Source organism: Frigoribacterium sp. CFBP9029 (genome assembly GCF_034045305.1).
GTDB lineage: Bacteria > Actinomycetota > Actinomycetes > Actinomycetales > Microbacteriaceae > Frigoribacterium.
This window is the reverse complement of record NZ_JAXCWB010000008.1, coordinates 55,608-113,278: the sequence shown is the minus strand read 5'-3', so window position 1 is coordinate 113,278 and position 57,671 is coordinate 55,608. Positions and strand designations below refer to the sequence as shown.

38 protein-coding genes (2 of these 38 cut by a window edge) are annotated in these 57,671 nt (G+C 72.1%); 15 read left to right on the top strand and 23 right to left on the bottom strand.

Going from position 1 to position 57,671, the window contains the following annotated elements; genetic code table 11:
- On the bottom strand, window positions 1-476 hold the start of the coding sequence (locus tag SOM11_RS11690; RefSeq protein WP_320478116.1) for a DegT/DnrJ/EryC1/StrS family aminotransferase. It extends 703 nt beyond the left edge of the window; only the first 476 of its 1,179 coding nucleotides appear in the window; the start codon lies at window positions 474-476; the stop codon falls past the left edge of the window.
- A 102-nt stretch (window positions 477-578) separates the two neighbouring features.
- On the opposite strand from SOM11_RS11690, the gene SOM11_RS11685 reads away from it, so the two are divergent.
- The 4 genes from SOM11_RS11685 to SOM11_RS11670 all read left to right on the top strand — a co-directional run bounded on the left by SOM11_RS11685 (window position 579) and on the right by SOM11_RS11670 (window position 8,433).
- On the top strand, window positions 579-1,628 hold the full coding sequence (locus SOM11_RS11685; protein WP_320478115.1) for a low specificity L-threonine aldolase: 1,050 nt from the start codon (window positions 579-581) through the stop codon (window positions 1,626-1,628).
- Window positions 1,629-1,712: 84 nt separating this feature from the next.
- Window positions 1,713-4,223 carry a M60 family metallopeptidase gene (locus SOM11_RS11680; RefSeq protein ID WP_320478114.1) on the top strand — a complete coding sequence of 837 codons (2,511 nt, stop codon included), beginning with the start codon at window positions 1,713-1,715 and terminating at the stop codon, window positions 4,221-4,223.
- Window positions 4,224-4,348: 125 nt separating this feature from the next.
- Window positions 4,349-4,951: a nitroreductase family protein gene (locus tag SOM11_RS11675; RefSeq protein ID WP_192061578.1), complete on the top strand. Its 603-nt coding sequence runs from the start codon at window positions 4,349-4,351 to the stop codon at window positions 4,949-4,951.
- Window positions 4,952-5,049: 98 nt separating this feature from the next.
- Window positions 5,050-8,433 (top strand): M60 family metallopeptidase, encoded by a 3,384-nt coding sequence (locus SOM11_RS11670; protein ID WP_320478113.1) that lies wholly within the window; start codon window positions 5,050-5,052, stop codon window positions 8,431-8,433.
- Between the two features lie 135 nt (window positions 8,434-8,568).
- Here the strand turns inward: SOM11_RS11670 and SOM11_RS11665 are convergent, their stop codons facing one another.
- From SOM11_RS11665 to SOM11_RS11650, 4 genes are all read right to left on the bottom strand, one after another.
- Complete coding sequence (locus tag SOM11_RS11665) at window positions 8,569-9,567, bottom strand: glycosyltransferase family 4 protein (RefSeq protein WP_320478112.1); 999 nt, start codon at window positions 9,565-9,567, stop codon at window positions 8,569-8,571.
- 32 nt (window positions 9,568-9,599) lie between these two features.
- Complete coding sequence (gene galE, locus SOM11_RS11660; protein ID WP_320478111.1) at window positions 9,600-10,619, bottom strand: UDP-glucose 4-epimerase GalE; 1,020 nt, start codon at window positions 10,617-10,619, stop codon at window positions 9,600-9,602.
- A gap of 61 nt (window positions 10,620-10,680) precedes the next feature.
- Window positions 10,681-12,021, bottom strand: a complete 1,341-nt coding sequence (locus SOM11_RS11655) for a hypothetical protein (RefSeq protein WP_320478110.1) — start codon at window positions 12,019-12,021, stop codon at window positions 10,681-10,683.
- Window positions 12,018-13,517 carry an O-antigen polymerase gene (locus SOM11_RS11650; protein ID WP_320478109.1) on the bottom strand — a complete coding sequence of 500 codons (1,500 nt, stop codon included), beginning with the start codon at window positions 13,515-13,517 and terminating at the stop codon, window positions 12,018-12,020. Before SOM11_RS11650 ends, SOM11_RS11655 begins: the two co-directional genes overlap by 4 nt.
- 124 nt (window positions 13,518-13,641) lie before the next feature.
- Here SOM11_RS11650 and SOM11_RS11645 point away from each other — a divergent pair, with 124 nt between their 5' ends.
- Window positions 13,642-15,045, top strand: a complete 1,404-nt coding sequence (locus SOM11_RS11645; protein ID WP_320478108.1) for a polysaccharide biosynthesis tyrosine autokinase — start codon at window positions 13,642-13,644, stop codon at window positions 15,043-15,045.
- Between the two features lie 34 nt (window positions 15,046-15,079).
- Window positions 15,080-15,697, top strand: a complete 618-nt coding sequence (locus SOM11_RS11640; RefSeq protein ID WP_320478107.1) for a phosphoribosylanthranilate isomerase — start codon at window positions 15,080-15,082, stop codon at window positions 15,695-15,697.
- 43 nt (window positions 15,698-15,740) lie between these two features.
- On the opposite strand, the gene SOM11_RS11635 is transcribed toward SOM11_RS11640, so the two are convergent.
- The gene (locus SOM11_RS11635) at window positions 15,741-17,930 is read right to left on the bottom strand and encodes an ATP-dependent Clp protease ATP-binding subunit (protein WP_320478106.1); all 2,190 of its coding nucleotides are present in this window, start codon (window positions 17,928-17,930) and stop codon (window positions 15,741-15,743) included.
- A 153-nt stretch (window positions 17,931-18,083) separates the two neighbouring features.
- On the opposite strand from SOM11_RS11635, the gene SOM11_RS11630 reads away from it, so the two are divergent.
- The 4 genes from SOM11_RS11630 to SOM11_RS11615 all read left to right on the top strand — a co-directional run bounded on the left by SOM11_RS11630 (window position 18,084) and on the right by SOM11_RS11615 (window position 26,503).
- A complete protein-coding gene (locus SOM11_RS11630; protein ID WP_320478105.1) occupies window positions 18,084-21,899 on the top strand; it encodes a hypothetical protein in 3,816 nt (1,271 codons plus the stop codon).
- A gap of 53 nt (window positions 21,900-21,952) precedes the next feature.
- The gene (locus SOM11_RS11625) at window positions 21,953-22,387 is read left to right on the top strand and encodes a DUF3060 domain-containing protein (protein ID WP_320478104.1); all 435 of its coding nucleotides are present in this window, start codon (window positions 21,953-21,955) and stop codon (window positions 22,385-22,387) included.
- Between the two features lie 160 nt (window positions 22,388-22,547).
- On the top strand, window positions 22,548-25,931 hold the full coding sequence (locus SOM11_RS11620; RefSeq protein ID WP_320478103.1) for an Ig-like domain-containing protein: 3,384 nt from the start codon (window positions 22,548-22,550) through the stop codon (window positions 25,929-25,931).
- A 104-nt stretch (window positions 25,932-26,035) separates the two neighbouring features.
- Window positions 26,036-26,503, top strand: coding sequence for a pilus assembly protein CpaE (locus SOM11_RS11615; protein WP_320478102.1), 468 nt, complete (start codon window positions 26,036-26,038; stop codon window positions 26,501-26,503).
- A 17-nt stretch (window positions 26,504-26,520) separates the two neighbouring features.
- Here SOM11_RS11615 and SOM11_RS11610 read toward each other — a convergent pair whose 3' ends face one another.
- The 5 genes from SOM11_RS11610 to dnaK form a co-directional block, all read right to left on the bottom strand.
- A complete protein-coding gene (locus tag SOM11_RS11610) occupies window positions 26,521-27,672 on the bottom strand; it encodes a class I SAM-dependent methyltransferase (RefSeq protein WP_320478101.1) in 1,152 nt (383 codons plus the stop codon).
- Window positions 27,673-27,706: 34 nt separating this feature from the next.
- Window positions 27,707-28,114: a heat shock protein transcriptional repressor HspR gene (locus tag SOM11_RS11605; RefSeq protein ID WP_192061599.1), complete on the bottom strand. Its 408-nt coding sequence runs from the start codon at window positions 28,112-28,114 to the stop codon at window positions 27,707-27,709.
- 58 nt (window positions 28,115-28,172) lie between these two features.
- A complete protein-coding gene (locus tag SOM11_RS11600; RefSeq protein WP_192061592.1) occupies window positions 28,173-29,186 on the bottom strand; it encodes a DnaJ C-terminal domain-containing protein in 1,014 nt (337 codons plus the stop codon).
- Window positions 29,187-29,306: 120 nt separating this feature from the next.
- Window positions 29,307-30,005 (bottom strand): nucleotide exchange factor GrpE, encoded by a 699-nt coding sequence (locus SOM11_RS11595; RefSeq protein ID WP_320478100.1) that lies wholly within the window; start codon window positions 30,003-30,005, stop codon window positions 29,307-29,309.
- A gap of 8 nt (window positions 30,006-30,013) precedes the next feature.
- Complete coding sequence (gene dnaK, locus SOM11_RS11590) at window positions 30,014-31,894, bottom strand: molecular chaperone DnaK (protein ID WP_320478099.1); 1,881 nt, start codon at window positions 31,892-31,894, stop codon at window positions 30,014-30,016.
- A gap of 203 nt (window positions 31,895-32,097) precedes the next feature.
- Between dnaK and SOM11_RS11585 the strand changes: the two genes are divergently transcribed.
- The 3 genes from SOM11_RS11585 (at window position 32,098) to SOM11_RS11575 (ending at window position 39,345) form a co-directional block, all read left to right on the top strand.
- Window positions 32,098-33,480 (top strand): MFS transporter, encoded by a 1,383-nt coding sequence (locus tag SOM11_RS11585; RefSeq protein ID WP_320478098.1) that lies wholly within the window; start codon window positions 32,098-32,100, stop codon window positions 33,478-33,480.
- Between the two features lie 89 nt (window positions 33,481-33,569).
- Window positions 33,570-36,320 carry a hypothetical protein gene (locus SOM11_RS11580; RefSeq protein WP_320478097.1) on the top strand — a complete coding sequence of 917 codons (2,751 nt, stop codon included), beginning with the start codon at window positions 33,570-33,572 and terminating at the stop codon, window positions 36,318-36,320.
- 277 nt (window positions 36,321-36,597) lie between these two features.
- Window positions 36,598-39,345, top strand: a complete 2,748-nt coding sequence (locus SOM11_RS11575) for a hypothetical protein (RefSeq protein ID WP_320478096.1) — start codon at window positions 36,598-36,600, stop codon at window positions 39,343-39,345.
- Between the two features lie 126 nt (window positions 39,346-39,471).
- Here SOM11_RS11575 and SOM11_RS11570 read toward each other — a convergent pair whose 3' ends face one another.
- Both SOM11_RS11570 and SOM11_RS11565 read right to left on the bottom strand, forming a co-directional pair.
- The gene (locus SOM11_RS11570; protein ID WP_320478095.1) at window positions 39,472-40,545 is read right to left on the bottom strand and encodes an LCP family protein; all 1,074 of its coding nucleotides are present in this window, start codon (window positions 40,543-40,545) and stop codon (window positions 39,472-39,474) included.
- Window positions 40,542-41,465: a DsbA family protein gene (locus tag SOM11_RS11565; RefSeq protein ID WP_320478094.1), complete on the bottom strand. Its 924-nt coding sequence runs from the start codon at window positions 41,463-41,465 to the stop codon at window positions 40,542-40,544. Before SOM11_RS11565 ends, SOM11_RS11570 begins: the two co-directional genes overlap by 4 nt.
- 126 nt (window positions 41,466-41,591) lie before the next feature.
- On the opposite strand from SOM11_RS11565, the gene SOM11_RS11560 reads away from it, so the two are divergent.
- Entirely contained in the window at window positions 41,592-42,902 is a 1,311-nt protein-coding gene (locus tag SOM11_RS11560) for a GNAT family N-acetyltransferase (protein ID WP_320478093.1), read from the top strand.
- A gap of 174 nt (window positions 42,903-43,076) precedes the next feature.
- On the opposite strand, the gene SOM11_RS11555 is transcribed toward SOM11_RS11560, so the two are convergent.
- Genes SOM11_RS11555 through SOM11_RS11530 form a run of 6 tightly spaced genes read right to left on the bottom strand, consistent with a single transcriptional unit; the run spans window position 43,077 to window position 50,606 of the window.
- Window positions 43,077-44,267, bottom strand: coding sequence for a glycoside hydrolase family 1 protein (locus tag SOM11_RS11555; RefSeq protein WP_320478092.1), 1,191 nt, complete (start codon window positions 44,265-44,267; stop codon window positions 43,077-43,079).
- A gap of 37 nt (window positions 44,268-44,304) precedes the next feature.
- Window positions 44,305-45,198 carry an alpha/beta fold hydrolase gene (locus tag SOM11_RS11550; RefSeq protein WP_320478091.1) on the bottom strand — a complete coding sequence of 298 codons (894 nt, stop codon included), beginning with the start codon at window positions 45,196-45,198 and terminating at the stop codon, window positions 44,305-44,307.
- Window positions 45,195-47,012, bottom strand: a complete 1,818-nt coding sequence (locus SOM11_RS11545) for an ABC transporter ATP-binding protein (protein WP_320478090.1) — start codon at window positions 47,010-47,012, stop codon at window positions 45,195-45,197. The genes SOM11_RS11550 and SOM11_RS11545 overlap by 4 nt, the downstream gene beginning before the upstream one ends.
- Window positions 47,009-47,965 (bottom strand): ABC transporter permease, encoded by a 957-nt coding sequence (locus tag SOM11_RS11540; protein WP_320478089.1) that lies wholly within the window; start codon window positions 47,963-47,965, stop codon window positions 47,009-47,011. The genes SOM11_RS11545 and SOM11_RS11540 overlap by 4 nt, the downstream gene beginning before the upstream one ends.
- Complete coding sequence (locus SOM11_RS11535; RefSeq protein ID WP_192061607.1) at window positions 47,962-48,942, bottom strand: ABC transporter permease; 981 nt, start codon at window positions 48,940-48,942, stop codon at window positions 47,962-47,964. The genes SOM11_RS11540 and SOM11_RS11535 overlap by 4 nt, the downstream gene beginning before the upstream one ends.
- The gene (locus SOM11_RS11530) at window positions 48,939-50,606 is read right to left on the bottom strand and encodes an ABC transporter substrate-binding protein (RefSeq protein WP_320478088.1); all 1,668 of its coding nucleotides are present in this window, start codon (window positions 50,604-50,606) and stop codon (window positions 48,939-48,941) included. Before SOM11_RS11530 ends, SOM11_RS11535 begins: the two co-directional genes overlap by 4 nt.
- A 440-nt stretch (window positions 50,607-51,046) precedes the next feature.
- Between SOM11_RS11530 and SOM11_RS11525 the strand changes: the two genes are divergently transcribed.
- Entirely contained in the window at window positions 51,047-52,471 is a 1,425-nt protein-coding gene (locus SOM11_RS11525) for a globin domain-containing protein (RefSeq protein ID WP_320478087.1), read from the top strand.
- A 100-nt stretch (window positions 52,472-52,571) separates the two neighbouring features.
- On the opposite strand, the gene SOM11_RS11520 is transcribed toward SOM11_RS11525, so the two are convergent.
- From SOM11_RS11520 to SOM11_RS11505, 4 genes are all read right to left on the bottom strand, one after another.
- Window positions 52,572-53,777: a LacI family DNA-binding transcriptional regulator gene (locus tag SOM11_RS11520; protein WP_320478086.1), complete on the bottom strand. Its 1,206-nt coding sequence runs from the start codon at window positions 53,775-53,777 to the stop codon at window positions 52,572-52,574.
- 118 nt (window positions 53,778-53,895) lie between these two features.
- Window positions 53,896-54,654: a transglycosylase family protein gene (locus SOM11_RS11515; protein WP_320478085.1), complete on the bottom strand. Its 759-nt coding sequence runs from the start codon at window positions 54,652-54,654 to the stop codon at window positions 53,896-53,898.
- 316 nt (window positions 54,655-54,970) lie between these two features.
- The gene (locus SOM11_RS11510) at window positions 54,971-57,178 is read right to left on the bottom strand and encodes an acyltransferase family protein (RefSeq protein ID WP_320478084.1); all 2,208 of its coding nucleotides are present in this window, start codon (window positions 57,176-57,178) and stop codon (window positions 54,971-54,973) included.
- Between the two features lie 95 nt (window positions 57,179-57,273).
- A protein-coding gene (locus SOM11_RS11505) for a S8 family serine peptidase (protein ID WP_320478083.1) crosses the window boundary here: on the bottom strand, window positions 57,274-57,671 show its 3' portion. 2,215 nt of this gene lie beyond the right edge of the window; the window shows 398 of its 2,613 coding nt (coding positions 2,216-2,613); the start codon falls outside the window, past its right edge — the gene reads right to left on this strand; the stop codon is at window positions 57,274-57,276.

The following is a 57,671-nucleotide window of genomic DNA, read 5'->3' as shown; positions in this document are numbered from 1 at the left end:
AGCACCGGTACGCCGTGGGCCTCGGCGACCGCGCCGATCCGCTCGAGGTCGGCCACCTGCCCGTAGATGTCGACCGGCAGCACGGCCGAGACGGCCTTCCCCGAGGCGGCGAGCGCCGTCAGCGCCTCGTCGAGCAGATCGGGGCACAGGTTGCCGGTCTCAGGGCTGCAGTCGACGAAGTAGGGCACGGCGCCGGCGTGGACGGCGGCGTTGGCCGTGGCGGCGAAGGTGAACGAGGTCGTCACGACGAGCGAGCCCGGGAAGACGCCGAGACCGCGGAGGCCGAGATGGAGGGCCGCCGTGCCGGAGGACAGGGCGACGCCGTGACCCGCCCCGACCCGGTCGGCCACCTCGCGCTCGAAGGCGTCGACCTCGGGGCCGAGCGGTGCGACCCAGCCCGAGCGGAGCGCGCGGTCGACGGCGTCGCGCTCGGCCTCGCCGATGTCGGGTGCGGACAGATGGATTCGCGACGCCATGGGTCTCCTTATGTATGTGACATACGGATATTACACGTGACGGAGGCTCACGTCGAGGGCCGACCCGCGCCTCCTCGGCTCGCGGTGGTCGATGATGGAGGGGTGACGCGACTCCACGACCCCTCGGCCCATTCGTTCGCCTCCGACAACTACGCGGGGGCACACCCCGAGGTGCTGCAGGCCCTGATCGACGCGAACGGCGGCCATGTCGGCTCGTACGGCGCCGACCCCTACACGCGGAGGCTCGCCGAGGTCGTCGTCGAGCAGTTCGGCGAGGGTGCCTCGATCGACCCGGTGCTGACCGGCACGGGCGCCAACGTGGCCGCGCTGCAGGCGCTGACGCCCCGCTGGGGCGCCGTGATCTGCGCGACGACGGCCCACGTCTACACCGACGAGGGCGGTGCGCCCGAGCGCCTCGGCGGCATCAAGCTGCTGACCGTGCCGACGCCGGACGGCAAGCTCACCCCCGAGCTGATCGACCGCCAGGCGCACGGCCGCGGCGACCAGCAGCGCCCCCAGCCGCTCGCGGTGACCATCACGCAGAGCACCGAGCTCGGCACCGTCTACACGCCCGACGAGCTGCGGGCGATCACCGACCACGCGCACTCGCTCGACATGCGGGTGCATCTCGACGGCGCCCGCCTCGCCAACGCGGCGGCCTCGCTCGGCGTGCCCCTGCGGGCGATCACCCGCGACGTCGGCGTCGACTCCGTCTCGTTCGGCGGCACCAAGAACGGCCTCGTGCTCGGCGAATCGATCGTGACCTTCACCGAGGAGGCGCGGGCCGGCCTGGTCTTCCTCCGCAAGATGGACGCGCAGCTGCTCTCGAAGATGCGGTTCGTCTCGGCGCAGTTCCTGGCGATGCTCGACGACGACCTGTGGCTGCGGTCGGCCACGCAGGCGAACGCCATGGCCGCCCGACTCGCATCCGGCCTGGCCGACCTGCCGGGAGTCACGATCACGCAGGCGGTCGACGCGAACGCCGTGTTCGTGGTGCTGCCCCGGCACGCGGTCGAGCCCCTGCGCGAGCTGCACCGCTTCTACGACTGGAACCGCGCCTCCGGCGAGGTCCGACTGATGTGCTCGTTCGACACGACGCCCGAGCAGGTGGATCGACTCGTGGCCGATGCGGCCGCGCTGCTGCGCCCATGATGACATTTCTGCATATGTAATATGTGATGTAACATGAGGTCTTGTTCAGATCCGGCGTCCCGACGCCCCGAACCGAGGACCCTCATGACATCGCTCCGCCTGCGCAACGCTCTGACCGCAGGGCTCGTGCTCGCCCTCGCCGCCCCACTGGTCGTGGCGTCGAGCCCGCATCCGCCCGCGGCCGCGACCTCGGCGTCGGCCGCGACCGCGGCGACGCTCTTGTCCGACGCCGTGCCCGGCGGCCCCCGTCCGACCTCGATCCGCCTCAGCGACGACGACGCGTCGACCACCGTGCTCGTCCACGGGCTCGGCTCCGCGAGCCAGGCGCAAGGCCGCGAGAACCGGTCGATGCGCCACAGCGACCGCCAGCCGACCGGGCGCTTCGCGTCGAACGGCGACACCCTGACCGTGACCGTCCCCGACGACGCCCCCGCCATGTCGATCGCCATCGGCCTGTTCGGGCCGCACGCGGCGTACAACGACGGAGCCGACCGCGGCCAGTGGTCGAGCGCGCTCACCCCGGGCGTGAACACGATCACCGCACCCCTCGACGGCATGGTGCACCTGACCAGCACCGTCGAGGGCGGTTCCGCCGACGTGATCGTCGAGGGCGGACGCCCCGTCCCGGTGTTCATCGCCGGTCAGACCACGAACGAGGCGCTGCGAGCCGAGATGACGCGCCTCGCCGACGCCCCGTTCGTCCAGGTGATCGGCGACCGCTTCTTCGGGGACTTCCAGACCGATGCGACGGGCACGGTGATCGTCCGGGTCGACATGGAGACCCGGGTCGCCGAACTCGACCACGCCGTCGAGGTCACGAACCGCACCTACGGTCTGCGCGACGACGGAACCGGACTCGCCCGCAAGTCCGGTCACCGCATCTACGTCGCGGCGCCGGACACCGGCGGCGGCTACGCGAGCGCGACGCACGAGCGCGTGAACTTCCCCGTCCGGACGGGGGCCGCAGGCGACCTCTTCCGTGCCTCCGCAGACGACCAGTGGGGCTGGTGGCACGAGGTCGGTCACACCTATCAGACCCCGACCTTCAACTGGGCCGGTCAGGGCGAGGTGCTCGTCAACCTCTCGCCCCTCCACATCCAATCGAGCAACGGGTGGCCGAACCGACTCGACCGCATGGTGGGCGGCTTCGACTCGTTCTTCGCGCAGCCGGTCGAGGAGCGGGTGTACATGTCGGAGGGCAACGTCTGGACTCGGCTCTTCCTCTACGACCAGCTGCGCCGGGCGTTCGGCGACGACTTCTACCCCCGGGTGAACCAGGAGTACCGCGTCATGCGCGCCCTGGGCGAGCAGCAGCCCTCGGGCGCCGAGGCCCAGCGGCAGCTGTTCGCGGTGACGACGTCGCGCGTCGCCGACCGGGACCTCTCCGAGTACTTCCGACAGTGGGGCTTCGCTCTGGACGACGAGACGAAGGCCGCCCTCGCCGAGCTGCCGCCCCTGCAGAACCCGATCTGGGAGAACCGGCTGTCGACCGAGCCCGTCGTCGAGCGCGCGGTGCCCGCGTACACCGTCCCGGTGGGCGCGCTCGACGCCGTCGACGAGTCGGTCACCCTCGGTCAGCGCGCCCTCGTGACACCGCCGACGACGCGCGACCTCCGCGACTCCGACGGCGCCGGCGAGGTCGAGGTGCTCGGCACGAGCCTCGACGCGGCGGGTGTCGGCACGGGCGCGGGCGCGGCACGTCTCACCGCCGTGAACGACACCGGCGTCCGCGAGGTCCTCTCGACGCCGGTGACCGTCACCCCCGGCTCTTCCTTCCAGTTCAGGGGCCGGCAGGACCGCGTCGTCGCGACCCTCGCCCTCGAGCCGACGACCGACGAGCTCCGGATGACGGCGGGGACGACCTACACGGCGCACTCGGACTTCGGCGCCGACGAGTACGTCGGAGCGACCGTGTACGACGCCCGGGGTCGCGAGCAGGGGTCCTTCTCCGTCGCCGGGCGCGACACCGCCCATGCCGCCGCCGCGGCGTTCGACGGGACCTCCGTCGGCGAAGGCTCGTACATCACGATCCGCCACCGGGAGGCGGGCAGCCGGCTGTCGCGCTGGGACGCCGACAGCCCCGTCGGGCGGAACGACGCGAGGACGCAGCACTACCGGGTGGTCGACGACCGCCTGACCGCCGTCGACTCCGTCCCGACCGCGCCCGACGGCTCGATCTCCGCCGTGCCGGCGAACGGCACGGTGCTGCTGAGCCGCGGTTCGTCGACCGCCGTCCCCGTCACGATGGAGGCGGTGGACCGGGTCACGTCGCTCGAGACCGAGCTCGTGCTCACGGCCCCTGCGGGCACCGTGTTCTCCGGATCGCAGGAGGCGCTGGTCACCGAACTGCGCCTCCCCGGCCGGTCGTGGGCCGCCACCGGCAGCATCACCGCCACGGACGGCGTGCCGAGCGACGACGGTCGGACGCTGACGCTCACGGTCCGCGGGGCGAGCGGGCTCGATCTGCCCGACGGCGCGCGTCTGCGCTGGACACCCGTGGTCGCCGTCCCCGACGAGGGGGCGCCGATCGGCGGCGGCCTCGACTGGACCCTGACGGGCACCGCCGGGGGTGCGGCGGTCGCGACCGGGAGCTGACGACGGGCCGTGCGCAAGACGGCGGGCGAGGAGGCGCGGGAATGACGGGTGCACCCTGATGCGTTACAGGATCGGCGGCCCGATGACGCGCCTCCTCGCCCCGTCCCCCAGCAGAAAGACGCGCCATGTCGATCACCGAGACCACCTCGTCCACCGCCGCCCGCACCGCCGTCACCAGCGTCCCGATCGTCAGCGAGCTCGCCGAGCGCTGGAGCCCGCGCTCGTTCGACGCCGCCGCCACGGTCAGCGACCAGCAGCTCGACGCCCTGCTCGAGGCCGCCCGCTGGGCGCCGTCGGCCAACAACAGCCAGCCGGCGCGCTTCGTCGTCGCCCGACGTGGCACGCACCACTTCGACACGATCGTCGACGCCCTCGTCGGGTTCAACGCCGGCTGGGCCGTGAACGCGTCCGCCCTGATCGTCGCGATCGCCGAGACCTCGTCGGTCGAGGGCGACCTGCGCCCCACCGCCGAGTACGACCTCGGCCAGGCCGTCGCCCACCTCTCGGTCCAGGCGCAGGCCGAGGGTCTGCACACCCACCAGATGGCCGGCGTCGAGTTCGAGCGCATCGTCGCGGCGTTCGACCTCGCCGAGAACCTCAAGCCGATGACGGTCACGGCGGTCGGCGTCGTCGACAGCGCCGACAAGCTGGCCGACGCCCTCGCCGAGCGCGAGACGGCGCCCCGCACGCGCCTGCCCCTCGGCGAACTCGTCGTCGCCCGCAGCTAGGACCCCGGCGAGGCCGCCCGCCTGATGGCGGCCCTGACGCTTTCTCAGGTGTGTGATATTCTATATGAGATTTCATTGTCTCAGGGAGCATCATGCACATGCGTATCGCCCGTTCCGCCCTCACGACCGTCGTCGTGGCGGCGTTGACCGCCCCGCTGCTCGTCGGGGCCGCCCCGCAGCCGGTGGCGGCGGCCGCGCCCGGCGACGCGAGCCCGTCCGCCGGGCCGTCGTCGAGCCACGGCGCGTCCGACGCCGTCGTCACGTCGTCGACCCCCGGCGGCCCCCGACCGACGTCGATCCGCCTCAGCGAGGACGACGCGACGACGACGGTGCTCGTGCACGGCCTCGGCGACGCGCAGACGGAGAGATGGCGCGAGAACCGCCGGATGCGGCACAGCGACCTCCAGCCGACGGCCCGCTACGTCCGTGCCGGTGAGGACCTGACCGTGGCCGTACCCGAGGGCGCGCCCGCCCTCTCGCTCGTGATCGGTCTCTACGGAGCCCACTCCGAGCACAACGGCGGCGGGGCGCGCAACCGCCAGAACGCGGCTCTCACCCCGGGCATCAACGTCGTCACGGCGTCGCTCGACGGCATGGTCTTCCTGCGGAGCACCGTCGACGGCGGTTCCGCCGACGTCGAGCTCTCGGGCGGCGAGCCCGTCCCGTCGTTCGTGCTCGGCCAGACGACGAACGACGAGCTGCGTGCCGAGATGGCCCGCCTCCCCGACGCCCCGTTCGTCACCGTGATCGGCGAGCGCATCTTCGGCGACTTCCAGCGATCGCGCACCGGCGCGCAGATCCTCGCCGCGGACGTCCCCGCGCGGGTGGCCATGTGGGATCGCAGCGTCGAGATCACCAACGACACCTACGGCCTGCACGACGGCGCCACGGGTGTCGCCCGCAAGGCCCCGCATCGCATCTACGTCGCGTCGCCCGACAACATCCCCGGCGCGTACGCGACGGCCGGCGACGAGAGCATCAACTTCCCGGCGAACGGGGCCGCCCGCGACCTGTTCGTGCGCGACGAGACCCGCCTCTGGGGCTTCTGGCACGAGATCGGTCACACCTATCAGGCCCCGAACTACCTCTGGGCGGGGTTGAGCGAGGTCACGGTGAACATCTCGCCGCTGCACATCGAGTCGGCCCAGGGCTGGTCGAGCACCATCGACTCCCCCGGTCACCTCAGCACCCTCGACCGCTACTTCGCCCGCCCGGTGGAGGAGCGTTCGTACGCGTCGTCGGGCACGAACGAGATCGTCTTCGACCACCTGCGTCGGGGGTTCGGCGACGAGTTCTACCCTCGCCTCAACCAGGAGATGCGAGTCATCGCCGCCCGGGGCGAGAGCGACTCGCTGACCGACGAGGCGAAGCGTCAGCTGTTCGCGGTCACGGCGGCCCGGGTGGCCGACCGCGACCTCCGCGAGTTCTTCCGCCAGTGGGGCATCGCCCTGTCGCCGGCCACGTCGACGGCGATGGCCGAGCTGCCGGCTCTCACGGCGCCCATCTGGCAGAACCGGCACAGTCGCGACCTGATCCGCGAGTACACGATGCCGGCCTTCACCTACCCGATGGGATCGATCGACCGGATCGACGAGCAGGTCGCCGTCGGACAGCGGCAGCTGGCCACCGCCCCCGAGGCGACGGGGCTCGCGAACTCCGACGGCGTCGGATCGATCCGGGTTCAGGATCACACCGTCCGCGCGAACGCGGCGGGGGTCGGTGCCGGAACGGCGGGAGTGACGGTCGCGAACGAGTCGGGCATCCGCGAGATGTTCTCGACTCCACTCACCGTGAGACCCGGCAGCATGTTCGAGTTCATCGGCATCGCGTCCCGCTACATCGGCTGGATGGCGCTCGAGCCCGCCACGCACGAACTGCGGTTCTCCGCCTCGTCCGGCTACCCCAGCCACGACAGCTTCCGCGGGCGGGAGTACGTCGGCGTGACGGTCTACGACGACCGCGGTCGCGAACGCTCGTCGCTCTCCATCGAGGGCCAGGACACCGCCCACTCGGTCGCGAAGGCCTTCGACGGCAGTCGCGCCGAGGACGGCTGGTACGTCGTCGTCCGACACCGCGAGGCGAACACGCGCCTGATCTGGTGGGACGACGACATCCAGCAGCCCCGCGATGCGGCGACCGTGCGCCTCCTGAAGGTCGACGGCACCCGCCTCGTGCCCGTGACGGCGATCCCCGGTCGCGGGGCCGCGGCGACGGTCGCTCGGGGCCTGCCCGGCGAGACCACCGACACCGCGCGGGTGGACGTCCGATCGCGTCAATCGGGCGTGATGACGGTCGAGGCGCCCGCCGGCACGACGATCGCCGATGTTCAGGTCCGTCGCACGAGCGACGACCACGCGTGGCCGTCCATCGACTACGCCTACGCCGACGACCGGCGCCGCGTGACGATCACGAGTCGGACCGGTGACGGCTCCGTCGCCTACGGCCCCGGCGGCGACAACCACGTCACCGTCTCGTTCGACGTCGCGGAGGACGCCCCCGCCGACACCCTGCTCGGCGGCGGGCTCGCCGAGGTGACCGCGGTCGGCGGGTCGATCGCCCTCGCCGGGGCTCACGTGTCCGTCTCCACGTCGTCCGTCGAGCACGGTGCGCTCTCGCCGAGGTCCGCTGAGCAGGTCACGCTGGCTCGAGGCGGCACCACCCGCGTGCCGTTCGAGGTCGCCGTCTCGACCGCGGCCCTCACGCGACCCACGGGGACGATCACCCTGACGGCGCCGACCGGCAGCACCTTCGCCGCCGGCCAGGACACGATCCGCGGCGCCTGGTACCGCGACGACCTCCCCGACGGAAGAGGCATGCGCCTGACCGGCACCCGCTCGGCCGACGGGACCCGGTACGAGTACTCGTGGGCGCCCATCGACGATGCGGCACCGAACTGGTCGTCGCCCCGGCACGAGGTGCTGCGCTGGTCGCTCGACGTCGTGACCGCCCGAGACGCCGACCCGGGGGCCGGCGCCCTCGGCTACGCCGTCACCGGCACCTCGGAGACCGGCGCCTTCGACGCCCGCGGCGGCACGCCCACCATCCCGGAGGGCGTCGCGAGCCTCGTCGCCGGCCAGGTCGACGAGACGGTGACCCTGCTGCGCGGAGGGTCGGCCCCCGTCCCGTTCGTCGTCCAGACCACGACGGCCCTCGACGGGCTCACCGGTCGCCTGGAGCTCATCGCTCCGGCCGGCACCGTGTTCACCGACGCCGAGGAGGCGCTGGTCACCCGGGTGCGCGCCCCCGGGGGCCGGTGGGTCGCCACCCCCGACCTGGTGGTCGACGACGCGACGCTCGGGCGCGAGGGGCGCTCGATGACCCTGTCGGTGCGGACGACCGGCGATCTCGGGCTCGAACCCGGTTCGGAGATCCGCTGGGCCGCAGGCGTCGAGGTCACGACCAGCGCGGCCCTCGGCGACGCCGACCTGCGCTGGGTCTTCAGCGGCGAGGCCGACGGACGAGAGGTCGCTGCGCGCGACTGACTCCTCGGCGCGCCGGCGGCGTCGTCCGCCGCCGGCTGCCCGTCGACGACAGCCCGGACCGATCGGGCGGCACCGCACAGACGAGGAGGCGCGACCTGCCAGACAGGTCGCGCCTCCTCGGTCTCTCCGGTCGCGTCAGCCGGCCAGGCCGCGGTAGAGCTCGATGTGCGCCGCGACCATCCGCTCGATCGAGAAGCGCTCGCGCATCGGGGCGGCGTTGTCGGCGAAGCCCGCCGCGACGTCCTCGTAGTCGCGCATCAGGTCCAGCGTCAGCGGCAGCAGACTGCCGACATCGGCGACCTCGAGCACGGGGTGGGCGGCCGGCAGCTGCTCGACGACACCGCCGACCCGGAACGAGATCACCGGCAGCCCCGAGAAGCCGCTCTCGGTGACGACCGTGGGCTGCGCCTCCGTCCGCGACGCCACGACCAGGAAGTGCGCGTCGAGCAGGCGCCGTCCGAGCTCGGCACGGGTCTGAGGGCCGACGAAGGTCACGGCGTCGGCCACCCCGAGCTCGGCCGCGAGCCGCTCGAGCTCGGGCCGGAGGGTCTCGCGCTGCGACACGATGTCGAGCACGGCGGGGACCCCTTCGCGGCGCAGGTCGGCGATCAGCCGCACCGTGAGGTCGACCCGCTTGAGCTCGATCAGCTGCCCGACCGAGACGAACCGCCAGGGCTCGCCTCCGGCCGGTCGCCGACGGAGGCGCGACGGGAAGTGCGAGGGCTCGACGCCGTTCGCGATGACGTGCATCCGCGCGGGGTCGACCCCGTCGACGATGTCGAGCACGAGAGCGCGCTCGGTCTCGCTCATCACCACCAGGGCGTCGCTGTGCCGATACGCGCCGGCGAGCACCCGCTGCTGCAGCCGCGAGGCGGGGGCCTCGGTCTTGTGCCGCGTGAAGACGACCTTCGACCGGGTCGGGGCGAGCAGACGCACGCACGACCGGGTCAGGTGGTTGAGGTGCACGAGGTCGTAACCACGCCAGCTGGTGTGCAGGCCGGGGGCGACGGGGGTGACGTCGATGCCGGCCGCGATGAGACCGTCGAGGAGGAGCGACTCGCCCGACTCCTGCAGGTTGCGAGCACGGAACTCGGGGGGTGCGCCGAAGATGGCGGCGTCGAGGAGGACGCGCATGATGATGACTCCTGTCGAAGGGGGCGGGACGGTCAGACGGATGCGACCGCGGTGGTGTCGTGGAGGCCGGATGCCCGCGCGGCGTCGGCCCAGCGCAGGGCGTCGGCGATGCCGTCGTCGACGGTCAGGCGCGCCTCCCAGCCGAGCAGGTCGCGGGCGGCCGAGACGTCGGCGAAGGCACCGGCCGTGTCGCCGACCCGCCGCCCCGCGACCTCGACCCGGGGGGCGTCGCCGACGACGCGCGCGAAGGCCTCGACCAGCTCGAGGACGGTCGTGCCCCGACCGGTGCCGAGGTTGAGGGCCCGGTACGGCCTGGACGCGTCGACGACCTCGTCGAACCGGTCGACGACGAGGGCGTGCGCCTCGGCGAGATCCCAGACGTGCACGTAGTCGCGCACCCCCGAACCGTCTCGGGTCGGCCAGTCGAGGCCGGTGACGGTGAAGGGCGACCCCGCCTGCCAGGCGGAGACCAGTCTGCCGAGCGCATGACTCGGCGTCGGCAGCTGAAGACCGGTGCGGAGCGCCGGATCGGCCCCGATGGGGTTGAAGTAGCGGAGGGCGACGGCCCGGAGGCCGCCGGCCGTCGCGCCGGCCTCGAGCACGCGCTCGACGACGGCCTTGGTGTCGGCGTAGGGACTGAGCGGCGCCAGCGGCGACCCCTCGTGCACGACGCCGTCGATCGGCGTCTCGTAGATCGCCGCCGACGAGCTGAAGACGACGCGATCGAGGCCGTTGCGCGTGAGGCTCGTCAGGAGGGAGACGGTGCGGGCGACGTTGCAGTCGAAGTAGCCGAGCGGATCGGCGACCGAGTCGGGCACGACGATCTTGGCGGCGCAGTGCACGACGACGTCGATGTCGGGGTTCTCGCGGGCGATCCGATCGATCAGGGCCGCGTCGGCGATGTCGCCCCGGTAGAAGCGGTGGCGTTCGGCGAAGGCCGCGACACCCGTCGACAGATCGTCGAGCACGATCACGTCGTGCCCTCGGTCGGCGCAGGCCGAGGCGATGGTGCTGCCGATGAACCCGGCGCCGCCGGTGATGAGAACCGTCACGGCCTCCCCTTCGTCTGTCTTCGTGGGCCGCTTTGTAGAATATCACATTGCTGACAGATATTCAGAGATGCGTGACGGGCCCTCGGTCCGATCTCGGACGTCGGACGAGTCGCGCCGCCCTGACGAGGGCGCAGACGACCGCGCCGATGAGCACCGAGGCCATCAGCCACAGCTGCGGGTCGCCCACCCCGCGGGCCGACACGGCCACGAGGCAGACGGCGACCGACGCGGCCGTCGCCACGAGGTCGCTCACCAGCCAGACGCGCAGGTGCCCCCGAGCGGCGCAGACCATCGAGAGGGCCGTCGCCACGCCGCGGACGACGGCGGCGGCCAGCAGGACGACGCCCGTCACGACGACGCCCGGGTACCGGTCGGTCAGCAGCCCGGCGGCGCCCCACTGCACGACCCCGGCGATCAGCGCGCAGGCGAGGCAGACCGCGCCGACGATCGCGACGAACCGGTCGGCACGGAGGGGCGATCGACCCGACCGCGGGTCGATCACCAGACGCCCGACCATGTTCTTGCCCAGATAGACGGGCACGAGCAGCACCAGCGCGGCGAAGCGGTTGGCGACGGCGAAGGTCGCCACGGCCTCGAGTCCCCCGACCATCTGCAGCGCCCACAGCACGACCCACGGCCCGATCTGACCCGCCGAGGCCGCGGCGAGCCCGGTCAGCGTCACGCCTCGAACGCCGGTCGACGCCGCGGTCACCCCCGCGGACGACGCCGGTCGCGGCCCCCGGGGTGCCTCGACACCAGGCCGACGGGAACACCGGGCGACGGCCGCCAGGACGCAGAGCGCGACGACGGCGTCGAGCAGCACGAGACCGACGGCCGCGCCGAGGGCCCCCGCCCACAGCCCGCCGGCGACGGCCAGAAGACCCGAGACGAGACCCCGGGACCCGTCGACGACCGCGGTCGACACGGTGCGCCCCGACCCCGCCAGCACGCCGACGAAGGTCTCGGTCACCGTGATGCCGCCGGCGGCGAGACCCACCGCGAACGCGGCGAGCGCGAGCTCGGGATGCCCGTAGACGACCGAGAGACCGACCGAGACGACGGCGCCGTCGGCGAGCGCCACGGCGCCGAACCAGCGCTTGCGACCGCGGACGGCCTCGGCGAAGGCGACGAGAGGGGATTCCCTCGCCGCGCCTCCTGCGCCCTCCGTCGCGGTGCGACGACGGGCCGCCGAGGCCGCCGCCGACACGGCGAAGGCGGAGCTGCTCAGCGAGGCGACGCCGAAGACCGTCGCCTGCACGAGCGAGAACAGCCCGAACTCCGTCGGCGAGACGACGAGCGCCAGGGTGGTCAGCGCGACGAACTGGACGCCCTTGCCCGCCAGCCCGGAGGCGGCGGCCACCGCCGGGCCCGACCAGGAGGCGCGAGAGGGTCGGGCGGTCACGGCGCCGCCACCGCAGACACGGGCTCCGAGGCCGTGGCCGTGGCCGGGAGCCTCGCCGCACGGTCCGCCGCCTGCTGGACCGCCCGCTCGGCGGATCGATGGCGGATCGAACCGAGCCAGATGGAGAAGACCACGGCCGCGAGACCGAGCAGGATCGTGGTGACGGTCGTCGTGGAGGTCGACCGCACCGTGGCGAGCAGCGCGGAGAAGACGACGCCGTAGACCGCCGCGTCGACGGGACGACCGAGGCCTCGGCGGTCCCATCGACCGAAGGTCATGCCGAAAGCGACGAACAGGAGGGCCGAACCTGTGGTGCCGAAGTTCAGGAACGACTCGGCCACGATCGAGTAGCCGATCGCGTAGTGCTCGACCCTGTCGCGCAGCAGCGTGCCCACGAGGCGCGGATCGACCGCCGAGTACTCACGGTCGACCCCGGCGAGCAGCTCGACGAAGCGGATGGTGCCGACCGCGAAGGTCATGCCGTGACGATGGGCCTCACCCTGATCGACCCACGACACGGTCTCGACGACTGGTCTCAGGGTCGCGCCCATCTCGACGGTCGCCGCGAGCGGGGAGCCGAGCATCTCGCCGACGCTCGTGTCGGCGAGACCGTTGTCGCGGATGCGTTCGACGCTGCTGACGACGACGAGTCCCGTCACGACCACCAGCACCGCGATCACCTGACGCGGCATGGGACGGAGGCGCGCGAGGACGACCACGAGGCCGACGAGGGCGTAGAGCGCCGACGACCGCGACCCCATCACCAGAGTGCTCGCGGCGAAGACGCCGAAGAACACCAGCCCGACCGTCCGGACGGACGACCTGCGGCCCGCGACGACGAGCGACATGCCCGAGAGCGTGAAGGTGATGCCGGCGGTGAGCGACGGGTTGGCCGCGACGGTCGCGTCGTACAGCCGCTTGCCCCCCTGCCCGAGCAGCAGCCCGGGCTCGACGAGGGCGATCGTGCCGAGGACGTAGGCGACCGTGACGACGACGATGACCGTGCCGGTGAGGGTCATGGCCGCCTCCGTCTGCGCGCGCGCCCGCCCCGCCTCGTCGTCGAGCGCCTGCACGGCGGGACCGGAGCCGGTCGGCCGCCGTCGTCCGAGCAGGACGTAGCCGAGCGTGAAGGCGAGCAGGGCCTGGGCCACGAGCCAGACGGCCCGGAGGACCTGGCCGTTCGGGGTGAACCACAGCGAGAAGTAGTCGACGTCGTCGCCCGGGATGTCGGCCCCGGCGAGGGAGAACGCCACGAGCGGCACATGGAAGAGGACGAGCACGACGAAGAACATCGGCCCTCCGCTCCAGAGCCCGAGGGGGGCGGACCGGACGAGCAGACCGGTGCAGACGACCGCCACGACCACGGTGAGGCCGAACACGCGCATCTCGGCACCCACCCCGGTCGGGACCCCGGAGAGGAGCGACCACACCAGGACGATGGCGACCGCGAGGGCGGCGATCGCACGTGAGAGGCCGAGACTTCCAGGAGAGGACATGAGTGACATAGTAGAATATCATGTTGATATGGGCAACAGCAATCTGAGGGACCATCACTCCCTTGTGATCGATCCTCAGATGTGTATAGGATACTACATATCAATACTCAGCCCAGGGAGAACCGTGACCTCATCCACCGTCGGCGACGTGGCCAAGAAGAACTGGCTCCTCCTGATCGCGTCACTCGTGCTCGGCGCCTTCGGGGGTGTCGGCCTCGCCTCGATCCAGCCGCCGCTGTACACGTCGACCACGCAGGTCTACGTCTCGGTGGACCTCACCGTCACGCAGAGTGCGAACGATCTCCTCCAGGGCGGCAACGCCGCCGAGCAGCGCGTCCGGTCGTATCTCGACCTCGTGACGAAGTCGACGGTGCTCGAGCCCGTCGCCGAACGCCTCGGCGTGACCCGCCAGTCCCTCGCGACGCAGGTGTCGGCCTCATCACCCTCGCGCAGCGTGCTCATCGACATCACCGCGACGGACCCCGATCCGACCCGGGCCCGCGACATCGCGGACGCCGTCAGCGAGCGCTTCCGGGACGTCGTCGAGAACGAGATCGAGCGCCCCGCCGGCTCCGACGCATCGTCCGTCACCCTGCTGGTCACCGAGCCGGCCGAGATCCCCTCCACCCGGTCGTCGCCGTCGCTGCGGACCAACGCGGTGATCGGCGCACTCGTCGGCCTCCTCCTCGGCCTCGTGGCGGCCGCCGCTCGCATGGTGCTCGACACTCGCATCCACGGGGCGGCCGACGTCGAGGCGTCGTTCGCCCCGCCGGTCGTCGGCTCGGTCCCGTTCGTCCGCGACACCGCGGAGCGCCCGCTGATCGTGCAGCACGCCAACCGCGGTCGGGCCGCCGAGGCCTTCCGCACGCTGCGCGCGAACCTCCGCTTCCTCGACAACGGCGCATCGAAGCGAGCGTTCGTCGTCAGCTCGGCCCAGCAGTCGGAGGGCAAGTCCACGACGGTGACCAACCTCGCCGTCGTCCTGGCAGAGACGGGAGCCCGGGTGGCGCTCGTCGACGGCGACCTCCGACGCCCGCGCGTGGCCGACATCATGGGGCTCGAGGGGGCCGTCGGCCTCACCGACGTCCTGATCGGCCGCTTCGAGCTCGACGACGTGCTGCAGCCGTGGGGCGCTCACGCGCTCAGCGTCCTGCCGGCCGGCAGTGTGCCGCCGAACCCCAGCGAGCTGCTCGGATCGGCGCAGATGCAGCTGCTGGTCGAGTCGCTGACCTCGCGCTTCGACTACGTGCTGATCGACGCGCCCCCGGTGCTGCCGGTCGCCGATGCGACCCTGCTGGGCGCCATCACGAACGGCGTGCTGATGGTCGCCGCCGCCAAGAGGTCGAAGCGCGCCGAGCTCGCCGCCGCCCTCCGGGCCTTCGACATCGCCGACGTCCGCTGCCTCGGCGTCGTCGTCACCATGACCCGCTCCAAGAAGGCGAGCGACGGCTACGGCTCGGGGTACTACGACCAGGGCGCGTCCGACGGTCGGCCCTCTTCGAGCCCGGCACCGCGCCTCCCGGTGTGACCCTCGCGGTCGACCTCGGGGCAGACTGTCCGTCATGCGCACCTGGGTGAAGATCTGCGGACTCACGACCGACGAAGCCGTCGACGCCTCCGTCGAGGCGGGCGCCGACGCGGTGGGGTTCGTGCTGGCCGCGGGCAGTCCGCGCACCCTGCAGCCGTCCGCCGCGCGACTGCTGGTCGGCCGGGTGCCGTCGTCGGTCGAGACGGTGGGCGTGTTCCGCGGCCAGGCCGTCGCGGAGGTCGTCGAGCTGGCACGCGCCGCGGGGGTCGCGACCGTGCAGCTGCACGGAGACGAGTCGCCGGGCGACGTGGCCACGGTGCAGGCCGCGGGGTTCCGGGTCATCCGGGCCGTGAGCGTCGACGCGTACGCTGACGAGTCCGAGGAGGCGCGGCGCGGGTTCCGTGAAGACGCACTGCTCATCGATGCGCTCGCCCCCGGAGCCGGCGCCGCCTTCGACGGCGCCCCCCTGCTGGCCGCTCCGCCGCATCGCGACTGGATCCTGGCCGGCGGTCTCTCCCCCGAGACCGTCGCCGCCCGCATCGACGAGCTGCGACCCGCGGGGGTCGACGTCAGCTCGGGCGTCGAGTCGTCTCGCGGGGTGAAGGGCGTCGGGCTGATCCGCGCCTTCGTGGCCGCGGCCCGAGCCGGCTAGGGCAGGTCGGGCCAGGTCGGGTCGGGTCTGCGGCCAGTCGGGTCTAGGGCAGGTCGTCGAGCACCTCGGCCTCGGGTTCGACCACGTCGAAGCGGGCGACCGTGAGCGAGTCGCCTCCCGGAGCGACCTCGACGCGGACGGTGTCGCCGTCGACGACGTCGCCGCCGAGCAGCGCCATCGCGAGCTTGTCGTCGATCTGCCGCTGCATCAGCCGGCGCAGCGGTCGTGCGCCGTAGATCGGGTCGTGCCCGCGCTCCGCGAGCCAGGCGCGGGCGTCGGGGGTGACTGCCAGCGACAGGCGACGATCGGTCAGGCGGCGGCCCAGACGGTCGACGTAGAGCGACACGATCTGCCCGAGGTCGTCGGCGGTGAGCGTCGAGAACACCACGATGTCGTCGAGACGGTTCACGAACTCGGGCTTGAAGGCCTGCCGGACGAGCCCCTGCACGAGCTCCTCCTTCTCGGGGTCGCTCAGGGTCGGATCGGTGATGACCTGCGACCCGAGGTTCGAGGTCAGCACGAGGATCGTGTTCCGGAAGTCGACCGTGCGCCCCTGGCCGTCGGTCAGCCGGCCGTCGTCGAGCACCTGCAGCAGCACGTCGAAGACCTCGGGGTGCGCCTTCTCGACCTCGTCCATCAGCACGATGCTGTACGGACGGCGGCGGACGGCCTCGGTCAGCTGACCGCCGGCCTCGTACCCGACGTACCCGGGAGGCGCGCCCACGAGACGGGACACGCTGTGCTTCTCGCCGTACTCGCTCATGTCGATGCGGACGAGGGCCTTCTCGTCGTCGAAGAGGAAGTCGGCGAGCGCCTTGGCGAGCTCGGTCTTGCCGACGCCGGTCGGCCCGAGGAACAGGAACGAGCCCGTGGGGCGGTCGGGGTCGCTGATGCCCGCGCGGGTGCGCCGGACGGCCTCGCTGACCGCCGAGACGGCCGCGCGTTGACCGATGATGCGCCTCCCGAGCTCGCTCTCGAGGTGCAGCAGCTTCTCGGTCTCGCCGCTGAGGAGGCGCCCCACCGGGATGCCCGTCCAGGCCGCGACGACCTCGGCGATGTCGGAGTCGGTGACCGAGTCGCTGACCAGGCGGTCGCCGGACTTCTCGAACGACTCGGCGTCGTGAAGTCTCTTCTCGATGTCGGGGATGCGTTCGTAGCTGATGCGGGCGGCGTCCTCGTAGCGCCCCTCGCGGAGCGCCCGGTCGGCGTCGATGCGCGCCTCGTTGAGGTCGCTGCGGAGCGTGCCGATGCCCTGCAGGGCCGCCTTCTCGGCCTGCCAGCGCGCGTTCAGATCGTCGTAGGCGGCCTGCTGCTGCTCGATCTGCTCTCGCAGGGCGGCGAGTCGGGCCCTCGCCGCGTCGTCGGTCTCCTTCTTGAGGGCGAGCTCTTCGATCTGGAGGCGCACCAGGCCCCGGTAGAGCTGGTCGAGCTCGACCGGCGACGAGTCGATCTCCATCTTGAGTCGCGAGCCCGCCTCGTCGACGAGGTCGATGGCCTTGTCGGGCAGCTGGCGACTGGGGATGTAGCGGTTCGACAGGGAGGCGGCCGCCACGAGGGCGCCATCGGTGATGGTGACGCCGTGATGCGCCTCATAGCGCTCTTTCAGGCCGCGCAGGATGGCCACGGTGTCCTCCACGCTCGGTTCGCCGACGTAGACCTGCTGGAACCGGCGCTCGAGCGCGGCGTCCTTCTCGATGTACTGGCGGTACTCGTCGAGGGTGGTGGCGCCGATCAGACGGAGCTCGCCCCGGGCGAGCATCGGCTTGAGCATGTTCGACGCGGCCACGGAGCCCTCGCCGCCGCCCGCACCCATGAGAGTGTGCAGCTCGTCGATGAACGTGATGACCTGGCCGTCGCTCTTGGTGATCTCCTTGAGGACGTCCTTCAGGCGCTCCTCGAACTCGCCCCGGTACTTGGCGCCGGCCACGAGTGCGGCCAGGTCGAGGCTGATGAGCCGCTTGTCTTTCAGGCTGTCGGCGACGTCGCCGGCGACGATGCGCTGCGCGAGACCCTCGACGACGGCGGTCTTGCCGACACCGGGCTCGCCGATCAGCACGGGGTTGTTCTTGGTGCGGCGGGTCAGCACCTGGCTGATGCGGCGGATCTCGGAGTCGCGACCGATGACGGGGTCGAGCTTGCCGCTGCGGGCGATCGCGGTGAGGTCGACGCCGTACTTCTCGAGAGCCGACTTCTGCTTCTGGTCGGAGGCCGGGGCACCCTGCATGTTCGCCATGGAACAGCCTTTCTCGAAACTTGAGTGGGACGGACTCAAGTTTACGCGCGGGCGCTCGAAACACAAGCGGTCCTCTGTTTGGAATTACAGATGTTTTAAGTAAGCATGTCATCTGCTGCGCCGCGTCCGACGGCGCCTCACGAAAGCGATCACATGAGAAGAACCATCCGGAGACTGCTGACCGGCGGGGTCGTCGCAGCACTCCTCGCCGGGGCCGCCGCGCCTCCTGCGACCGCCAGCCCCCGACCGGAGAGAGCGGCGTCACCGACGTCGTTCGTCTCGCCGCTCGTCTTCCAGGACCCGACCGGCGGCTACGTCGCCTACGCCGCCGGCCCGGAATCAGGGCTCGACAACCACCGAAACTTCCGAGCGACCCGACACTCGACCTATTCCAGCGCCGTGGGGGCGGCGAGTACGGCCACCCTCCCCGATCCAGGCGCCGGGCCCGCCTACGTCGCCCTGTCGACCGGCGACTGCATCGTCCCGATGATCGGAATCGGCACCGGGCGCAGCCTGATCGCATCGAAGACCGACTGCAACGTCCAGAATTACACGTGGTACGTCTCTCGAGACGGCCGCGTCAGGTGGAACATGGACGGCACGACGATGGGCGGGTACCAGGCTGCGCGCCCCACCGACTTCCCGTTCACCGGGTTACAGCCCCTCGTCACGGTGAACGGCTCGCCCCTCGGTGGCACCCGGTTCGAGGTCACACCTCTCGTCGTGCGCGTCGACCGCGTGAACGACATCGGCAGGACAGCCACGCTGACGGGGACTGCGACCAGAGGCGCCGAGATCCGAGCCCAAGGTCGCACGACGACGGCACATGCGACGACCGGGGCGTGGTCGCTGGAGGTACGCGACCTGACCGTCGGCCGGAACCAGGTCGAGGTCACGCAGCGCGTGAACGGATCCGACCGCGACAAGCAGACGGCCCAGATCGACATCGTCGACGGCGGGCGACTCGTGCCGGCGCCGGTCTCGCGCGTCGAGCTGGCGCGAGGCGGCGAGACCGAGGTGCCCTTCATCGTCTCGAACCGAGCCGCCCGAGCGAGCATGACGGGCGTCGTCGAGCTGACGGCCCCCGAGGGGTCGACCTTCACACCGGGGCAGACACGCGTCACCGCAGGCGTGAACACCGCCGGCGAGGGCTCGACCTGGACCCCGCTCCCCCGTCTCGACCTCACGAACGGCCGGGTCGGAGACGGCGGCCGGACGATGACCTTCGATCTGGCCAGCGGCTCGGGGACTCTGGCCGCGGGTCAGTACTACCGCTACGGGCTGTCCGTGACGACCCCCGCCTCCTCGGCTCCCCTCGAGTCGAGCATGAGCTACGTGTACCGCGGCGACAGCTCGGCCGGCGACTACCGGGCCGCCGGCAGCACCGCGACCACCGTCGTGGGCTCGGCGGACATCGACACCCGCGTCGGGGCCAGCACGCCCGGCGGCACCACGGACTGGGGACGCAGCGACGTCCAGGCGACCGAGGTGCAGGGGGCGATGACGCTGACCGCCCCCGAGAGCACCCGCTTCGCCGACGCCGAGGCCCGGCGCACCTCCGACGACACGGCCCGCGACGACCACCGCGTCGCCTACTCGAACGATCGACGCACGGTCACGATCGACGGGCCGACCGACGGCTCCGCGGTCTGGGGCTCCGCGCACCAGTACGCCGCGTTCCGTCTGACCCTCGACGCCGACTCCGAGCCCGGTGCCGTGCTGACGGGCGGCGAGGTCGCCGTCCGCGGCGCCGGCGGTGCCACGCTGGCCGAAGGGGCGTTCCAGGTCGCGGTCGACGAGGCCGTGCCCACCCTGACCGCCGAGATCACCCTGCTCGACGACGTCACACGACCCGCCACCATCGGCGGCGTCGGCGACGACGGAGGCACGGTGACCGTCCGTGAGGGCGACGCCGTGCTCGGTGAGGCGCGCGTCGTCGACGGTCGCTGGTCGCTCGACGTCCCCGTCTCGGTCGGACCCGGCCGCCACACCCTCACGGCCTCGCAGTCGGTCGACGGACGCCCGTTCGGCAGCGTCGAGGCCGCGCTCGACCTCGGCGCCGCCGTCGACGTCGTCGAACCGGCGAACGGCAAGATCGTCCCCGGCCGGACGACCGTGCGGGGCACGGGCGCACCCCGAGCCGAGATCACCGTCACCGCGGCGGGCACCACGGTCGACACGACCGTCACAGCGGACGGAGCCTGGGAGGCGCGGGTCGAGATCCGCCCCGGCCACACCGCCGTCGCCGTGACCGCGTCGCAGCACGCCCGCGGCGACATCGTCACCACCGACACAGCGCAGGTCGTGCCGGACTCCCCGCAGGAGCTCCGCGAGGTGGTCGTCACCGAGCCGTCGTCGCACTTCTACACGCCGCTCGAGGGCACCACCGTCGAGGGGACGGCCACGCCGTACGCGACCGTCGACATCCGCGTCCAATGGGGCTTCACCATCGCCACGGTCGAGGCCGACGTCGACGGTCGATGGGCCTTCGACCGGGCGTTCGGGCCCTCGGCCCGGTACGAGCTGACGGCCACGCAGACGCTGGTCGACGGCAGGACGTCGTCCTCCCCCGTCTTCGAGCTGTACGCCGACGGCTCGTTCGTGCCCGTCGTCGTGACCAGCCACGAAGACGGCGGCACCTACGTGCCCGGCAGCGTGACCTTCACCGGCCGTGCGACGCAGGGCGCCTACATCGAGGCGCGCAATCAGTACGATCGCCTGCTGTTCTCCACCCGCGCCTCCCAGGTGGCCGGCGTCTGGACGGCCTCGACCGGGCTCGGACCCGTCGCGACGTACGAGATCACCGTCACCCAGAAGGCCCCCGACGGCACGACGGGGCAGACCAGGCTGACCCTCTCGCCCGACCTGCCGTTCCGCGACCTGGCGGTGACCAGCCATGTCGACGGTGAGACGTACCGGCCGGGCCCCGTGCTGTTCACCGGCACGGGCACGCCGACCGGACGCGTCGTCGCGACGAACCAGTTCGGCGTCGTCGTCGGCGAGACCACGATCGCCACGGACGGCAGCTGGTCGTTCCGGCGCGATCTCGGACCGGACGCCGATTACGACCTGACGTTCACCCAGCGGTTCCGTGACGAGGAGGACTCGGTGCGACTGCGCCTGCTCGCCCCCGTCTGGCAGCCGATCACCATGACCAGCCCGTCGATCGGCGACCGCTACACGCCGGGCGAACCGACCGAGTTCACCGGCCGGGCCACCCCCTTCTCGACCATCACGGCCACCACCGCGCTCGGCGGGACCCTCTTCTCGGTCGAGACGGGAGCCGACGGCGTCTGGCGGAGCACCCGGGTCTACGGCCCGGACAACGTGTACCGGATCGACATCTCCCAGGTGGCGCGGAACGGCCGCACCGACTCCCTCGACACCTTCGCCTGGGCTCCGGACCTCCCGTGGGCACCGCTCGCCGTGACCAGTCACGTCTCCGGTGAGACCTACCGGCCGGGCGAGATCGAGCTGCGCGGGACGGGAGCCCCCGGTGCCGTGGTCGAGATCACGAACCAGTGGGGGACCCTGATGGGCCGCCCCGAGGTCGGCGGCGACGGGACCTGGTCGATGCGCCGGACCCTCGGACCGACCGCGGACTACGTGCTGCGCCTGGTCATGACGAAGGACGGACGACAGGACGAGATCGCGGGGTTCGAGCTCCGGGCTCCCCGGTTCAGCGACATCGAGCTGACCGCCCCGAGCCCCGGCGAGGGATACGTCGAGGGTCGCGACTACACGATGACGGGCCGGGCGACGCCGTTCGCCACCATCCGCGCGACGACCTCCCTCGGCAATCCGCTCTTCGAGACCACGGCGGACCGCGACGGTCGGTGGGCTCACACCCGGCGCTTCGGCCCCACGCACGTCTACGTGATCGACCTCACGCAGGAGACGCTCGCGGGAGAGACCGGCGGGTACCCGCGGTTCACGTTCGCACCGGCCGACGAGGCGGGCGCCTCCTGATGCGGGCCACCCGGTCCGCCACGACAGACGAGACGTTCGACGAGAGGAACACCATGACCAGACGACCGACGCGATCCCTGCGACTCCTCGCGGCCCTCGGGGCGGCGGTGCTCTTGACCGGATGCACCGCCGGTGACGACGATCCCGACGTCGACCCGTCGACACCGACACCGGCCGTGGCGACGACGGAGGCGAGCCAGACCGTCTACGGAGAGTGCGTCGACGGGGTGGCCACCATCCTCGCCGACGACCTCGACGGACGCTTCGAGCTCGGCGACTGCTCGACCGTGAGCGTCGTCGGGGTGGACGGCGACATCGTCCTCGGCCAGGTCGAGCGCCTCGTCCTCGAGGGCGACCGGAACACCGTCGTCGTCGCGGAGGTCGCACACGTCGCGTTCGGCGGGAACGGCAACGTCGTCGAGCACGGCGGCGCCGAACCCGAGGTCGTCGACGACGGCGACGAGAACCGGATCGCGCCGACCGACTGAGTCCGCGGAGCGGCACGACGCGCACCACCCAGAGGGGCATCGCCGCCGGCGGTGCCCCTCTGGCATGTCGTCCGTGTCGCTTATTCCGATGACATGTGTCATTAATGAGAGTCGTGATCCTCGACCGGGATCCTCCGACGACCAGAAAGACGACCAGCACATGAAACGACTCCCTCAGGCGGCGGGCGCTCTCGCTCTCGCCGCCGTCCTGCTCGGCGGGGTCCTCACGCCGCCGGCGGTGGCGTCGACCGTCACCCCGAATCCGTTCACGACCCCGCTGGCGTTCCGCTCGGCCGACGGCGGCTACGTGGCCTACCGGGAGAGCCCCGAACCCGACGACGACGGCCGGTACTCGTTCCGCGCCACCCGGCACGCGGAGCTGGCCGATGCGCTCACCACCGCCACGCGCGTGGCCCTGCCCGAGCCCGGCGCGGCGGCGGCTCCGGTCAGCCTGCCCACCGGCGACGCGTGCCTGACGTCCCTGCCGGTCGGATCCGACGCGCTCACGCTCGTCGCCGCGCCCGACGCCTGCGACGACCCCGCCGGGCTCTGGCTGGTGACGCGCGAGGGTCAGGTGCGGCCCTCGTCGGGCGACGTCGGACTCGGCGCGGTCCAGGCGGCCGACCCGTCGGTGTGGCCCAACACGGGCCTCCGACCCGCGCTGACGGCACCGGCGGCGCCCCTCGCCGACCGACGGTTCGATCGCCGCCCGCTCGAGGCCGAGCTGGTCCAGGTGAACGACATCGCCCGCACGGCCGTCATCACGGGAACGGCCACCTCGTTCGCCTCCGTGCGGGTCGGTGCCGTGCGGGCCGACGTCCGAGAGGACGGGACCTTCCGGATCACCGCGACGCGACTCGCCATCGGGCACAACGAGCTCCGGATCGAGCAGGTCGTGGCCGGCGAGGTCGTCGACGCGGTCGCCCTCGACGCCGACGTCGTCGACGGCGGCCGCATCCTCCCCGCGGCAGGCCCCACCGTCGACCTCGAGCGCGGATCCGACACCGGCGTGCTCCTCGGAGTCACGACGATCGACGACTTCGCCCGCCTCGAGGGCGTGGCCGAGATCACCGCGCCGAGCGGCACGACCCTCTCGGCGGGCCAGACGACGCTGTCCGCCGAACGTCGCGGCTCCGACGGGACGTGGGCGCCCGACACCAGGCTGGATCTCGTCGGCGGGACGACCGCGGCCGACGGTCGCCGCGCCTCCTACGATCTGCACTGGCGTGATGCGGCCGAGGCGCTGCCCTCGGGGAGCGAGGTCCGGTGGACGGTCGACATCGCCACGCCGGCATCGGCGTCCCCTGCGGCGGGTTCGCTCGGCTTCGGCTTCTCGGGGACGGGTGCCCCCAGCGACTTCCGCGCCGTCGGCTCGACGCCGACCACCATCACGGTGCCGCCCCGCGAGGTGACGGCCGAGGTGACGCTGCCCGACGCGCTCGACGAGCGTGCGGTGGTGTCCGGCGAAGGCCACGAGGGGGCTCGCATCGAGGTGAGCGTCGACGACGCCCCTCTCGGGACGACCGAGGTCGTCGACGAGGCCTGGGCGCTCGAGATCGACCCCGACCTCGGCCCGGGTCGGCACGTGCTCGACGTCGTGCAGAGCATCGACGGCGCACCCGCCGGACGCACGAGCGCCGAGGTCGACTTCGGACCGGCGGTCGACCTGGTCGCGCCCGTCTCGGGCCAGGTCGTCCCCGGCGTGACGACCGTGTCGGGCACCGGTGCGCCCGGGGCCGAGGTCACCGTGGAGGTCGACGGCCGCTCGGAGACCGCGGCCGTCGTGGACGGCGCGTGGTCCGTCGAGGTGGAGCTGCCGCCGTCGCACGACGAGAGCACCATCGAGGTCGCCCAGCGGGCGCGGGGAGACGTCCGGTCGGCCGACCGGGTGCGGGTCGTCGCGGACGCTCGACAGGAGCTCTCGCCGGTCGTCGTCGACGGACCGGCCGACGGCTGGTACCGCAGCGGCGAAGCCACCACCCTCTCGGGGACGGCGACGCCGTACGCCCGCGTCGTGGTCCGCAACCAGTGGACGAACGAGGCCGGTCGCGCCGTGGCGGACGCCGACGGCGCCTGGTCGTTCGAGCGCGCGTGGGGGCCGACGGCCGCCTACCGGCTGACCGCGACGCAGACCCTGGTCGACGGCCGCACCTCGTCGTCGGCCGAGTTCACCCTGCTCCCCCTGGGCTCGTTCCGAGCACTCGAGGTCACCAGCCACGCGGCGAACGACAGCTACGTGCCGGGCCTCACGACCTTCAGCGGCGTCGCGACCCCCGGGGCGTGGGTGACGGCGACCAACCAGTGGGATCGACGCCTCTTCGCCACGCGGGCGTCGCAGACCACCGGCGAGTGGAGCGCGCCGGCCGAACTCGGTCCGGTGGCCGACTACGACGTGCGGATCTCGCAGACGGCGCCCGACGGGCAGCCCGACCAGGTCCGACTGCGCCTGACGCCCATCATCGGGTGGGTGCCGGCGACCGTGACCAGCCACGTGGACGGCGGCGAGTACGTGCCGGGTCCCGTGACGCTGGTCGGCGCGGGCACACCCCGGGCGACGATCGCCATCACCAACCAGTGGGGCGTCTCGATGGGCACCACGACCGTCGGCACCGACGGACGCTGGTCGGTCCGTCGCGACATGGGGCCGCGAGCCTCGTACGCGCTGACCGTCGTCCAGACCCGCGGATCGGAGACGAACACCGTCGAGCTCGTACTGAACCCGCCTGCCTGGCGGGCACTGCAGCTGCTCAGCCCCGAGGTCGGCGACCGCTACGAGCCGGGTGCGCGGACCGAGTTCCGCGGAGTCGCGACTCCGCACTCGACCGTGACGGTGACGACCGACCTCGGCTCGGTGCTCTTCCAGGCGCCGGTCGCCGCGGACGGCACCTGGTCGAACACCCGGGCGTATGGCCCCGTCCGGACGTACACGCTGACCATCGAGCAGGCGGCGACGACCGACCAGGGCGACGCGCTGCGGTTCGTCTGGGCGCCCGACATCGCGCTGCGGCCGGTCACCGTGACCAGCCACGACGACGGTGAGACCTACCGCCCGGGTCCCGTCACGCTCGGCGGCACGGGCACGCCAGGCGCCACCGTGCGGGTGACGAACCAGTGGGGTGCGGCCATGGGCACCTCGGAGGTCGATCTCGACGGCCGCTGGAGCATCCAGCGCGAGCTCGGGCCGCGGAGCGACTACATCCTCACCGTGCAGCAGGACAGAGCGGGCGAGACCGACGAGACGCGCCTCACCCTCCTCGCACCCGTCTGGCAGCGCATGACCATCGACTCCCCGGTGATCGACGACGGTTACGACAGGGACGTCGACGTGAGGTTCGCCGGACGCGCGACGCCGTTCGCGACGATCGACGTCTCGACGGCCTCCGGGGTGCAGCTCGCGACCCCCACGGCCGACCGGAACGGCGACTGGTCGTTCACCCGGCGGTTCGGCCCGGAGCACGTGTACACGCTCGTCTTCACGCAGCAGGCCGCGGGCCATGCCGACGACGCGCTCGACCCGATCCGGTTCGGGCCGGCCGGGGGCTGATCGATCCAGCCGGCTCCGTGTCGCCCCCCTCGGGGCGACACGGGGCCGGCCGGCGCCCGAGGCGTGTCGGGCCGCATCGGCCCGGGCGAGCGCAGACTGGGACGATGCTCGATGTGACTCTGGCCCGCCGACTCCACGACGCCGGGCTGCGCTGGCATCCGACCACCGGCGACCGGTTCGTCATCGATCGAGGCGAGTTCGTCGGCGACGTCTTCACCATCAGCGAGATGACCATCGAGGCCCACGAGTACCCGACGGGCACCGTCCTCGGCTTCAACGGGACGACCGAGTGGGCGCTCGACTCCGTCGCCGCCGACCAGTCGCTCTGGCTGCCCCGGGAGGACCAGCTGAGGGCCCTGCTGGCGCGGTCGTTCCGCTCGTTGACCCGCGCCTCCTCGGCCGACGGCGACGGCGACGCTCACGGCGACGAGGCGGGCCCGACAGCCGAGCGGATTGTCTACGAGGTCCGGGTCGACTCGTCGGGCGGAGAGCGCGTCTTCCGGGCCGCCGACCCCGAGGACGCCTACGCCGCCGCCCTGCTGGCCTACATCGACGCGTCACTGAGCCTCTAGGCCGGCTCGAGCCGACCTCAGCGTCGGACGGAGACCGTCACCGTGAACTTGGCGGTGCGGGCGACCTGCCGCGTGGGGCCCACGGCGCGCTCGAGCGCACCGCGGTAGGCGAGCGGAGAGTTCCACACGCACCAGAGCTCGCCGCCGGGGGCGAGCATCCGCGCCGCGGCGTCGAACAGCTTGTGCGCGATGCCGGCATGCACCGTCGCCCCGACGTGGAACGGCGGATTGAGCAGCACCAGATAGGCCGACCCGTCGGGTATCGACGAACCGGCGTCGTCGCGCCGCACCTCCACCCGGTCGGCGACCCCGTTGGCGGCGGCCGTCGCCTCCGCCGACGACACGGCGGCCCACGACTGGTCGGTGGCGATCACCCGCCAGCCGGGGTGGTCGCGCGCCCACGAGGTGGCGAGCACGCCCGTTCCGCAGCCGAGATCGACCGCGAGCGGGGTCTCGTGCGCAGGCGAAGCCCCGGGCTCAGCGCCCAGCGCAGCCCCGGGCTCCACCCCGCTGAGCGCCTCGAGCAGCGCCCGCGTGCCGATGTCGACGGTGGATCCGGCGAACGCGGCCCCGTGGGCGACGACGACCAGATCACCGTGGCGGGAGGTGCGCGGCCAGTCGGGTGCGCCTCCTCGGACCGGCCCGGACGCGGTGACGACGCGCGACTTCTGACGTGCGAGCCCGGCCGTCACCGACGCGAAGCGACGCGCGAGGACGTCGTTCATCGCGGTGGTCATGTGCTTGACGCGCCCCCCGGCGAAGACCTGGACGTCGGGGTCGGCGTGCCGGGCCACGAGCGCCGCGATCTCGTCGAGGGCGTCGAGCCCCCGGGGCAGCTGCAGCAGGACGACCCGGGCGCCGTCGACCAGCGCGGCGTCGAGCGCATGCCCGACGACCACGGCCGACGACCCCAGCCTCTCGGTGTTGGCGGCGAGCGCCAGTTCGCCCGAACGGGCGTCCTGGTGCGAGCGGATCGGGTGCGCGCCGACCAGGGCGGCTGCGCCGAGGGCGAGGGCGCCGTAGCGATCGCCGATCACCGTGACCCGGTCGGGATGGGCGACCAGCGCCTCCTCGGCGGTGTCGAGCAGCAGCCGGTCGGTGGCGTCGTGGGCCAGCAGCTCGGGCGCCTCGACGTCGGGCCATCGGCGGAGCCGGTCGAAGTCGATCACCCCGACACGGTACCGGTGCGGCGGTGAGCCCGCGTCAGCGGAGCGGACGCCAGACGACGAGCGACGTCTGGCGTGCCGGGCGGGTGCCGTGCTTGAGCGGCACCACGCCGCTCTCGCCGGCGGCGAAGACGCGGCTCCCGGGGCGGTTGACGAGCTCGTCGGCGAGTGCCCGCTCGAGCTCGCGCACCCGCGAGTTCAGGGCGGTCACCTGGTTCTCGAGCTCGAGGATGCGTTTGATCCCTTCGAGCGAGACACCCTCGCCGCCGAGGCGCGAGATCTCGCGCAGCTGCACGACGTCGCGCATCGAGTAGCGACGCGACTTGCCGGCGGTCCGCTGCGGCACGACCAGACCGAGCCGGTCGTACTGTCGCAGCGTCTGAGCGTGCATGCCGGCCAGCTCGGCCGCGGTCGCGATGGCGAAGATCGGCGACGACTCGTCCATCGCCCAGCCGGTCGCCGGGTCGGCCGGGTCTCTGCGCTCGGTCATCGTCGTCGTCCGATCAGGCCCGGGCGCGGGCGATCAGGTCGTCGCGCGGGTTCTCGGCCGGCAGCGCGGCGGCCAGCGCCTCGACGGCCTCGCGGGCCTTGTCGTTCAGGTGCGCGGGCACGGCCACCTGCACCGTGGCGAGCAGGTCGCCGGTGCCGTTCTTGGTCGCGACACCGCGCCCCTTGACCCGCAGCACGCGGCCGCTCGGAGTGCCCGCCGCGACGCGCAGACGCACCGGGTCGCCGCCGAGGGTCGGCACCTCGATGGTCGCGCCGAGCGCCGCCTCGGCGAACGTCACGGGCACGTCGACACGGAGGTTCTGGCCGTCGAGCTCGAAGACGGGGTGCTTCCGCACCGCGATCGTCAGCACGAGGTCGCCGGCCTCGCCGCCGTCGGGGCTGGGCTCGCCGCGACCGCGGAGGCGGATCTTCTGGCCGTCGTGCACGCCCGCGGGGATCTTGACCTTCATCGGCTTGCCGTTGGAGGCCTGCAGCGAGATGGTCTCGCCCACGATGGCGGTCTGGAAGTCGAGCGTGGTCGTGGCCGTCATGTCGCGGCCCTTCTGCGGCCCGCCGAACCCGCGGTAGCCGCCGCTGGTCTGACCGAAGCCGCCCCCGCCGCCGCCGAACATGCCGCTGAAGATGTCGTCGAAGCCGCCGCCACCGCCGCCGGGCTGCCGGTACTGCGTGCGCTGGCCGCCGCCGCCCTGCCCGAACATGCCGCCGAAGACGTCCTCGAAGCCGCCGCCTCGGGCGCCGGGGCCGCCGCTGCCGGCCGAGAAGCGGGCACCGCCGCCCATGGCGCGCACCTGGTCGTACTCTTTGCGCTGCTCGGGGTCGGCGAGCACCGAGTGCGCCTCGCTGACCTCTTTGAACTTCGCCTCGCTGGCCGCGTCGCCCGGGTTGGAGTCGGGGTGGTACTTGCGAGCGAGCTTGCGGTACACCTTCTTCAACTCGGCGGGGGTGACGTCTTTGGAGACACCGAGGACGGCGTAGAAGTCTTTGTCGAACCAGTCCTGACTCGCCATGCGGCACCTCCTTCCATGGATCTTGGCCGCCCGCGAGGGGCTGCCGGAGAGAATGTGGGAGGCGGTGGGCGCCTTCTCGAGGCGCCCACCGCCGGTCGCGACTCGCGTCGCGGTGTGGTTCTACTGCGGTGCGTGCACCGCGACCTTGGCGGCCCGGATGACCCGGTCGCCGATCTTGTAGCCGGGCTCGATCACGTCGGCGACCGTGTTGACGGTCACGTCGGGGCTCGGCAGCTGCACGAGGGCGTCGTGCATGGTCGGGTCGAAGACGTCGCCCTTCGCGCCGATCTGCACGAGCCCGAACTTGTCGAGACCCCCGCGGATCTTCTGCGCGATGACGGTCATCGGACCCTCGGCGAGGTCGCCGTGCTGCTCGGCGCGGACGAGGTCGTCGAGCGCGGGCAGCAGCGACCGGACGACCTCGGCGACGACGGCCTCGCGGTTCGCCTCGCGATCGCGCTCGACGCGACGGCGGAAGTTCACCAGCTCGGCCTGCGCACGGAGCATGTCCTGGCGCATGTCGGCGACGAGATCGCGGCTCGCCTCGTCGAGGATCGCCTCGTCTTCGGCGCTCATCGCAGCCGCGGCCTCGGCCGCCCCCTCGGGCGCCTCGGCGTCGCTCGGCACCTCGACGTCGGGCGCCTCGACGGTCGGGAGGTCGTCGACCCCGTCGACCGCTGCGGTGCCGCCGTCTTCGGACGGGACGTCGGCGCTCGCCTCGGGCCGGACCTCGCCGGTCTCGGGGTCGAGTCGCCGCTTGTCTCGGACGACCGGCTCGGACTGCTCGTCGTCGGCGGGACGGTTCTGCTCGTCAGTCATGCGGGCCTCTACTTCTTGTCGTTGTCGTCGTCGTCCACGACCTCGGCGTCGACGATGTCCTCGTCGTCGGCCGGGGTCTGACCGTCGCCCTCGGAGCCCTCGGGCCCGGCGGCACCCGCGGCACCGGCCTGGTCGGCCTGGCCCTGCGAGTAGATGGCCTGGCCGAGCTTCGACTGGCTCTCGTTGAGCTTGTCGAAGGCGGGCTTGACGGCGGACTCGTCGTCGCCGGCGAGGGCCGACTTCAGCGCGTCGACGTCGGCCTGGACCTCGGACTTGACGTCGGCGGGGAGCTTGTCGTCGTTGTCCTTGATCAGCTTCTCGATCGAGTAGACGAGCTGCTCGGCGTTGTTGCGGGTCTCGTTGGCCTCGCGACGCGCCTTGTCTTCGGCGGCGTGCTCCTCCGCCTCGCGGACCATGCGCTCGATGTCGTCCTTCGAGAGCGACGAGCCGCCGGAGATGACCATCGACTGCTCGGTGCCGGTGCCCTTGTCTTTCGCGGACACGTGCACGATGCCGTTGGCGTCGATGTCGAAGGTGACCTCGATCTGCGGCACGCCACGCGGGGCGGGGGCGATGCCGGTCAGCTCGAAGGTGCCGAGGTTCTTGTTGTCGCGGGTGAACTCGCGCTCGCCCTGGAAGACCTGGATGGCGACGGACGGCTGGTTGTCGTCGGCCGTCGTGAAGGTCTCGCTGCGCTTGGTCGGGATGGCCGTGTTGCGCTCGATGAGCTTGGTCATCGCGCCGCCCTTGGTCTCGATGCCGAGGCTCAGCGGGGTGACGTCGATCAGCAGGACGTCCTTGCGCTCGCCCTTCAGCACGCCGGCCTGCAGGGCGGCGCCCACGGCCACGACCTCGTCGGGGTTCACGCCCTTGTTGGGCTCGCGGCCGCCGGTCAGCTGCTTGACGACATCGGTGACGGCCGGCATGCGGGTCGAACCGCCGACGAGGACGACGTGCGAGATGTCGCCGACCTTGACACCGGCCTCCTTGATGACGTCGTTGAAGGGCTTCTTGGTGCGGTCGAGGAGGTCGCTCGTCCACTGCTCGAACTGCGAGCGCGAGATGGTCTCGTCGAGGTTGAGCGGGCCGTCGGCCGTCAGCGTGAGGTAGGGCAGCTGGATGCTGGTCGAGGTGCTCGACGACAGCTCCTTCTTGGCCTGCTCGGCGGCCTCCTTGAGGCGCTGCTTCGCGATCTTGTCGGTCGACAGGTCGACGCCGTTGTTGTCCTTGAACTTCTTGATCAGGTGCTCGACGATGCGGTTGTCCCAGTCGTCGCCGCCGAGGCGGTTGTCACCCGAGGTGCTGCGCACCTGGATGGTGGAGAAGTCGTCGTCTTTGCCCACTTCGAGCAGCGATACGTCGAAGGTTCCGCCACCGAGGTCGAAGACGAGGATGAGCTCGTCCTCCTTGCCCTTGTCGAGGCCGTAGGCCAGGGCCGCGGCGGTGGGCTCGTTGATGATGCGGAGCACGTTGAGACCCGCGATCTCGCCGGCCTCCTTCGTGGCCTGACGCTCGGAGTCGTTGAAGTACGCGGGCACGGTCACGACCGCGTCGGTGACCTCTTCGCCGAGGTACTGCTCGGCGTCGCGCTTCAGCTTCGCGAGGATGCGCGCGCTGATCTCCTGGGGGGTGTACTTCTTGTCGTCGATCTCGACCTTCCAGTCGGTGCCGACGTGACGCTTGACCGACGCGATGGTGCGGTCGACGTTGGTGACGGCCTGGCGCTTGGCGGTCTCGCCGACCAGCACCTCGCCGTCCTTCGTGAACGCGACGACCGAGGGGGTCGTGCGCAGACCCTCGGCGTTCGCGATGACGGTGGGCTCGCCGCCCTCGAGGACGCTGACGACCGAGTTGGTGGTTCCGAGGTCGATTCCTACTGCACGTGCCATGTGCTGTTCTCCTTCGTGGTGCGCTGTTGCGGAAACTTGTGGGGCCGGCCTTGAGTCGGCCAGGCTCAACTTTACTCGCGCCCTCGCCGAGGTCAAGCTGTGAAGCTGAAAGTTGAGCCAGAAACACTCAAGTCTCGAACGGGGGTCGCCCCCGCAGGAGGCGCGGTGCCGGCAGGACACCCCCGCCGACTAGGTTGACCCCCATGACCGCAGCGCAGACGCTCGCCGACACCGCACCGATCCCCCGTGGCCGGGTGATCTCGTGGGCGCTCTGGGACTGGGGCTCGGCCGCGTTCAACGCCGTCGTCACCTCGTTCGTCTTCAGCACCTATCTGGCGAGCGGCGCGTTCGTCGACCCCGCGATCGTCGCGGCGGCGGGGGATGACACCCGCAACGCGGCCCTCGTGCTCGCCAAGGCCGAGAACGCGACGGTCATCTCGACCGCGCTGACGATCGCCGGCATCCTGATCGCGCTGCTCGCACCCGTGCTCGGTCAGCGGAGCGACGGCTCCGGTCGACGCAAGCTGTGGCTCGCGGTCAACACCGGCCTCGTCGTGGCGGCGATGGCCGCGATGGTCCTCGTCGCCCCGGTGCCGGGCTACCTCGTGTTCGGCGCGGCCCTGCTCGCCGTCGGCAACATCTTCTTCGAGTTCGCCAGCGTCAACTACAACGCGATGCTCGTGCAGGTCTCGACGCCCAAGACGATCGGCAAGGTGTCGGGATTCGGCTGGGGCCTCGGCTACGTCGGCGGCATCGTGCTGCTGCTGGTGCTGCTCGTCGCGTTCCTGCAGAGCTTCGGCGTCGACGGCCGCGGCGGCCTCCTCGCCGTGCCGACCGGGACGGAAGGAGGCGCGTGGGACGTCCGCTGGGCCGTCCTCGTCTCCGCCGCGTGGTTCGCCGTGTTCGCGGTGCCGGTGCTGCTCGCGGTGCCCGAACCGCCCGCCACCGCGGCACGCGCGCGGGTGGGGCTGTGGGGTTCGTACCGCCTCCTCGGCTCCACGATCGCGAAGCTCTGGCGGACCAACCGCCAGGTGCTGCTGTTCCTGCTGGCCAGCGCGGTGTTCCGCGACGGCCTCGCGGCGGTGTTCACCTTCGGCGCGATCATCGCGGCGCAGGTGTTCGGCTTCACCCCGAGCATGGTCATCTACTTCGCGGTCGGGGCGAACCTCGTGGCCGGCATCGGCACGTTCGTCGGCGGCTGGCTCGACGATCGGCTCGGGGCGAAGACGATCATCGTCGGGTCGCTCGTCGGTCTCGTGATCGCCGCCTTCGCCGTGCTCGCCATCGGGACGGCGACGGATCTCTTCTGGGTCTTCGGCCTGGCGCTCGCCCTCTTCGTCGGGCCAATCCAGTCGGCGAGCCGGTCGTTCCTCGCCCGCGTCACGCCGCCGGGGCGCGAGGGCGAGATCTTCGGCCTCTACGCCACGACGGGGCGCGCGGTGAGCTTCCTGGCCCCGGGGCTCTTCACGCTGTTCGTCTCGGCGACGGGCGACACGCGCTACGGCATCGTCGGCATCGCCCTCGTACTGCTCGCCGGGCTCCTGCTGATGCTTCCGGTGAAGGGCGTCCAGCGGTCCATCGACTGACTCCCACGGTCTCGATGAGGGCGATTCGAATGTAATATACGAGTCGGCCGCCCCGATCGGTCTTCCCTGCACCTCATCCGAGAGAAGACATGAAGAAGAAGATCACCACCGGGCTGGCCATGGCCGGTCTCGCCGCACTCACCCTGGGGACGGCCTCACCCGTCGCCGCAGAACCGGGCTCCGGGGCCCCCGTCGCGAACGAGACCACGGCCGCGGCGTCACCGTCCTCGACATCCACCTCGGCGACCGCCGCCGCAGCACCTCGCATCGCCTCCATCGAGCCGTCCGACCGCGACGAGCTGTCGGTCATGGGCATGGCCCCGGGCGCCCGCGTCGTGGGCATCCGCGTCGAGGGCGGACCGAGCGAAGGCGCCGGTGTCGTCGACGGCCGCTTCGCCGCCCTCATCGACATCGCCCACCTCGGCAAGAACGCCACGCTGATCTCGTACACCCCGCAGGGCGTGGTCGAGGTCGACTTCGTCCTCGAGCCCCAGTACGCCGAGGGCGAGAACGAGGCGCCCGGCACGCCCGTCATCCACGCCGTCAGCCAGTACGACGACGACAGCTTCGTCATCGAGGGCACCGTGGCGCACCAGCCCGATCTGTTCTCGAAGACCGAGGTGTGGGCCAACCGATCCGGGATGTCATGGGACTTCCCGTCCGAGAACGGGTCGTTCTCGCTCACCGTGCCCGCCTCGCGCGCCGGCGAGATCATCGACGTGACCGCCTACTACCGGGGCCACGCGAGTGAAACTGCCCAGGTCGAGCTCGTCGAGACCGAGCGCAACACCGCCTCCGAGGTCCACCCGCTCGAGGTCGAGTCGCCTACGGCGGGCGACGTGCTGGCGGCCCCCGAGGCGACGTTCACGGGGTCCGGGATCCCGAACTCGCAGATCGTCGTGAGCCGCGACGAGAAGACGAACCGCGCCTCCTCGACCCTGTGCGAGACCCGCGTGACCTCGCTCGGCGACTGGAGCTGCACCTCGCCGGCGCTTCCCGCCGGGAGCTACGACACCGTCGTGACCGAGACGCCCACCTGGACCACCGCGCCGAAGCAGACCGCGGGCACCGCGTTCTCCGTCGCCGACACCACGCCCGATCCCGGCGCGTCGAACACCGGCGGCCCCGCGACCCCGATCCTGTCGTCGGTGACGGAAGAGGCCGACGGCAGCCTGATCGTCCGTGCCATCGTCAACGGCGCGGGCCAGGCCCGCATCGAGGTCGGCGACCACAGCGAGACCCTGCCCCGCGGGCAGCACGGTCGATTCCCGTTCACGCTCGACGGATCGATGCTCGGCCAGACCGCGACGATCACGGGTGTGTCCCCTGAGGGCGATGGCGACTCCATCGAGATCGATCTGACCCCGACCGAGGCCCCGGCGGGCTCGCCGCTGGCAGCCCCGCAGGCGCACGGCGTGACGAAGTCCGAGGGCGAGCCGTTCTACGTCCAGGGCACGACCTCGTACTTCGACGACGAGTACTCCGTCCCGTCGGTGATCGCGCAGGTCGACGGCGAGTTCATCGGTGCGACGGGGGCCACCTGGAACGGCGCGTTCTTCATCGCCATCCCGGCCGAGTACGCCGGTCAGGACATCGACCTCATCACGGTCCGGAACGCCGAACTCTCCGAGGCGACCACGATCACGGTCGAGCCGACCGAGGGCAACACGGCCTCCGAGGCGTTCCCGCTCGAGGTGACCTCGCCCGCCGAGGGTGAGAGCGTCACCCCCGACCTGACCTCCCTGGTCGGCGAGGGCATCCCCGGCGCGCGGATCTCGATCGAGTCGTCGGCCACCGAAGGCGACGCGCCGCTCATCACGAGTGTGCTCGGCGACGGCAGCTGGAGCGTGCCCGTCACTGCTCCCCTGCTGGCCGGCGACCACGAGATGACCGTCACCGAGACGCCGTACTGGCCGGGCGTGGCCTCGGTCACCTCGGCCCGCTCGTTCACCGTCTCCGACGGCTCCGACGGCTCCGAAGACGGCGACGACTCCGAAGGCGGCGAGTCCGACGAGCGAGCGATCACCGTCACCACACCGGTCGACGGCAGCACCTTCGCCGCCGGCAGCGTCGTGACCTACACCGGCACGGCCACCCCTGAGGCCACCGTCTCGGTCCGTCTCGGCTACGGCTTGGCGCCCCTGGTCGCCGAAGCGGACGAGAACGGGAACTGGACCGTGTCCCGCTGGCTCGGCAACGCGCCCTACACCGCGACCATCACCCAGTCGAAAGACGGCAAGCAGATCGGTGAGCGTCACACCGGCCCGACCATCACCCCCGCCGCGACGACCGCACCGATCGTCGTCACCGCACCCACTGACGGCGGCACCTTCGCCGCCGGCAGCGTCGTGACCTACACCGGCACCGCCACCGCCGAGGCCACCGTCTCGGTCCGCCTCGGGTACGGCCTGGCGCCCCTGGTCGCCGACGCCGACGAGAACGGCGACTGGACAGTGTCGCGCTGGCTCGGCAACGCGCCCTACACCGCGACCATCACGCAGTCCAAGGACGGCAAGCAGATCGGCGGGTCGCACACCGGCCCGACGATCACGCCTGCCGCCACGACCGCACCCGTCGTCGTCACCGCACCCGTCGACGGCAGCACGTTCGCCGCGGGCAGCGCCGTGACGTTCACCGGCACCGCCACCCCGGGCGCCGACATCGCCGTGCACCTCGGCTACGGACTCGCACCCGTCACCGGGACCGCGAACGCCTCCGGCGACTGGAGCGTCTCGCGCTGGCTCGGCAACGCGCCCTACACCGCCAAGGTGATCCAGTCCAAGAACGGCACCCCGCTCACCGCCACCCACACCGGGCCCACCATCACCCCCGCCCGCTAAGACACGGCGGCGAACCGCCGAAAGGCGGCAGTCGCCTCGACGACACGACGAAGCCCCTGGAACGAGCCCACGCTCGCTCCGGGGGCTTCGTCGACTCGGGCGTCACGGGCTCACAGGATGTCGCCCACGGGGCTGCACATGCCTCCGGTGAAGGGAATCCCCGAATCCATCGACGGATCCATCGCGCCAGGACACGCGCCAGGACACGCGCCATTCGAATGTAATATACGAGACAGCCGTCCCGATCGGTCTTCACCGTCCCCATCCGAAAGCAGACATGAGCACGATCAGATCGGGCCTCACCGCCCTCAGCCTCGCAGCCCTCGCTGCGGGCACCCTCTCCCCCACCGCCGCTCTCGCGGCACCCTCGTCGACACCCGGGGCGGGCTCCTCCGCCGTGAGCAACCCGGCTGCCGACGCGTCGACATCAGCCACGAGCACCGTCGCCCCTCAGGTCCGCAGGATCGAGGCCTACGGCACCGATCACTTCACCCTTAACGGATCAGCCCCCGGGGCGCAGATGATCAACATCGCCATCCCGGGCGGGCTGGGCGACGTCCCCATCGTCCGGCAGGGCCGCTTCACGTCGATCCTGCCGAACGAGAGCCTCGGCAAGACCGCCGTCATCACGGCCCTGGGCTCGGACGGCCGATGGTCCGCCCCCGTCGAGGTCGTCCTCGAGCCGTTCCTCGCCGACGGCGAGGCCGACGCCCCCGGCACCCCCGTGGTGCACGCGGTGTCCCGTTACGACGGTGACGACCACATCGTGGTGGAGGGCACCGTCACGTCCGATCCCCTCATGTTCGAGCGACCCGTGGTCGTGGCTCCGAGCCTCGGCCTCGTCTACGACGCCGCCGACGCCAACGGCGCGTTCGCGCTCCGCGTGCCCGCCGCGCACGCCGGTGAGACGCTCGAGATCCGTGCCACGCGCTCCGGCCTGGAGAGCGACGCCGTCGCCGTCGAGCTCGTCGAGACCGAGAGCAACACCGCCTCCGAGGTCCACCCGCTCGAGGTCGCATCGCCCACGGCGGGCGACGTGCTCGCGACCCCCGAGGCGACCTTCGCCGGGTCCGGCATCCCGAACTCGCAGATCGTCGTTACCCGCGACGAGAAGACGAACCGCGCCTCCTCGACGCTGTGCGAGACCCGCGTCTCGTCGCTGGGCGACTGGAGCTGCACCTCGCCGGCTCTCCCCGCCGGGAGCCACGACACCGTCATCACCGAGACACCGACCTGGGCCTCCGCCGCCAAGCAGGAGACGCGGACAGCCTTCAGTATCGTCGACGACGCCGATGACGACGCCGCCGCCGGCTGGACGCCGAGTCAGCCGATGCTGTCGTCGGTCACCGAGAACGCGTCGGGGAAGATCGTCGTCCGGGTCATCGCCAACCGCGCGACCACGGCCGAGATCGTCGTCGGAGACCACGAGGAGACCGTGCGCGGCGGCAACGGACGCTTCACCTTCGTGCTCGACGGCTCGCTCGCCGGTGCGACCGCCACCGTCACCGGCATCCTGGGCGAGAACCGGGGCCGATCCCTCGAGATCCCCCTCACGCCGGTCGCCGCCCCCGAGCCATCTCCTCTCGCGGCACCTCGGATCCACGGGATCGTGGGCGATGCCGAGAACGGCTTCTATCTCGCGGGGACGACGTCGTACTTCGCCACCGAGTTCGACGTGCCGGGCGTGATCGTCCAGCACGAGGGGCGCTTCATCGGCGGCGCCGACACCACCTGGAACGGTGCGTTCATGATCTCCGTCGATGCCGAGTACGCGGGTGAGGAGCTCGACGTCATCACCGTCCGGGATCTGGCCATGTCGGACCGCACCACCGTCGTGGTCGAGCCCACAGAGGGATTCGACGCCTCCGAGATCTTCCCGATCGACGTCACCTCGCCCGCCGAGGGCGAGACCATCCCCGCCGACACCGAGGTCTTCACCGGTACCGGGATCCCTGGATCGACCGTAGCCATCAGCAGCACGACGGAGGGCTCCGCGACCCTCGTCGTCGAACTCGGCAAGGCCGACGTGTTCGCCGACGGCAGCTGGAGCGTCGAACTCGACGCACCGCTGTCCGCCGGCGACCACGAGATGACGGTCACGGAGACGCCGTACTGGACGGACGCCGGCCTGGCCGTGTCGACCCGGTCGTTCACCGTCGCCGACGGCTCCGAAGGCGGCGAGGACGGCGAGGTCGCCGAGAAGCCCATCACGGTCACCACACCCACCGACGGCAGCACCTTCGCCGCGGGCAGCATCGTGACCTTCGCCGGCACCGCCACCCCGGGTGCCGATATCGCCGTGCGTCTCGGCTACGGCCTCGCGCCCGTCACGGGGACCGCGAACGCGTCCGGCGACTGGACCGTCTCGCGCTGGCTCGGCAACGCGCCGTACACCGCGACCATCACCCAGTCGAAGGACGGCCAGCAGATCGGTGAGCGTCACACCGGCCCGACGATCACCCCGGCCGCGACGACCGCACCCATCGTCGTCACCGCGCCGGCCGATGGCAGCACCTTCGCCGCCGGCAGCGTCGTCACCTACACCGGCACCGCCACCCCTGAGGCCACCGTCTCGGTCCGCCTCGGCTACGGCCTCGCACCCCTGGTCGCCGAAGCCGACGAGAACGGGAACTGGACCGTGTCCCGCTGGCTCGGCAACGCGCCCTACACCGCGACCATCACCCAGTCGAAGGACGGCAAGCAGATCGGTGGCGCGCACACGGGCCCGACCATTACTCCTGCCGCCACGACCGCACCCGTCGTCGTGACCGCGCCCACCGATCGCAGCACCTTCGCCGCGGGCAGCGTCGTCACGTTCACGGGCACCGCCACCCCGGGTGCCGACATCGCCGTGCACCTCGGCTACGGCCTCGCACCCGTCACCGGGACCGCGAACGCCTCCGGCGACTGGAGCGTCTCGCGCTGGCTCGGCAACGCGCCCTACACCGCCAAGGTGATCCAGTCGAAGAACGGCACCCCGCTGACCGCCACCCACACCGGGCCCACCATCACACCGGCCCGCTAAGACACCGGTCTGACCCGCCGAAGGGCGGGAGTCGCCTCGACGACACGATGAAGCCCCGGGGCGAGCAAGCTGCTCGCCCCGGGGCTTCATCGTGCGCGGGGTGCGGACGACGGCGCCGGCACCCGATCAGGGCGCGGCGTCGGGCAGCGCCTCGTCGGACCGCAGGGCCTCACGCACGGTCTCGAGACCCGCCGGGTCGATCGCGAGGTACGACTGCCCGTCCGCCGACGTGCCCCCACCGGCGACCGGCAGGGTGACCGCGTGCAGGCTCGACGGCGTCAGCCCGCGCGAGCTCCAGCCGAGCTCGAGGAGGCGCGCCGGGGTCAACGACGCATCGACCGCCAGGTGGTCGGCCGTGACGCCGACGAACTCCGACACCCGGGCGGGGTCGGTCAGCGTGCCGCGGCTGACGACCCCCTGGGCCAGACCCGTCAGGAACGCCTGCTGGTTGCGGACCCGCTGGTGATCGGCGTCGGCGAACGAGTAGCGCTCGCGCACGAAGGCGAGGGCCGCGTCGCCGTCGAGGCGGTTCAGCCCCTGACGGAACTCGTGCGGACCCGCGGTGAAGGGCTGCTCGGAGTCGACGACGACCCCGCCCAGGGCGTCGGTCATGGCGCGGAAGCCCTCGAAGTCGATCTCGGCGACGTGGTCGACCCGCACCTCCAGCAGCTGCTCGACGGTCTGGACGGTGAGCGGCACGCCTCCCCAGCTGTAGGCGGCGTTGATCTTCGCCTCGCCGTGACCGGGCACCTCGACCCATGAGTCGCGCATGATCGAGAGCACCTCGACGGACGAGCGGTCGGCCGGCAGCCGGACGAGCATGATCGTGTCGGAACGCCCGCTCTCGCCCTCGACCCGGGTGTCGGACCCGAGCAGGAGGACGTCGACCGCCCCGTCGTCGTCGGCGGCCGGGCGCCCCTCGTACTCGGGGAGGGCGCCGGCGATCGTCGTCGAGCGGTCGTCGAACGACGCCCCCAGACGGACCAGGTAGCCGGCGCCGACCACCGCGGCCAGCACGGGCACTCCGACGAGGACGGCGAGCGTGACGACGACCACGACCAGCCGCCGCCTCCGACGCCGCTCGGCCTGTCGGCGTGCGCCCCGCGACGGTGCGGGGTCGAGACCGAGCTCGGCGAGACCGTCGACGCCGTCGCGGCCCTCGTCGACGCCCGAGCGGGGCGCTCCGCCCGACGCGCTCATCGCACACCTCCGGCGGTCTCGGCCGCGTAGGCCTCGCCCAGCGTCGACGCCACGAACTCGGGGAACGACTGGACCTCGGGGTCGAACAGCTCCCCGTTGACGATCGCGGTGGGCGTCGACGTGATCGCCTCGACCGAGTCGTAGGGCAGGGGGCCGGCGAGCGCGCGGCTCGTGGCCGCGGTCACCCAGCCCGCGAAGCGCTGGTCGGCGACGCACTCGGCGACGGCCGAGGGATCGTCGAAGGGATGGGCCTCGTCGACGATCCGAGCCAGACCCTCGATCGCGTGCCCCCGGCTGCCCGGGTCGGGCTGAGCGGCGAAGAGGGCCTGGTTGACCGCCCAGAACCCGTCGGGCTCGAGGTCGGCGACGCAGGCGGCCGAGGCGGCGGCCCGGGTGGCGTACCGCGAGCCCAGCGACGACCGGTCCGTGACGGACAGCGGGTGGATCTGCACGGTCGCCGCGCCGGACTCGACGAGACCCGTGAGGTAGTCGGCGTTGTCGAGCTCGAACTGCGCGCACCCCGGGCAGTGGTAGTCGACGTAGACCGCGATGTCCGCCACGTCGGAGGCCCCGGGGGTCGGCGACGCGTCGGGTTCGGCGTCGACGGCCCGGGCGGGCGATCGCTCGGCGACGAGACCGGTGCCGATGCGGACGCCGTCCGCGGCGGTGTTGGCGGGGCCCGATCCCGTCGGCGACGAGGCCGACGCCACGAGCACCGCGGCCACCGTGGTCACCAGCGCGAGCGCGACCACGGCCGATCCGCCCTTCACCAGCGCGACCGTCGCGCGCTCCCGACGACGGGCTCGCCGTCGGCCCTCCTCCGCCTTGATGCGAGCCGCGGCCCGCGCATCGCTGCGCGCATCGGGCCGCCCGTCCGTCTGCGCCCCGTGGTCGTGTCGGGTGCCGTCGTCGTCGAGCATCCGCCCTCCTTCATCCTAGATAATTCCTCACATCATATTTCACAGGGGCGGTGCTGGCAATACGTCGGAACGAGCCTCCACCGCAAAGACGACGACAACGTCGGGGGCCAGCCCTAGGCTGACGCCGTGACTGCCTTCGACGACGACTACGACATCCGCACCTTCCCGGCCGCCCTGGCCCCCGAGTCCACCGACGACGAGCCGCGGGCCGATGCCGAGACGGCCGGCTGGGTCCGTGCCGAGGCGCTCGGATTCCATGAGGCGGCCCCCGACGAGAACGCCGTCGGCCGCACGGCCCGCCGACTCGCGGCCGACGGCCGCACCGAGACGGGCGTCTACCCGCGCGAGCCCCGCGACGGCTCCCTCGACGCCGAGGGCCAGCCCGTCGCGACGTTCGAGTCGTTCGTCAAGTCACTCAACGTCGGCGGCGGCCGCCTGCTCGACGCCCACCTCATCTCGGGTGTCACCGTGCAGCCGACCCACCGTCGCCGCGGGCTCCTCCGCCGTCTGATGACCGACGACCTCGCGCGCGCCAAGGGCGCCGGTCTCGCGGTCGCCGCGCTGACCGCGAGCGAGGGCTCCATCTACCGGCGCTTCGGGTTCGGGGTGGGGGTGCGCGAACGCACGATCGAGGTCGACCCGCGCCGCGCCTCCGGCCTGCTCGGCGACCCCGAGGGCAGCACCGAGCTCGTCTCGCGCGACGCCCTCGTCGACCTCGCGCCGGCGGTCTTCGCCCGGTACCACGCCCGCACCCCGGGCTCGATCGACCGACATGAGGGCGCGTGGAACCGCCTGCTCGGGCGCGAGCGCCCCGACGGCACCCCCGACCCCGCGGTGCGCGGCGCGGTGCACCGCGACTCGTCCGGGGTGGTCGACGGCTACGTCGCGTACCGCCTCGAGGGCGCCGACGGGGCGCGCACCCTCGTCGTGCTCGATCTCGTCTCGGCCACCGACGACGCCTACCTCGGCCTCTGGCAGCTGCTGCTCTCCGTCGACCTCGTCGCGACCGTGCAGTACGCCGGTGCGCAGCAGAGCGACCCGCTCGGGCACGCCCTCGTCGACGGGCGGGCCGTGCGGGTCACCCACGACGAGGACCACATCTGGTTCCGGGTGCTCGACACCGTGGCGGCCCTGCAGGCGCGCCCCTGGGCGGCCGACGGGGTCGTGACGATCGCCGTGGGCGACTCGCTCGGGCACGCCGCCGGCACGTTCCGCGTCACGAGCGAGGGCGGCAGCGCGACCGTCAAGCGGGCCGCGGTGCGCCGGGCCGACATCGAGCTCGACGTGGCGACCCTCGGCTCGCTCTGGCTCGGCGGCGTCGACCCCGTGACCCTCGCCGCGGCGGGGCTCGTGCGTGAACGCCGCAAGGGCGCGGTGCAGACCGTGCGGGCGATGATCGCCGCCGATCGACCGCTGCACAGCATCACCCACTTCTGATCCCGGCTTCCGATCCGGCGTCGAGGGGTCACGACGCGCCGCCGAGCCCCGAGGCGGGCGGCATGTCGTGACCCGTCGAGGCGGAGATGCAGGAGGCGCGGGTCGGGTGACCCGCGCCTCCTGCGCCCTGGGATGGGGCACGGCGCCGCCGCGGCACGCGACGACGCCGTGGTCTCACACGGCCGAGCTGCGCTCGAGGCCGTTGGCCTGCGCCACGCCGCCGTACCAGCGCGCGCTGGGCTTGGGGGTGCGCTCGAAGGTGTCGCGGTCCCAGCCGATCAACCCGAAGGTGGGGCGGAACCCGCTGGCCCACTCGTAGTTGTCGAGGGCGCTCCAGTGCTGGTAGCCGAGCACCTCGATGCCCTCGTCGATGGTGTCGTGGATGTGCTCGAGGGCGCCCTGCGTGTAGGCGATGCGGCGGCTGTCGTCGGCGGTCGCGATGCCGTTCTCGGTGACCATGACCGGCACGTGGCCGGACAGCTCCCACGCGCTGCGGATGCCCTCGGCGGCGGCCGGCGGGTGGAACTCCCAGCCGGTGAGCGTCGTCTCGAGCCCCTCGGCGACCGGTCGCGGCCCCTCCGGTCCGACGAAGGTCTGCGTGTAGGCCTGCACCCCGACGAAGTCGTCGCCGGCCGCCATCTCGCTGTACCAGTCGTCGCGGATGTAGCCGTACTCGCGGGTCTTCTCGGCGGCGCCCGGCTCGTCGACGGCCTTGAACGCCTGGGTCGCGACCGTCCAGCCCGACTTGAGCCCGGCGATCTGCGACAGCACCTCGCGCGAGCGCTTGTGCGAGGCGAGCAGCGCGTCGGCCACTTCGAGGTCGGGGTTCGGCAGACCGTACGCGACCAGGTTCGAGGCATCCTCTCCGCCGGCGAGCATCGCGGCGATGTTCGGCTCGTTGATCGTGCAGACGTAGCGGACGCCCTCGCTCACCACCGGCAGGGCGAGCTCGGTGTAGCGGGCGAAGAGGTCGGCGGCGTCGGGTGCGCGCCAGAAGCCGTCGCGCTCGAACCAGCGCGGCACCGTGAAGTGCATCAGCGTGACGATCGGCTCGATGCCGAACTCGTGGCAGGTCTCGACCATGCGGCGGTAGTGCGCGATCTGCGCCTTGCTGACGACGCCGCGCTCGGGCTCGATGCGGGCCCATTCGATGCTGAACCGGTAGCTGTTCAGCCCCAGCTCGGCGAGCAGGCGGATGTCGTCGCGGAACCGGTTGTAGCTGTCGGCCGCGTCGCCGCTCGGTTCGACGATGGTCGTGCCGGGCGTGTGCTCGTGCACCCACCAGTTGGAGTTGACGTTGTTGCCCTCGATCTGGTGGGCCGCCGTCGCGGCGCCCCAGAGGAAGTTCTCGGGGAAGGTGAGCACGGAGTGCTCCTTTCGGTGATCGTGGAGGAGGAGCGGGTCAGGAGGCGCGGGTCGGCGCCGGCACGGAGCCCCAGAAGTCGGCGAGCAGCGCCACGGTCGCCTCGGGCTGCTCGATCTGCGGCGAGTGCCATGCGCCGGCGACGATCTCGTAGCGGGCGCCGAGCCGGGAGGCCATGTCGCGTTGCCACGGGATCGGCCACGCGGCGTCCCATTCGCCGTGCGCGACGAGCACGGGCACGCCGGTGGCGGCGAGAGCCTCGGTGGTGTCCTCCGGCAGCTCGAGGATCCGCGCACCGCCGATCAGGCTGTGCGGGCTCGTGCGCCGCATGCGCATCCGCACGAACGCCAGCTCGGGGTCGAGGGCGGCGAGCTCGGCGTCGTCGAGGCCGAGCGTGATCGGGTTCGTCGAGTCGAACAGCGCGGCGCCGCCCTTCTCCGCGACCAGGTGGCGTTCGAGGTATTTGCGATCGGGCCAGCCGTGCGGGCCCGAGCAGAGCATCGTGTACGACGAGAACAGCTCGGGCGCCTGCAGCACGGCCGCGCGGCCGATCACTCCGCCGAGGCTGTGGCCGAGCAGGTGCACGGGGCGACCGTCTGCGAGCAGCGGGGCGATGCGCACGATGTCGCGCGCCTCCTCGTCCAGGGTGTGATCGTCGAGCGAAGGAGGCGCGACCGAGTCGGCCTGACCGCGTCGCGAGACCACGATCACCTCGAACCCGGCGTCGCGCAGCAGCGGCATCGTGACGCGGAAGTCCTCTTTCGAGCCGGTGTACCCGGGGACGACGAGCACGGTGCCGCGGGCCGGGGCCTCGGGCACGACGCGGTAGGCGCTCAGCCGGCCGACGGGCAGGTCGATCGCCACCGTGTCGACGCCCTCGGCGACCGGCAGATCGCCGAACACGGGATGCGGCGCGAAGTCGTGCAGAGTCATCGGAGCTCGCCCCGTGCGAGGGAGCGCCGCGGGTTCGGCACCGCGTCGAGCAGCTTGATCGTGTACGGATCGGTCGGCCGCTGCAGCACCTCGGCCGTGCCGCCCCGTTCGACCACGGCGCCCTGGTTGAGCACCATGATGTCGTCGGTGATCAGCCGCGCGCTGAGCAGGTCGTGGGTGATGTAGAGCAGCGAGACGCCCCACTGCTCGCGGAGGTCCTCGAGCAGGGCGAGCACGCCGGCCCGCAGCGACACGTCGAGCATCGAGACCGGCTCGTCGGCGATGATCACCTGCGGGTCGCTGGCGAGCGCCCGGGCGATGACGACGCGCTGCCGCTGACCGCCCGACAGCTGGTGCGGCAGCTTCGCGGCGAACTGCTCGACCGGGGTCAGACCGACCGTCTCGAGCAGTTCGAGCACCCGGCGCCGCGCCTCCTGACCGGTGAGGCCCGTGAAGTTCACGACCGGGCGGGTGAGCGTGTACTCGACCGTGTGCAGCGGGTTCAGCGCCGCGTACGGGTCCTGGAAGACCATCTGCACGTCGCTGCGGAAGCTCCGCAGCGCACGGCCTCGCAGCTTCGTCACGTCGGTGTCGCCGAACGTGACGCTGCCGCTGGTCGGGCGCTCGACGCCCGTCACGAGCTTCGCGATCGTGCTCTTGCCCGAACCGCTCTGACCGACGAGGGCCAGCGATCGACCCGGCTCGAGACTGAACGAGACGTCGCGCACCGCGCGCACGGGCTCGTCGCCCCGCCGAGGAGGCGCGTAGGTCTTCGACACCCCGCTCACCACGATGGGCTGCTGCGCGATCCGCTGCCCGCGGGTCGACACGGTCGGCACCGAGGTGGTCGTGTCGACGCGGCGCTCGCCCCTCGCGTGGCGGACCGAGCGGTCTTCGAAGCCCGGCAGCGAGACGACCTCGGCGCGCGGGTCGGCGTAGTGCGAGAGCAGCATGCGGGTGTAGTCGTCCTGCGGGTCCTCGAGCACGTCGAGGCTCGCGCCGTCTTCGACGATGCGGCCCTCGTGCATCACGAGCACCCGCTGCGCCGACTCGAGCACGATGCCGAGATCGTGGCTGATCAGCACGGCCGTGAAGCCCTCGCTGCGCTGCAACGCGATGATCGTGTCCATCACGGCGTGCTGCACGAGAACGTCGAGGGCCGTGGTCGGCTCGTCGAACACCATCAGCTGCGGCTCGAGCGAGAGCGCCAGGGCGATCGACACGCGCTGCCGCATGCCGCCCGACAGCTCGCCGGGGAATCTCGCGAGCACACCCGGGTCGAGCTCGACCTTCGAGACGAGCTCGACGGCGCGGCTGTGCCACTGGTCGCGCGGCACGTGGCCGTGGGCCTTGAAGACGTCGACGAAGTGGTTGCGGATGGTGCGCACCGGGTTCAGCGCGTTCATGCCCGACTGCAGCACCATCGCGAAGCCGCCCTGCCGCTGCTGACGGAGGGCCTCGGTGCCGAGCGACTGCACGTCGGCGCCGTCGAACAGGATGCTGCCGCCGTTCGTGCGGGCCGGCGGCTTCTGCAGCCGGGTGAGCGCGTAGCCGAGCGTCGACTTGCCCGACCCCGACTCGCCCACCAGCCCGACGAACTCGCCGCGCTTCAGCTGGAACGACACGTGGTCGACGGCCTGGACCGGCTCGGCCCCGGCGCTCTCGTACACGACGCTCAGATCGCGGACGTCGAGGAGGACGTCCGCTGAGACCCCGGGAACTCGCTCGGACCCCTGTGCGCGCGAGGGGGTCTGAGCGGTTTCCTGGGGTGCGGTGGAGGCGGTGCGCTGGTTGGTGGGGTTCGCGGCGGTCATGCGCGCGCCTCCTTGGCCTTCTTGGCTCCGCCTTCGCGGAGGCGGGGGTTGCCGACGGCGTCGACGCCGAAGTTGATGAGGGTGAGGCTCATCGCGAGCAGGGCGATGCAGAGACCCGGTGCGAACAGCAGGATCCACTGACCGGTGAGCAGGGCGTTCGAGTTCTGCGCCCAGTAGAGGATCGTGCCCCAGCTGACGATCGACGAGTCGCCGAGCCCGAGGAACTCGAGGCCCGCCTCGGCGAGGATCGCGCTGGTCGCCGCGCCGAAGAACGAGCCCGTGATCAGCGACGTCATGTTCGGCAGGATCTCGCGGAACACGATGCGCCCCGAGCTCTCGCCCGAGAAGCGGGCCGCCGTGACGAAGTCCCGCGAGCGCAGCGACTGCGTCTGGCTGCGGAGCACCCGCGCGCCCCACGCCCAGCCGGTCACGACGATGACCGCCATGATGACCAGGATGCCGCCGTTCTGCAGGTAGGCCGCGATGACGATCATCAGCGGCAGACCCGGGATCACCAGGAACAGGTTGACGATGAAGCCGACGACGTCGCCGCCGAAGCCCTTCATGTAGCCCCAGCTGAGACCGATCGCGACGGCGATGACGGTCGACAGCACGCCGGCGACGACACCGACGAGCACGCTGATGCGGGCGCCGTAGATCAGCTGGCTCAAGACGTCCTCACCGGCGGCGGTGGTGCCCATCCAGTGGGCCCAGCTCGCGTCGGCGCTGCGCTCGAAGCCGTTCTCGCTGCCGCCGTAGGGGGCGATCAGCGGGGCGAAGATCGCCGTCAGCACGAAGACGCCGAGGATGATCACGCCGATCTTCGCCTTGGGGTTCGACCAGATGGTCGCGGCCATGCGGCCGATGGTGAGCCAGCGACTGGGCGCCTTCTGCTCGGCGGGGCCGCTCGGCGGCGCGCCCTCGGGCAGGTGGACGGACACGGTGGAGGTCATCGGCGGGTCCTTGGGTCGAGCACGCCGTACAAGATGTCGACGAGGAAGTTGGCGACGAGCACGCTGACCGTGATCATCAGGAAGAGGGCCTGCATCAGCGGGTAGTCCTGGCCGATGACGGCGTTGAAGAGCAGGTAGCCGATGCCGGGGTAGCCGAACACCTGCTCGACCAGGATCGAGCCGCCGACCACGCCGCCGAGCGCGAGACCGAAGCCGGTGAGGTTCGGCAGGATCGCGTTGCGGGCGGCGTAGCGCACGGCGACCGTGCGGCCCTTGAGGCCGTTCGCCTCGGCGAAGGTGACGTAGTCGTCGCCGAGCGTCGAGATCATCGCGTTCCGCATGCCGAGGATCCAGCCGCCGAGACTGGTCAGGAGGATCGTGATGGCGGGCAGGACGGCGTGCAGCAGGGCGTCGCCGACGAACGCGGGGGTGAACCCGGGCGTCGTCGTGGCCCCGTAGGCGCCGGTGGTCGGGAACCAGTGCAGCACGTAGCCCAGGAAGAACAGCAGCAGGAGCGCCGTCCAGAAGTACGGGAACGTACTCATGAAGCTGCCCGACAGGGTCGGCAGCGAGTCGAGCCAGGTGCCGCGCTTCCACGCGGCGGCCACGCCGATCAGGGTGCCGAGCACGAAGGCGATGATCGTGCAGACCCCGACGAGGATCAGCGTGTACGGCAGCGCCTGGCCGACCAGGTGGCCGACCGTCTCGGGGAAGAACGTGTAGCTCGTGCCGAAGTCGAGACGCACGACCTGGCCGAGGTAGCTGACGTACTGCTCGAGCACGTTGCCGCTCGGCACGCCGAGCTGGGCCTCGATCGCGGCCCGGGTCGCGTCGGTGACGGGCCCGTTCTGCGACAGCTTCGCGATGGCGGCGTCGGTCGGGCTGCCCGGCATCAGCCTCGGCAGGATGAAGTTCAGGGTGACCGCGGCCCACAGGGTGAGGACGAAGAGACCGAGTTTCTGGGCGGCGTACTTCACTGGTCTCCCCCGTCGTTCTGCACGCGCTTCAGCTTCGTGAAGATCAGCAGCGGTGCCTGGTCGTAGTTCTGCGGGGCCATGTACGGGTCCTCCGCGGTGGGCCAGCCGGTGAACTTGGCGTCGTTGAACAGACCCCAGAGCCCGCCGTAGTAGAGACCGATCACGGGCAGCTGGTCGTAGACCACGTTCTGCAGCTGGTACGAGAGCCGCTGCTGGTCGGCGGGGTCGGTCGAGGCCTTCCACTCGTCGAGCAGCTCGTCGACCGCGGGGTCGCTGAAGCGCTCGTAGTTGGCGGCCGTGGTCTCGCCGATCGGTGTCGCGAATTCGCTGTTCAGCAGGTTGTTGAAGGCCTGGTACACGTTGCCGTTGCCCATGCCGCCCATCGCCATGTCGAACTCGCCGTTCGCGATGGCCGACTGGTAGCCGGCCGGCTGGGGAGCCTGGATCTGCACGTCGATGCCGATCGCGCCCAACTGGCTCCGCACCTCCTGGACTGCCCGGAGCCAGTCGGTGTAGCCGTTGGCCGTGAGGATCGTGATCTTCAGCTGCTGACCGTCGGGGCCGACGAGCCGATCGCCCTGCTGCGTGTAGCCCGACTCGGCGAAGGCCGCGAGGGCGCCGTCGACGTCCTGCTCGATGATGCCGTCGTTCGGGATCGAGGGGTCGAGGTCGTCCTCCTGGTTGGGCAGGATGAGCCCGGTCTGCCCGGCCGGCTCGAGGTAGCCCTCGGTGGCCGACTCGGCGATCGGACCGCGGTCGAGCGCCAGCGCGATGCCGCGACGCACGTTCACGTCGTCGAAAGGCGCCTTGGTGAGGTTCGGCACGAGGCCGATCACACCACCCGGCGGGAACCAGAAGTGGTTGTCGGGACTGGCCGCACCCCAGGTGCCCTCGACGTCGCTGATGAACGAGTACGACCAGTCGTAACCGCGCGTGACGGTGTCGAGCTGGTTGTTCGTCGCCGGCAGGATGAGGTGGCCGATCTCGATCTTCTCCGCCTGCCAGTACGACTCGTTCTTGTCCATCGAGTACTGCTGCGGCGAGTAGTTGCCGAGCGTGAACGGGCCGGTGCCGACGGGGTCGGGGTTGCGGAACGTGGTCGGGTCGTCGACGTCCTTCCACAGGTGCTCGGGCACGATCGTCGTCTGGCCGATGATCTCCATCGCCGGCACGTCGTCGGTCTGCAGGTGGAAGACCACGTGGTCGCCCCGGGTCTCGATGGTCTCGATGTGCTGCCAGGCGCCCTTGAGGTCGAGCGACGGATTCTCCTTGATGAGGTCGAACGTGTACACCACGTCGGCCGGGGTCATCTCGGTGCCGTCGGACCACTCGACGCCGCTGCGGATCGTCATGTCGACGGTGCGCGCGTCGGGCAGCGTCGTCTCGCTCGCGAGCCACGGCGTGATCTCGTTGTCGAGCGGGTTGATCTCGAGCAGGGGCTCGTAGATCCACGTGGAGGCGGTGCGCTTGTTCGTGAGGAACGGGTTGAAGTTCCGCTCGAACTGCGGGTTGCCCTTGTCGGCGTTGATCAGCATCGTGTCGTCGCCGATCGTCGGATCGGGTTGGCTGCGGATCTGGATGCTGCAACCGGCCAGCAGGAGCGCGGCCGCCGTGGCGGCCGCCGCTGCTCGCACCAGCGCGCGGGGTCTTGACGTGTGCTTCATCGCCACGGTTCTCTCATTCGTCGTCGAGGTGAGTCTGATGAGTGTAAGCGCATACATGGCGCAACGGCAAGCGGGTTCGCGGGGTGCGCGCGGGTTCGCGCCGTGTGTGCCGGGCGTGCGCGGGGTGCGGCGGGTTCGTGGCGTGTGTGCGCGGGGTGCGGCGGGTTCGTGCCGCGCGTGCGCGGGGTGCGGCGGGTTCGTGTCATCGGCGGCGGGTCAGCGCTGGCCCCCCGCCGCTGACGGGGACCCCCCGAACCCCGTGGGGGCGCGCGGCGGAGCACGGCGGACGCGAACCCGGTGTGGACGCGCGGCGGAGCACGGCGGACGCGGGCATGGCACGGTCATTCGAGATCGAGAGAGTGCGCAGCCGGCCCTCACCTCGACACGCCATCATCGAGAGCAGGCCGGGAACCCGATCCCGCCGCCGAGGGAGGATGCCCATGGTCACCGCATCGCAGCTCGCCGCCCTCGCCCGCACCCTGCCCTCGGTCGAAGCCTCCGCCGACATGATCGCGGCCGACTTCTACGATCGGCTGTTCGCGGCCCGACCCGATCTGCTGCGCGACCGCTTCAACCGCGGCGAGCACGCCCAGGGCCGCCAGGCCCGCGAGCTCGCCCGCACGATCGTGGCCCTCGCCGAGGCGACCATCGACGCCGCTCCGGGCAGCGGGACGAGCAGCAGCGCCCGCGCCGCCGCGACCCTGCACCCGACGGCACGTCAGGCCGGCGCCCCCACGTTGGCCGGGTCGACGGCGGCGGAGATCACCTCGCGACTCGCTCAGCGCCATGCCGCGCTCGGCATCCGCCCGGGCGACTACGCCGTGTTCGAGACGTCTCTGCGGGAGGCGATGCGCACCTCCCTGGCTTCGGACTACGACGCCGACGCCGACGAGGCGTGGACGGCGCTCTACCGCCAGGTCACCGACGAGGTCGCGGCGGCCGTGACCGATCTCTACGCCAAGGCCGACCTCGAACCCGACGAGGAGTGGCGCGAGGCCCTCGTCACCGAGCACCGCATCGAGGCGGAGGACGTCGTGGCGCTGACCCTGGTCTCGGCGGACAGCGAGGCGCTGCCGCGGTACCGCGCGGGCCAGTTCGCGTCGGTCCAGGTCGAGCTGCCCGACGGCGCCCACCAGATCAGGCAGTACAGCCTGCGCGGCGGACACGACGAGCAGTGGCGGATCAGCGCGCGCGTCATCGACGGCGGCGGATTCGTGCCCGACGGCGAGGTGTCGCAGCATCTGCGCGACGCGATCGCGGTGGGCAGCATCGTGCGCGTGTCGCCGCCGATCGGCTCGCTCACCATCGACGAGCTGGACGACGCGCCCCTGCTCTTCGTCTCGGCCGGCATCGGGTGCACGCCCGTGCTCGGCATGCTCGACCACCTCTCGCGCACCGAGCCGGCGCGCCGCGTCACGGTGCTGCACTTCGAGCGGACGCCCGAACGGCACGCCCACCGCGCCGAGCTCGAGGCGCTCGTGGCCGGCATGCCGAACGCGTCGCTGCGCGTCAGCTACACGCAGGGGAGCCTGAGTGCGCTGGGGGCCGGGGCTGCGGGTGGCGGGGCCGGGTCGGCTGACGGCGGGGGCGGCGGGGGTGCTGCCGGGTCGTCCGGCGGCGGGCCGGTCGCGTTCACCGGCGAGTCGATCGACGGCCCGGGCTCCTACCTCGACCCCATCGACCTCGGCACGGTCGCCCTCACGCCGCAGCACCGGGTGTTCCTCTGCGGTCCCGTGCCCTTCATGGCGATCGCCCGCGCCGCCCTGATCGAGCACGGCGTCGAGGCGGATCGGGTGCACTACTTCGTCTTCGGCCCCGACGACGGCAGCGTGACGGGCATCGACACCGGGCAGCGCAGGCGGTAGCCGAGCCGAGGAGGCGCGGGCCGGGTCGAAGAGGCGCGGCCGGACTCAGGAGGCGAGGGCCGGGCCGAGGAGCCGCGAGCCGAGGAGGCGCGGGCCGGCCTCAGGAGGTGCGAGCCGGCCCCAGGAGGGGCGGGCAGCTCTCGCGGAGCAGGACCTCCACGGGCAGGGTGACGCGCTGCGGCGGCATCCCGGGGTCGGTCAGGCGCCGGACGATCGAGCGGACGGCGACACGCCCCAGCTCGCCCATCGGCTGCCGGACCGTCGTGAGACGCGGAGTCGAGAAGCGACCGGCCTCGATGCCGTCGAATCCCGTCACCCGCACCCGCCCGGGCACATCGACACCGGCCCGATCGAAGACGTCGAGCACCCCGAGCGCCGTCTGGTCGTTGGCGCACACGACGGCGTCGGGCAGCGCGCGCCCGCCGACCGCGGGCCCGGCACCGGCACCGGCACCGGCAGAGCCCGACCCGGGGGCGAGCAGCGCCTCCGCGACCCGGCGTCCGCCGTCGCGGCTGAAGTCGCCGCGCTCGACGCGCACCCGGAGATCGGCCCCGCCGGCGGCCCGGCGCCCGGCGACGGCCTCGTCGAACCCGCGATGCCGGTCGGCCTCGTCGGGCGAGTCGGAGGGGCCGGTCACGTAGACGACGTCGGCGACCCCGCGCCCGTCGAGCACGAACGAGGTGAGGGCGCGCATGCCCGCGACGTTGTCGACGCTGACGTGGTCGAGCTCGTCGCCCGGCCGCGAGTCGGCGAGGACGACCACGGGGATCCGCCGCGACACGTGCGCGAGCAGATCGGCCGGCACGGTCTGCGCCAGTACGGCGAGCCCGTCGACCCGCCCGGCGATGTCGTTGACGATCACCTCGCGACTCGACCCGCGACCGGCCGCGACCATCAGGGCGAACCCGCGCCGCCACGACTCGACCTCGGCACCGCGCAGCACCTCGTCGAAGTAGAGGTTGGCCGGGTTCGACCAGTGACAGCCGGTCGCCACCGGCCCGGCGACCCGCGCCTCCCTGTCGTCCAGGAGGGGGATGCGACTCGAGTCGGTCAGCACCGCCCAGTCGGGTTCGGGCTCGTCGATGGCGTCGTGCCCGGGGAGGAACAGCCCGAGCACGCCGTGCCGCCGCCCCGCCAGCCCGCGGGCCGCGCCGCTCGGCACGTACCCGAGCGCGCGCACGGAGTCGAGCACCCGGGTGCGGGTCTCGGGGCGGACGTCGTCGGGTCGGCGGAGCACCCGCGACACCGTCGCGATCGAGACGGCGGCGTGCGCGGCCACGTCGTAGACGGTGGGGGCCTTCGTCACGGAGTCCTTCTTCAGCTGGCGGTCCGCACCATCCTAGGCATGCGACGAGGAGGCGCGGGTCGCCCCGTGCCTCCTCGTCACGCCCTCGAGGGCGTCGGTCGCCTGCTCGGCGCGGCGCCTACTTCTCGGCGGGCAGCTGCAGCACCTGACCGACCGTGATGACGTTCGGGTCGGTGACGGTGTCGAGGTTCGCACCGGCCAGGGTGATCCAGCCGCCCTCGATGTCGAGGTCGGTGGCGATGAGGTCGAGGCTGTCGCCGGCCTCGACCGTGTAGGTCTCGCCGCTGGTCGGGACGGCGGCGATCTCGGGCACGACCGGCGCGGCGGGTGCCGCGGGCGCTGCCGCCTCGGCCGGGGCGGTCGTGGTCGACCCGGTGCTCGGCGCAGCGGCCTGAGGCGCCGGCGCGGCGGCGGGCGCGGGTGCCGGTGCCGGTGCCGGTGCCGGTGCTGCGGCGGGTGCGGGAGCCGCACCGCTGGTGCCGCTCAGTCCGAGCTGCGCCGAGCACGAGGGCCAGGCGCCCCAACCCTGCGACGCGAGGACGCGCTCGGCGACGGCGATCTGCTCGCTCTTGCTGGCGTTCGCGGCCGACCCGGTGCCGCCGTTGGCGGCCCAGGTGCTGGGGCTGAACTGGAGCCCGCCCGAGTAGCCGTTGCCGGTGTCGATCGCCCAGTTGCCGCCGCTCTCGCACTGCGCGAGGGCGTCCCAGGTGGCGACGTCGGCCGCGCTCGCAGGTGCTGCGGCGAGCCCGATGCCGGCGCCGGCGAGGGCGACGACCGCGGCCGTGCCGAGCAGACCGCGGGTCTTGCCGCGGCCGGTCTTGGTACGGGCGGACCCGGCGTCGTGGGCGGAGGTGGTGGCGCGTGTGATTCGTGACATGTGTACGTGTGCTCCGTCGAGGTCACCCCGGCACGGCGCTGACGCGCTCGAACCGCTGCCCGCCTCTCACCAGATAGGTCGGATGGCGGCGACCGCAGCCCGGGCAGCGGGGTGACGTGCGGTGCCGTCGTGACGCCCGCACGACGGCGGGATGTCTCGAGCCCCTGAGCGGGACAGCGGCCCACCGTAGTCACGAGGCCCGGGCGGGCCAAGCCCGACCGAGCGGTCCACCGGAGGCGCGGGTCGGGTTCTCCACAGGCCGATCGCGATGGCCATCGGCGACGACCCCCGAACGTCCGTGTTCGCTGGGAATCGGTCACGGCCCCTCGCCGAAGCCGGTCACCCCGGCGGCCGCGAGACTCTCGCCGAGCGCCGGAGCCATGTCGACGGCGAACGGGCCGGAGTAGTGCACGTAGTCGATCTTGACGACGGAGTCGCCCACGAAGGCCGGGCAGACGTTCTCGAGGCAGGTGAAGTCGCGGGCGTCGATCCACGGCTGTTCGCGGGCTGCGACGACCTCGCCGATCGCGACGGCCCGCTCGAGCCAGGGCCCGCCGACCCGGGTGATGCAGTCGACGGGCGACCCGCCGGGCCGGTAGCACTCGCGGACGCTCGCACCGGGCGGCGGGGGCGACAGGTGCACCACCTGTCCGACGTGCGGCTCGATCCGGTCGAGGTACCGGGCCAGCCCGTCGGCGAGCTCGGCCACCGTGGCGTCACGCCCCGCGTCGGCCAGGGGCATGGGCTCGTAGGTGTTCTGCACCACGACCACGTCGGGCTTCGTCGCCTCGACGGCCTCGAGCGTCGCGGCCCGGTAGTCGGCGCAGTCCGCGGTGTCGTCGGTGTCCCACGCGAGGTCGACGAACGAGCAGGCGAACCCGACCCGCCCGACGACCCGCAGGTCGCTGTCGGGCGCCTCGGCGAGCGCGACGAACGAGTCGAGCTGGTGCGCCGCCGTCGAGTCGCCGACCAGCATCACCGTCGTGCTCGCGTCGGCGGGCCCGAACGTGCAGCGCTCGACGGGGGCGAGTCTCGTGATGTCGCCGCAGGGCAGATTCGCACCCCCGGGCACGACCCCGTCGACGGGCGGGTCGAGCTCTGGCCAGGTGGTCGTGGCGAGGGCCGCGGCCACCTGCTCGCGGAGGGCCGTGCCGGCCGGGCCCACGGCCGGGGTGCCGCCGGCCTCGTCGACGCCACCCGCGCCTCCTGCAGGTCCGTCGCCCTCCCCCGCGCCGCCCGCGGCACCCGTGCCCGAGGAGCCCGGCGCCCCCGAGGCGCCGGTCGCACCCGCCGCGATCACCGGCGGCGCGGGCAGCGGGCGGACGTTGTCGGCCGCGAGGGCCACGACCGCGGCGGCGACGACGGCGAGCGCCCCGACCGCGGCCACTCGCTGCTCGCGGCCCCGACCGGGCGTGCGGGGGCGGTCGCTCCGACGCGGCCGGTCGCGGAGGCTCCACGACGCGGTCATGGCCGGCTTCTCGACGAGGTGGTGGCAGACGACGGCGAGCGAGGACGCCGCGATGTACACGGCCGCCGTCGACTCGGGCGCGATCGACCGGATGACGACGAGTGCCGGGAAGTGCCAGAGGTAGAGCGAGTAGCTGATGTCGCCGATGTAGCCGGCGACCCGGTTCGTCAGCACGACCGGCGATCGCGCGCCCGGCACCGAACCGCCGGCGAGGACGGCCAGGGTCGCCGCCACGGGCACGACGGCCCACGGGCCGGGGAACCCCCAGGCCTCGTCGATCATCGCCATCGAGGCGACGATGACCAGCAGCCCCAGCCACGACAGGAGGGTGCCCACCGCAGGAGGCGCGGCTCGCCAGACCCCGATCGTCACGGCCAGCAGCGCCCCCGCGCCCAGCTCCCATGCGCGGGTGAGCGTCGAGTAGTACGCGAGCACCGGGGCGTCCGCCGTCTGGACGACCGCCCAGACGAAGGAGGCGGCGCACACCACCACGAGGACGGCCGCGAGCACCCCGCGCAGTCGCCGGGCCGAGACCGCGGCGACGAGCAGCACGACGAGGGGCCAGACGAGGTAGAACTGCTCTTCGACCGACAGCGACCAGAAGTGCCGGAAGGGCGAGATCGGCCCGTCGGCGGCGAAGTAGTCGGTGCCCTGCGCCGCCTCGTGCCAGTTGGCCAGGAAGACCGCCGACCAGCCGGCGTCGACGGCCGACGAGATCAGACGGTTCGTCGACAGCAGACCCGCCACCGCCGCGAGGGTGACGACGAGCACGGCGAGCGCCGACGGCATCAGCCGCTTGACCCGGCGGAGGTAGAAGCCGCGCATCGAGATGCGCCCCGTGCGGCTGTGCTCTCGGACCAGCAGACCGGTGATGAGGAACCCGGACAGCACGAAGAAGACGTCGACCCCGACGAAGCCGCCCCGGGGCCAGCCCGACACGTGCTCGACGACGACGGCCAGCACGGCCACCGCCCGGAGGCCCTGGATGTCGAGACGTCTGCCGCGGGGTTCTCGGCGGACGGCGCGACCCGCGGGCGCGCTGCCTTCTTGCGACATGGATCCTCCCGGGGTCGTCGACTCCCGGGAATGCTACATGCTTTTATGCCTCATGCCTGTGTGATCCATGATCAGGCCGCTGTTGTCCACAGGCCCTAGGCGCGGCCGCCCCTGGGGAGGGGAGATCGACCTCTGTCATCCACAGGCGAGGACGAGGACGAGCCCGAGCGGCGGCGGCGGACGCCCCCGCCCACGACGAGCACGAGACCGGCGATCACGAGAGCGGCTGCGGTCCAGAGACCCTGCGCAGGCTCCGACCCCGTGTAGGCGAGCTGCGCGGACCCGCCCGCCGCGACCGCTACGGGCACCGTGCCCGCCGGGTCGGCCGCGTCGGCCGCGTCGGCCGTGCCCGCCGGGTCGGCCGGGTCGGCCGGCGACACGGGCACCGGCGAGTCGGGCGCACCCGGCCCACCAGGCACGGCGGGCGCACCCGGCACCTCGGCCGCAGCCGCCCTCACGCTGAAGGCCACGGGCTCGCCCTGCCCGGAGACGC

Coding starts and splice junctions, on each gene's coding strand:
- SOM11_RS11680 (WP_320478114.1), top strand. CDS start 1,713: ATGACATCGCTCCGCCTGCGCAACGCTCTGACCGCAGGGCTCGTGCTC.
- SOM11_RS11675 (WP_192061578.1), top strand. CDS start 4,349: ATGTCGATCACCGAGACCACCTCGTCCACCGCCGCCCGCACCGCCGTC.
- SOM11_RS11670 (WP_320478113.1), top strand. CDS start 5,050: ATGCGTATCGCCCGTTCCGCCCTCACGACCGTCGTCGTGGCGGCGTTG.
- SOM11_RS11665 (WP_320478112.1), bottom strand. CDS start 9,567: ATGCGCGTCCTCCTCGACGCCGCCATCTTCGGCGCACCCCCCGAGTTC.
- SOM11_RS11650 (WP_320478109.1), bottom strand. CDS start 13,517: ATGTCCTCTCCTGGAAGTCTCGGCCTCTCACGTGCGATCGCCGCCCTC.
- SOM11_RS11640 (WP_320478107.1), top strand. CDS start 15,080: ATGCGCACCTGGGTGAAGATCTGCGGACTCACGACCGACGAAGCCGTC.
- SOM11_RS11635 (WP_320478106.1), bottom strand. CDS start 17,930: ATGGCGAACATGCAGGGTGCCCCGGCCTCCGACCAGAAGCAGAAGTCG.
- SOM11_RS11630 (WP_320478105.1), top strand. CDS start 18,084: ATGAGAAGAACCATCCGGAGACTGCTGACCGGCGGGGTCGTCGCAGCA.
- SOM11_RS11625 (WP_320478104.1), top strand. CDS start 21,953: ATGACCAGACGACCGACGCGATCCCTGCGACTCCTCGCGGCCCTCGGG.
- SOM11_RS11620 (WP_320478103.1), top strand. CDS start 22,548: ATGAAACGACTCCCTCAGGCGGCGGGCGCTCTCGCTCTCGCCGCCGTC.
- SOM11_RS11615 (WP_320478102.1), top strand. CDS start 26,036: ATGCTCGATGTGACTCTGGCCCGCCGACTCCACGACGCCGGGCTGCGC.
- SOM11_RS11605 (WP_192061599.1), bottom strand. CDS start 28,114: ATGGACGAGTCGTCGCCGATCTTCGCCATCGCGACCGCGGCCGAGCTG.
- SOM11_RS11600 (WP_192061592.1), bottom strand. CDS start 29,186: ATGGCGAGTCAGGACTGGTTCGACAAAGACTTCTACGCCGTCCTCGGT.
- SOM11_RS11595 (WP_320478100.1), bottom strand. CDS start 30,005: ATGACTGACGAGCAGAACCGTCCCGCCGACGACGAGCAGTCCGAGCCG.
- dnaK (WP_320478099.1), bottom strand. CDS start 31,894: ATGGCACGTGCAGTAGGAATCGACCTCGGAACCACCAACTCGGTCGTC.
- SOM11_RS11585 (WP_320478098.1), top strand. CDS start 32,098: ATGACCGCAGCGCAGACGCTCGCCGACACCGCACCGATCCCCCGTGGC.
- SOM11_RS11580 (WP_320478097.1), top strand. CDS start 33,570: ATGAAGAAGAAGATCACCACCGGGCTGGCCATGGCCGGTCTCGCCGCA.
- SOM11_RS11575 (WP_320478096.1), top strand. CDS start 36,598: ATGAGCACGATCAGATCGGGCCTCACCGCCCTCAGCCTCGCAGCCCTC.
- SOM11_RS11570 (WP_320478095.1), bottom strand. CDS start 40,545: ATGAGCGCGTCGGGCGGAGCGCCCCGCTCGGGCGTCGACGAGGGCCGC.
- SOM11_RS11565 (WP_320478094.1), bottom strand. CDS start 41,465: ATGCTCGACGACGACGGCACCCGACACGACCACGGGGCGCAGACGGAC.
- SOM11_RS11550 (WP_320478091.1), bottom strand. CDS start 45,198: ATGACTCTGCACGACTTCGCGCCGCATCCCGTGTTCGGCGATCTGCCG.
- SOM11_RS11545 (WP_320478090.1), bottom strand. CDS start 47,012: ATGACCGCCGCGAACCCCACCAACCAGCGCACCGCCTCCACCGCACCC.
- SOM11_RS11540 (WP_320478089.1), bottom strand. CDS start 47,965: ATGACCTCCACCGTGTCCGTCCACCTGCCCGAGGGCGCGCCGCCGAGC.
- SOM11_RS11530 (WP_320478088.1), bottom strand. CDS start 50,606: ATGAAGCACACGTCAAGACCCCGCGCGCTGGTGCGAGCAGCGGCGGCC.
- SOM11_RS11525 (WP_320478087.1), top strand. CDS start 51,047: ATGGTCACCGCATCGCAGCTCGCCGCCCTCGCCCGCACCCTGCCCTCG.
- SOM11_RS11515 (WP_320478085.1), bottom strand. CDS start 54,654: ATGTCACGAATCACACGCGCCACCACCTCCGCCCACGACGCCGGGTCC.
- SOM11_RS11510 (WP_320478084.1), bottom strand. CDS start 57,178: ATGTCGCAAGAAGGCAGCGCGCCCGCGGGTCGCGCCGTCCGCCGAGAA.